The sequence below is a fragment of the Metapseudomonas resinovorans genome, assembly GCF_002003485.1.
GTDB classification, from domain to species: Bacteria; Pseudomonadota; Gammaproteobacteria; order Pseudomonadales; family Pseudomonadaceae; genus Metapseudomonas; species Metapseudomonas resinovorans_D.
Genome location: NZ_BDMA01000027.1, coordinates 1 through 57,671, shown reverse-complemented (window position 1 = coordinate 57,671; position 57,671 = coordinate 1). Strand labels below are relative to the sequence as shown.

At 63.7% G+C, this 57,671-nt stretch carries 44 protein-coding genes and 1 riboswitch (1 of these 45 running past the window's edge); of the genes, 22 read left to right on the top strand and 22 right to left on the bottom strand.

Going from position 1 to position 57,671, the window contains the following annotated elements; all coding sequences use genetic code 11:
* Together glpD and MnOB_RS08825 are read right to left on the bottom strand one after the other, a co-directional pair.
* A protein-coding gene (glpD, locus tag MnOB_RS08830) for a glycerol-3-phosphate dehydrogenase (protein WP_107504049.1) crosses the window boundary here: on the bottom strand, positions 1-688 show its 5' end (the start). Its footprint begins 842 nt before the window's first position; 688 of the gene's 1,530 nt are visible here — the first part of the coding sequence; the start codon lies at positions 686-688; the stop codon falls past the left edge of the window.
* A gap of 138 nt (positions 689-826) precedes the next feature.
* The gene (locus MnOB_RS08825) at positions 827-1,585 is read right to left on the bottom strand and encodes a DeoR/GlpR family DNA-binding transcription regulator (protein ID WP_077523847.1); all 759 of its coding nucleotides are present in this window, start codon (positions 1,583-1,585) and stop codon (positions 827-829) included.
* A gap of 101 nt (positions 1,586-1,686) precedes the next feature.
* Here MnOB_RS08825 and ybaK point away from each other — a divergent pair, with 101 nt between their 5' ends.
* From ybaK to MnOB_RS08805, 4 genes are all read left to right on the top strand, one after another.
* Positions 1,687-2,157: a Cys-tRNA(Pro) deacylase gene (gene ybaK / locus MnOB_RS08820; RefSeq protein ID WP_077523846.1), complete on the top strand. Its 471-nt coding sequence runs from the start codon at positions 1,687-1,689 to the stop codon at positions 2,155-2,157.
* A 63-nt stretch (positions 2,158-2,220) separates the two neighbouring features.
* Positions 2,221-3,708: a glycerol kinase GlpK gene (gene glpK, locus MnOB_RS08815; protein ID WP_077523845.1), complete on the top strand. Its 1,488-nt coding sequence runs from the start codon at positions 2,221-2,223 to the stop codon at positions 3,706-3,708.
* Between the two features lie 28 nt (positions 3,709-3,736).
* Complete coding sequence (locus MnOB_RS08810; RefSeq protein ID WP_077523844.1) at positions 3,737-4,528, top strand: substrate-binding periplasmic protein; 792 nt, start codon at positions 3,737-3,739, stop codon at positions 4,526-4,528.
* Positions 4,529-4,622: 94 nt separating this feature from the next.
* A complete protein-coding gene (locus tag MnOB_RS08805; protein ID WP_077523843.1) occupies positions 4,623-5,405 on the top strand; it encodes a PhzF family phenazine biosynthesis protein in 783 nt (260 codons plus the stop codon).
* Positions 5,406-5,437: 32 nt separating this feature from the next.
* Here MnOB_RS08805 and MnOB_RS08800 read toward each other — a convergent pair whose 3' ends face one another.
* Entirely contained in the window at positions 5,438-6,547 is a 1,110-nt protein-coding gene (locus MnOB_RS08800) for an ABC transporter ATP-binding protein (protein WP_077523842.1), read from the bottom strand.
* Entirely contained in the window at positions 6,544-7,461 is a 918-nt protein-coding gene (gene argF, locus MnOB_RS08795; RefSeq protein ID WP_077523841.1) for an ornithine carbamoyltransferase, read from the bottom strand. The genes MnOB_RS08800 and argF overlap by 4 nt, the downstream gene beginning before the upstream one ends.
* A gap of 358 nt (positions 7,462-7,819) precedes the next feature.
* On the opposite strand from argF, the gene MnOB_RS08790 reads away from it, so the two are divergent.
* The 4 genes from MnOB_RS08790 (at position 7,820) to grxD (ending at position 12,640) form a co-directional block, all read left to right on the top strand.
* Complete coding sequence (locus MnOB_RS08790) at positions 7,820-9,343, top strand: sensor domain-containing diguanylate cyclase (protein ID WP_077523840.1); 1,524 nt, start codon at positions 7,820-7,822, stop codon at positions 9,341-9,343.
* A 197-nt stretch (positions 9,344-9,540) separates the two neighbouring features.
* Positions 9,541-9,978, top strand: coding sequence for a hypothetical protein (locus MnOB_RS08785; protein ID WP_077523839.1), 438 nt, complete (start codon positions 9,541-9,543; stop codon positions 9,976-9,978).
* Positions 9,979-10,112: 134 nt separating this feature from the next.
* Positions 10,113-12,221 carry a molybdopterin oxidoreductase family protein gene (locus tag MnOB_RS08780; protein WP_077523838.1) on the top strand — a complete coding sequence of 703 codons (2,109 nt, stop codon included), beginning with the start codon at positions 10,113-10,115 and terminating at the stop codon, positions 12,219-12,221.
* Between the two features lie 92 nt (positions 12,222-12,313).
* Positions 12,314-12,640 (top strand): Grx4 family monothiol glutaredoxin, encoded by a 327-nt coding sequence (gene grxD / locus MnOB_RS08775; protein WP_077523837.1) that lies wholly within the window; start codon positions 12,314-12,316, stop codon positions 12,638-12,640.
* Positions 12,641-12,818: 178 nt separating this feature from the next.
* Here the strand turns inward: grxD and bfr are convergent, their stop codons facing one another.
* Complete coding sequence (gene bfr / locus MnOB_RS08770; RefSeq protein WP_077523836.1) at positions 12,819-13,289, bottom strand: bacterioferritin; 471 nt, start codon at positions 13,287-13,289, stop codon at positions 12,819-12,821.
* A 203-nt stretch (positions 13,290-13,492) separates the two neighbouring features.
* Positions 13,493-13,711, bottom strand: coding sequence for a bacterioferritin-associated ferredoxin (locus MnOB_RS08765; RefSeq protein WP_069085145.1), 219 nt, complete (start codon positions 13,709-13,711; stop codon positions 13,493-13,495).
* Positions 13,712-13,991: 280 nt separating this feature from the next.
* On the opposite strand from MnOB_RS08765, the gene MnOB_RS08760 reads away from it, so the two are divergent.
* Complete coding sequence (locus MnOB_RS08760) at positions 13,992-14,594, top strand: peroxiredoxin (protein ID WP_028626298.1); 603 nt, start codon at positions 13,992-13,994, stop codon at positions 14,592-14,594.
* 122 nt (positions 14,595-14,716) lie between these two features.
* Here the strand turns inward: MnOB_RS08760 and rnt are convergent, their stop codons facing one another.
* Both rnt and pyrC read right to left on the bottom strand, forming a co-directional pair.
* Complete coding sequence (gene rnt, locus MnOB_RS08755) at positions 14,717-15,391, bottom strand: ribonuclease T (RefSeq protein WP_077523835.1); 675 nt, start codon at positions 15,389-15,391, stop codon at positions 14,717-14,719.
* The gene (gene pyrC / locus MnOB_RS08750) at positions 15,388-16,434 is read right to left on the bottom strand and encodes a dihydroorotase (RefSeq protein ID WP_077523834.1); all 1,047 of its coding nucleotides are present in this window, start codon (positions 16,432-16,434) and stop codon (positions 15,388-15,390) included. The genes rnt and pyrC overlap by 4 nt, the downstream gene beginning before the upstream one ends.
* A 167-nt stretch (positions 16,435-16,601) precedes the next feature.
* On the opposite strand from pyrC, the gene MnOB_RS08745 reads away from it, so the two are divergent.
* The 6 genes from MnOB_RS08745 to modC all read left to right on the top strand — a co-directional run bounded on the left by MnOB_RS08745 (position 16,602) and on the right by modC (position 22,399).
* Positions 16,602-17,618 (top strand): flagellar protein MotY, encoded by a 1,017-nt coding sequence (locus MnOB_RS08745; protein WP_199824502.1) that lies wholly within the window; start codon positions 16,602-16,604, stop codon positions 17,616-17,618.
* A gap of 129 nt (positions 17,619-17,747) precedes the next feature.
* Complete coding sequence (locus MnOB_RS08740) at positions 17,748-18,965, top strand: argininosuccinate synthase (RefSeq protein WP_077523833.1); 1,218 nt, start codon at positions 17,748-17,750, stop codon at positions 18,963-18,965.
* A gap of 93 nt (positions 18,966-19,058) precedes the next feature.
* Positions 19,059-19,451, top strand: a complete 393-nt coding sequence (gloA, locus tag MnOB_RS08735) for a lactoylglutathione lyase (protein ID WP_077523832.1) — start codon at positions 19,059-19,061, stop codon at positions 19,449-19,451.
* Between the two features lie 57 nt (positions 19,452-19,508).
* Complete coding sequence (locus MnOB_RS08730) at positions 19,509-20,555, top strand: GGDEF domain-containing protein (protein ID WP_077523831.1); 1,047 nt, start codon at positions 19,509-19,511, stop codon at positions 20,553-20,555.
* 68 nt (positions 20,556-20,623) lie between these two features.
* Complete coding sequence (gene modB, locus MnOB_RS08725) at positions 20,624-21,310, top strand: molybdate ABC transporter permease subunit (protein ID WP_077523830.1); 687 nt, start codon at positions 20,624-20,626, stop codon at positions 21,308-21,310.
* A gap of 3 nt (positions 21,311-21,313) precedes the next feature.
* Complete coding sequence (gene modC, locus MnOB_RS08720; RefSeq protein ID WP_077523829.1) at positions 21,314-22,399, top strand: molybdenum ABC transporter ATP-binding protein; 1,086 nt, start codon at positions 21,314-21,316, stop codon at positions 22,397-22,399.
* Positions 22,400-22,440: 41 nt separating this feature from the next.
* Here the strand turns inward: modC and MnOB_RS08715 are convergent, their stop codons facing one another.
* Together MnOB_RS08715 and MnOB_RS08710 are read right to left on the bottom strand one after the other, a co-directional pair.
* Positions 22,441-23,955 carry an APC family permease gene (locus MnOB_RS08715; protein WP_077523828.1) on the bottom strand — a complete coding sequence of 505 codons (1,515 nt, stop codon included), beginning with the start codon at positions 23,953-23,955 and terminating at the stop codon, positions 22,441-22,443.
* A gap of 133 nt (positions 23,956-24,088) precedes the next feature.
* The gene (locus MnOB_RS08710) at positions 24,089-25,582 is read right to left on the bottom strand and encodes an aldehyde dehydrogenase (protein WP_077523827.1); all 1,494 of its coding nucleotides are present in this window, start codon (positions 25,580-25,582) and stop codon (positions 24,089-24,091) included.
* A 344-nt stretch (positions 25,583-25,926) separates the two neighbouring features.
* Here MnOB_RS08710 and MnOB_RS08705 point away from each other — a divergent pair, with 344 nt between their 5' ends.
* Together MnOB_RS08705 and MnOB_RS08700 are read left to right on the top strand one after the other, a co-directional pair.
* Complete coding sequence (locus MnOB_RS08705; RefSeq protein WP_077523826.1) at positions 25,927-26,673, top strand: FadR/GntR family transcriptional regulator; 747 nt, start codon at positions 25,927-25,929, stop codon at positions 26,671-26,673.
* Between the two features lie 120 nt (positions 26,674-26,793).
* A complete protein-coding gene (locus tag MnOB_RS08700; RefSeq protein WP_077523825.1) occupies positions 26,794-27,552 on the top strand; it encodes a cache domain-containing protein in 759 nt (252 codons plus the stop codon).
* Between the two features lie 34 nt (positions 27,553-27,586).
* On the opposite strand, the gene MnOB_RS08695 is transcribed toward MnOB_RS08700, so the two are convergent.
* The 9 genes from MnOB_RS08695 to MnOB_RS08655 form a co-directional block, all read right to left on the bottom strand.
* Complete coding sequence (locus MnOB_RS08695; protein ID WP_077523824.1) at positions 27,587-29,080, bottom strand: sensor domain-containing diguanylate cyclase; 1,494 nt, start codon at positions 29,078-29,080, stop codon at positions 27,587-27,589.
* A gap of 55 nt (positions 29,081-29,135) precedes the next feature.
* Positions 29,136-29,987, bottom strand: coding sequence for a DUF4824 family protein (locus tag MnOB_RS08690; RefSeq protein WP_077523823.1), 852 nt, complete (start codon positions 29,985-29,987; stop codon positions 29,136-29,138).
* Positions 29,984-31,054: a DUF2157 domain-containing protein gene (locus MnOB_RS08685; protein WP_077523822.1), complete on the bottom strand. Its 1,071-nt coding sequence runs from the start codon at positions 31,052-31,054 to the stop codon at positions 29,984-29,986. The genes MnOB_RS08690 and MnOB_RS08685 overlap by 4 nt, the downstream gene beginning before the upstream one ends.
* A 199-nt stretch (positions 31,055-31,253) precedes the next feature.
* Entirely contained in the window at positions 31,254-34,892 is a 3,639-nt protein-coding gene (gene uca, locus MnOB_RS08680) for an urea carboxylase (protein ID WP_077523821.1), read from the bottom strand.
* Positions 34,893-35,123: 231 nt separating this feature from the next.
* Positions 35,124-35,759 (bottom strand): urea amidolyase associated protein UAAP2, encoded by a 636-nt coding sequence (locus tag MnOB_RS08675; RefSeq protein WP_077523820.1) that lies wholly within the window; start codon positions 35,757-35,759, stop codon positions 35,124-35,126.
* Positions 35,760-35,770: 11 nt separating this feature from the next.
* A complete protein-coding gene (locus tag MnOB_RS08670) occupies positions 35,771-36,499 on the bottom strand; it encodes an urea amidolyase associated protein UAAP1 (RefSeq protein WP_077523819.1) in 729 nt (242 codons plus the stop codon).
* Positions 36,500-36,513: 14 nt separating this feature from the next.
* Positions 36,514-37,311: an ABC transporter ATP-binding protein gene (locus MnOB_RS08665; RefSeq protein ID WP_077523818.1), complete on the bottom strand. Its 798-nt coding sequence runs from the start codon at positions 37,309-37,311 to the stop codon at positions 36,514-36,516.
* Positions 37,308-38,123, bottom strand: a complete 816-nt coding sequence (locus MnOB_RS08660) for an ABC transporter permease (RefSeq protein ID WP_077523817.1) — start codon at positions 38,121-38,123, stop codon at positions 37,308-37,310. Before MnOB_RS08660 ends, MnOB_RS08665 begins: the two co-directional genes overlap by 4 nt.
* A gap of 106 nt (positions 38,124-38,229) precedes the next feature.
* Positions 38,230-39,297 carry a putative urea ABC transporter substrate-binding protein gene (locus MnOB_RS08655; protein WP_077523816.1) on the bottom strand — a complete coding sequence of 356 codons (1,068 nt, stop codon included), beginning with the start codon at positions 39,295-39,297 and terminating at the stop codon, positions 38,230-38,232.
* Between the two features lie 64 nt (positions 39,298-39,361).
* Positions 39,362-39,461: riboswitch (guanidine-I (ykkC/yxkD leader) on the bottom strand.
* Positions 39,462-39,768: 307 nt separating this feature from the next.
* Here MnOB_RS08655 and MnOB_RS08650 point away from each other — a divergent pair.
* Entirely contained in the window at positions 39,769-40,332 is a 564-nt protein-coding gene (locus MnOB_RS08650; RefSeq protein WP_077523815.1) for a hypothetical protein, read from the top strand.
* Here MnOB_RS08650 and MnOB_RS08645 read toward each other — a convergent pair.
* Positions 40,329-41,231: a LysR family transcriptional regulator gene (locus tag MnOB_RS08645; RefSeq protein WP_077523814.1), complete on the bottom strand. Its 903-nt coding sequence runs from the start codon at positions 41,229-41,231 to the stop codon at positions 40,329-40,331. The genes MnOB_RS08650 and MnOB_RS08645 overlap by 4 nt on opposite strands.
* 98 nt (positions 41,232-41,329) lie before the next feature.
* Between MnOB_RS08645 and MnOB_RS08640 the strand changes: the two genes are divergently transcribed.
* The 4 genes from MnOB_RS08640 to lapD all read left to right on the top strand — a co-directional run bounded on the left by MnOB_RS08640 (position 41,330) and on the right by lapD (position 46,329).
* Positions 41,330-43,117, top strand: a complete 1,788-nt coding sequence (locus MnOB_RS08640; RefSeq protein WP_077523813.1) for an alkyl/aryl-sulfatase — start codon at positions 41,330-41,332, stop codon at positions 43,115-43,117.
* An 85-nt stretch (positions 43,118-43,202) separates the two neighbouring features.
* Positions 43,203-43,448, top strand: coding sequence for a DUF1145 domain-containing protein (locus MnOB_RS08635; RefSeq protein WP_077523812.1), 246 nt, complete (start codon positions 43,203-43,205; stop codon positions 43,446-43,448).
* Between the two features lie 263 nt (positions 43,449-43,711).
* Positions 43,712-44,371: a cysteine protease LapG gene (gene lapG / locus MnOB_RS08630; RefSeq protein WP_199824500.1), complete on the top strand. Its 660-nt coding sequence runs from the start codon at positions 43,712-43,714 to the stop codon at positions 44,369-44,371.
* An 8-nt stretch (positions 44,372-44,379) separates the two neighbouring features.
* Positions 44,380-46,329: a cyclic di-GMP receptor LapD gene (gene lapD / locus MnOB_RS08625; protein WP_077523811.1), complete on the top strand. Its 1,950-nt coding sequence runs from the start codon at positions 44,380-44,382 to the stop codon at positions 46,327-46,329.
* Between the two features lie 143 nt (positions 46,330-46,472).
* Here the strand turns inward: lapD and MnOB_RS08620 are convergent, their stop codons facing one another.
* Positions 46,473-46,823: a tryptophan synthase subunit beta gene (locus tag MnOB_RS08620; RefSeq protein ID WP_077523810.1), complete on the bottom strand. Its 351-nt coding sequence runs from the start codon at positions 46,821-46,823 to the stop codon at positions 46,473-46,475.
* 86 nt (positions 46,824-46,909) lie between these two features.
* Positions 46,910-57,637, bottom strand: a complete 10,728-nt coding sequence (locus tag MnOB_RS08615; protein ID WP_265093680.1) for an Ig-like domain-containing protein — start codon at positions 57,635-57,637, stop codon at positions 46,910-46,912.
* Positions 57,638-57,671 lie beyond the last annotated feature (34 nt).

Genomic DNA, 57,671 nt, shown 5'->3' with positions numbered 1-57,671 from the left:
GCGTCGCCTGCTTGAGGTCCTGCTGGATGAAGCGGGCCACCCAGGGACCAGCGGCGTTGACCAGGGCGCGGGCGCGGATCGACAGCAGGCTGCCGTCGACGCGTTCCAGATGGATGTGCCAGAGGCCCTTGCTGCGCCGGGCGCTGACGCAGCGGGTGCGGGTATGCACATGGGCGCCGCGCTCGCGGGCGGCCATGGCGTTGAGCACCACCAGGCGCGCGTCGTCCACCCAGCAATCGGAGTACTCGAAACCCAGGGTGATTTCCGCCTGCAACGGGCTGCCGGCGCCAAAGCGCAGGCTACGGGAGGCGGGCAGGCGCTTGCGCTTGCCGAGGTGGTCGTAGAGAAACAGGCCTGCACGGATCATCCACGCCGGACGCAGGTGCGGCCGGTGCGGGAGGATGAAGCGCATCGGCTTGACGATGTGCGGCGCCTTGGCGAGCAGCACTTCGCGCTCGGCCAGGGCTTCGCGCACCAGGCGGAACTCGTGGTGTTCCAGGTAGCGCAGGCCGCCGTGGATCAGCTTGCTGCTGGCCGAAGACGTGTGCTGGGCGAGGTCGTCCTTCTCGCAGAGAAATACCGATAGGCCCCGTCCGGCCGCATCCGCGGCGATGCCGACGCCATTGATGCCGCCGCCGACGATTGCGAGGTCATAGACTTCCGCGATGGGGGAATGGTTGTGGTTCATTGGCAGGCACCAAGGTCGAAATCGAACTTTCAATGTTCATTTTCGAAAATAGCCTAGATGAGCGCACGCAGAATGACCAGCCCAATGCGCGAAAACACGCCGGGTGGTCACGGAAAATTCATACAGGTGAAGGGCGGATCAGACCCGGTCGAGGTGCACCTTGTGCTCGGCAAGTAGTCGGGTCAGGGCGGGGGAGGGCTGATGGTCGGTGAACAGGCGGTCCACCAGGGAAATGGCGCCCAGACGTACTACGGCGTTGCGACCGAACTTGCTAGAGTCGGCCGCGAGGAACACTTGGCGGGCGTTCTCGATGATGGCCTGGGAGACGCGCACTTCCTGGTAATCGAAGTCCAGCAGGCTGCCGTCTTCGTCTATTCCGCTGATGCCCATCAGCGCGTAATCCACCTTGAATTGCTGGATGAAATCCACCGCGGCCTGGCCCACGATACCGCCGTCGCTGCGTACCGTGCCGCCGGCCACCAGCACTTCGAAGTCCGGTTTGTCGGCCAGTTGCGCCGCCACGTGCAGGTTGTTGGTGATCACCTTGAGGCCCTTGTGGCCCATCAGGGCGCGGGCGATGGCTTCGGTGGTGGTGCCGATGTTGATGAAGAGCGAGGCGTGGTCGGGGATGTATTCGGCCACCGCATCGGCGATGCGTTGCTTTTCGTCGCGGTTCTGCCCGGCGCGCATGGCGTAGGCGGTGTTCTGGGTGCTTGAACCTTCGCTGGCGGCGCCGCCGTGGGTCCGTCGCAGCAGGCCATGTTCGGCGAGCTGATTGATGTCGCGTCGGATGGTCTGCGGGGTGACGGCGAAGGCCTGGGCCAGTTCGTCGATGCTGACGTAACCGCGCTCGCGTGTGAGGTCGAGGATGTCTTGTTGCCGTGGGCCCAGGTTCATGCTGGCTCCTTGTTTTGCGCGGCATTATAGCGATGGGCTGTCGAATCACCGCTTTTCCGCTAAGGTACGCCGAATCTGTCGCAGGATTTTCACAATCGAACATGACCCCCGCCATCGATCTGCTGAAGAAAGCCAAGGCTGAGCACAAGGTGCACAGCTACCACCACGATCCCAAGGCACCGTCCTACGGCCTGGAAGCCGCCGAAAAGCTCAACCTGGACCCGGCGCGGGTCTTCAAGACGCTGCTCGCCGCTACCGAGAAAGGCGAATTGCTGGTGGCCGTCGTACCGGTGGCCGGGACCCTCGACCTCAAGGCCCTGGCCCACGCTGCCGGCGCGAAGAAGGCCGAGATGGCCGATCCCACCCAGGCCCAGCGCTCCACTGGCTACCTGGTGGGTGGCATCAGCCCGCTGGGGCAGAAGAAGCGCCTGCGCACCTTCATCGACGGTACCGCGCGCAATTTCGAGAGCATCCACGTCAGCGCTGGCCGGCGCGGGCTGGAGGTCGAGCTCTCCGCCGATACCCTGGCGACCCATACCCAAGGCCAGTTCGCCGATATCGGCCGTCCCTGAAAGCCTGTCCAGGTTCGCGAGACCGAGAACAGGCTTCAACACCCATAACAAGGAAGCATCGCCATGGCCCAATACCTGCTCGCCATCGACCAGGGCACCACCAGCAGCCGCGCCATCGTATTCAGTGCCCAGGGCCTGCCGGTGGCGCGTGCCCAGCAGGAGTTCAAGCAGTACTTTCCCAAGGACGGCTGGGTAGAGCACGACGGTGAGGAAATCTGGCTGACCACCCTCAAGGTCTGCCGCGAGGCCATCGAGCAGAGCGGGCTGAATCCGGCCGAAATCGCGGCCATCGGCATCACCAACCAGCGCGAGACCACCCTGGTCTGGGACGCGGTGACGGGCACGCCGATCCATCCGGCCATCGTCTGGCAGGACCGCCGCACCGCGGACTATTGCGCCACGCTCAAGGCCGCCGGCCATGAAACCGATGTGGCCAATCGCACGGGCCTTCTGATCGACCCTTACTTCTCCGCCACCAAGCTGCGCTGGGTGTTGGAGAACGTGCCCGGCGCCCGCGAGCGGGCCGAGCGTGGCGAGCTGCGTTTCGGCACGGTGGATTGCTTCCTGCTGTGGCGTCTGACCGGCGGCAAGGTGCACCGCACCGATGCCACCAACGCCTCGCGGACCCTGCTGTTCAATATCCATAGCCAGCAGTGGGACGCGGAGCTGCTGCGCCTGTTCGACATCCCTACCAGCCTGCTGCCGGAGGTGTTGGACTGCGCCGCCGAGTTCGGCGATACGGACGCCGCGCTGCTCGGCGCCAGTATTCCCGTGCGCGGTATGGCGGGCGACCAGCAGGCGGCGCTGATCGGCCAGGCCTGCTTCCAGCCGGGCATGGTGAAAAGCACCTATGGCACCGGCTGCTTCATGATCCAGAACACCGGCGACCAGCCGGTGGTTTCCCGCAATCGGCTGCTGACCACTGTCGGCTACCGGCTCAATGGCAAGGTGAGCTATGCCGTGGAAGGCAGCATCTTCGTTGCCGGCGCCGCTGTGCAGTGGCTGCGCGACGGCATCAAGCTGATCAGCCACGCCCGTGATACTGAAGCCCTCGCCGAGCAGACCGGCGATGCGTGCGGCGTCTACCTGGTGCCGGCCTTCACTGGCCTCGGCGCTCCCTACTGGGATCCGCGCGCTCGCGGCGCGATCTTCGGCCTCACCCGCGATACCGGTATCAAGGAAATCGTCACCGCCGGGCTGCAGTCCGTCTGCTACCAGACCCGCGACCTGCTGGAAGCCATGGCCCAGGATGGTGCTGCGGCGCCCAGCGCGCTGCGGGTGGACGGCGGCATGGTGGAGAACAACTGGGTGATGCAGTTCCTTTCGGACATCCTCGGGGTTCCCGTCGAGCGTCCGGAAGTCACCGAGACGACAGCCCTCGGTGTGGCCTATCTCGCAGGTTTGCAAGCGGGGCTGTATCGCGATCTGGACGAAGTGGCCAGTCACTGGCATCGTCAACAGCGTTTTGCCCCGCGCATGGCCGATGAGCATCGCAAGAAGCTTTACGACGGCTGGCTGGATGCCGTGCAGCGGGTGCGCAGCGGCGCATGACAGCGCCGCATGGACGCTGGGAGGCAGGATGGAGAAAGGGCAAGGATCGCTGAAACGCCATTGGCAGGCACTGACCCTGCTGGTGGCACCTTTGCTCTTCCCATCGGCCCATGCCGAAACCCTGGTGATCGCCGGGGACATCTGGTGCCCTATCAATTGCGAACCCGGCTCCGCGAAGCCGGGCATCTTCGTCGAGCTGGCGCAGGAAATCTTCGGCGAGGCCGGCATCGGCGTGGAGTACCGCCTGCTGAACTGGGCGCGCGCCGTCCATGACACCCGCAATGGCCGCCTGGATGCGCTGATCGGTGCCGGCATCCAGGACGCTCCCGACTTCGTTTTCACTCGCACACCGCCCGGCGTATCGCGCATGTGCTTCTACGTCGCCCCCGACAGCCAATGGCGTTACCGCGGATTGGCGTCGCTCGCCGAGATTCGCCTGGGCAGCATCAACAGTTACAGCTACGGCCAGGAACTCGACACCTACATTCGCATCAAGCGGGACGATCCGGCACGGGTGCAGGTCGTGTCCGGCGACCAGGCCCTGGCAATGAATGTGGAAAAGATCCTGCTCGGCCGCATCGACGCCACCATCGAGAACGCCTGGGTGATGGACGCCTGGCTCGCCGACAGTGGCCAGCCGGGCAAGCTGGTGAAGGCCGGCTGCCGCTCGCCGGACGTGCCCATTTTTCTGGCGTTTTCCCCTGCACTGAAAGGCAGCACGCGCCATGCGGCGATGTTCGATGCCGGGCTCAAGCGTTTGCGTGAGTCCGGACGGATGAACGAGCTGCTGCAGCGCTACGGCCTGCCTCCGCTAGACTGATCAGGCTGTTCCACCGATATCGACCGGCCACTGCACCGCGCGTGGAGCGTTGGCGACTGGCATGCTGATGTCCCCACACATCAAGGAGCGAGTCATGCAGCTGGATTTTCATCAGGTCGACGCCTTCACCCAACGGCCCTTCGGCGGCAACCCGGCGGCGGTCTATCGCCTCGATGCCTGGCTGGATGACCAGCTCATGCAACGCATCGCTGCCGAGCACAACCTGTCGGAGACCGCGTTCCTGGTGAAGGAAGGCAGTGCCTGGCACATCCGTTGGTTCACGCCCAAGGCCGAGGTGCCGCTCTGCGGCCATGCCACTCTGGCCAGCGCCCATGTGCTGTTCGATCTCTATCAGGAACCGGGCGACCGCCTGGAATTCACCAGCAAATCCGGCGAATTGCGTGTGATACGCGAAGAGGAAGGCCGATTGGCCCTGGACTTCCCTGCGCAGGTGCCGCAAGAGGTGGGCGTCACCCTGGAGCTGGAACATGCCTTGGGCATCGCTCCGGTGGATGCGCTGGGCGCCAATTTCCTGATGGCGGTACTGGAGTCGGAGCATGACGTGCGTGAGTGCGCGCCGGACTTCAAGGCATTGGCCAAGCTGCCCTGGTCAGGGGTGATCGTCACGGCGGCGGGGATGAAGCATGACTTCGTTTCACGCTTCTTCGCCCCGGTGATCGGCATCGAAGAAGACCCGGTGACCGGCGCCGCGCACTGCGCCCTGATTCCGTACTGGGCCAATCGTCTCAACAAGCGAGTGCTGCGGGCCCAGCAGTGTTCCGCGCGTAGCGGTGAGCTCTGGTGTCGCCTGGATGGCGACCGGGTGAGCATCGCCGGGCATTCGGTGCTGGTGGCCAGCGGCAGACTGTGGATCTGATCCTACACGTTCTACGAACGTGGATATTGAGTTCAGAGCGCGCCGCTGATGCGGCGCACGCCGGATTCCTGGGGCGTGAAGTGGGCAGCGACACTGCCTTGGGCGGGGAAGACCACCAGGTGATCGGCGGCGATGCGGATGCCAACCTCCTGTCCGGGCTGGTGATCGGCGTGACTGGGGAAGATCGATTCCAGTTGGCTACCCGTAGAGAGTTGCAGGCGATAGAGGGTAGCAGCGCCGAGGAAAGTCTTGCCGATCACCTTGGCGCGCAGTTCGCTGTCCGGCGCATGGACGATATCGTCCGGCCGCAGCAGTACGTCCACCGCGGAGCCATGGGGCCAGGTGTAGGCGCGATTGCCACGGATGGTGCCGAGTTCGGTGGTCACGGCATCGGCTGAAATCAGCTGGCCGCGAATGAAATAGCCCTGACCGACGAAGCTGGCGACGAAGGGCGTCAGGGGCTCGTGGTAGAGGTTGTAGGGGGTGTCCCACTGCTCCAGCAGGCCGTCTCTGAACACGCCGACCTGATCGCTGACGGCGAAGGCCTCTTCCTGGTCGTGGGTCACCAGGATCGCACTGGTGCCGCGTGCCTTGAGGATCTCGCGGACTTCCTGGCTGAGGCGTCGACGCAATTCACCATCGAGGTTGGAGAAGGGTTCGTCGAGCAGCAGCAGGCGCGGCTCTGGTGCCAGGGCGCGGGCCAGTGAAACGCGTTGCTGCTGGCCGCCGGACAGCTCATGGGGATAGCGCTTGGCCAGATGGCTCAGCTTCACCAGTTCCAGCAGTTCGCCAACCTTGCGTTCGTTATCGGGCTCCTTGCGGATGCCGAAGGCGACGTTGTCGGCCACCGTCAGGTGAGGGAACAGCGCATAGTCCTGGAACACCATGCCGATTCGCCGCTTCTCCGGCGCGAGGGTAAAGCCGGCGCGGGAGATCACTTCGCCGGCCAGCTGTATTTCGCCTTCCAGCACGGGTTCGAATCCGGCGATGGCGCGCAGCGTCGTCGTCTTTCCGCAGCCGGAAGGGCCGAGCAGGCAGCCGATGTCACCGGCATTGAGATGAAGGTTCAGGCCTCGCACAACCTGCTGTTCGTGATAACCGCAGCTGAGGTTGTGGAGGCTGAGGAGCATTTCGCGAGTCATGCGTGATGGGCGTGTTCGACCAGCAGTTCAAGCAGGGCCTTCTGGGCGTGAAGGCGGTTTTCTGCCTGGTCCCAGGCAACCGAGCGCGGGTCGTCGAGCAGGTCGACGCTGATTTCTTCGCCACGGTGGGCCGGCAGGCAGTGCATGAATATCACGTCGTCCGCAGCCAGGTCGAGGAGCGCCTTGTTCACCTGGTAGGGCGAGAACAATGCCAGGCGCTTGGCGGTTTCTTCCTCCTGGCCCATGGAGGTCCAGACGTCGGTGCTGACCAGGTGGGCGCCTGCAACGGCTTCGCGCGGGTCGCGCACGACCTTGACGCGGTCGCCGGCCTGGGCGAGGAACGCCGGATTGGGTTCGTAGCCTTCAGGGCAGGCGACGCGCAGTTGGAAGTCGAACTGTATCGCTGCCTCTATATAGGTGTTGCACATGTTGTTGCCATCGCCGATCCAGGCCACGGTCTTGCCCTGGATGCTGCCGCGATGTTCGAGGAAGGTCTGCATGTCGGCCAGCAACTGGCAGGGGTGCAGGTCATCGGACAGGCCGTTGATTACCGGTACTCGGGAGTGGGCAGCGAACTCGGTCAGCGTGCTGTGGGCGAAGGTCCGGATCATCACCGCATCGAGCATGCGCGACATGACGATGGCGCTATCGCTGATGGGCTCGCCACGACCGAGCTGGGTGTCGCGCGGGGACAGGAAGATGGCCTGGCCGCCGAGCTGGATCATGCCGGCTTCGAAAGAGAGACGGGTACGGGTCGAGGCCTTCTCGAAGATCATGCCCAGCACGCGGCTTTTCAGGGGTTCGTAACGCACGCCTCGGTTGCGCAGATCCTTCAGCTCGGTGCCTCGACGGATCAGGCTGTTCAGCTCCTGGGGAGTGCAGTCCATCAGGGAGAGAAAATGCCTAGCGCTCATGGTTACTACCTTTCTTCTTTTGCCACTGGCCGCGTGTCCTGGCCGGGTATTGCGGGAGCAAAGCAGGCGGGACGGGCGGTTGAAGCCGCACGTGGCGACGATTTGGGGGAAGGCGCGATCTTATAAGGAAATGTCGCGGTTTTCCAATATGTCCGGAAACCGCGTCGTTCGTGGCTATGCGCCTGGCGTCCGGGACTTTTCGGCGCAATCGGAAGGGCCGCTCTAGCGTGCTGATTGCGTGAGGTCGGACGTTTTACAACGGCTTCGGGATCGGCGGCAAATGTCCATCATTCCAGATTGTTTCGGCACAGGCGCTTGTCTAAGGTGAGCGCAGGCACGGGCAGTGAGGAGTGTGCGGATGGCTGGAACCGGTCCGGAACCCGTTCAGGGTTCCCAGGGAACACGGCGTTCCCTGTGGTTGGCTTACGCGCTGCTGCTGTTGGCGGGGCTGGGGGCCATCCTGGTGAACCTGGCCCAGGTACTGGATTCGAAACAGCTCTATCTACGGGAGGCGGACAAGGCCAATACCAACCTGGCCTACTCCATTGCCCAGCATGGCCAGGAGTCCATCAAGGAAGCTGACATCATCCTTGGCGGCTTGGTGAACCTGCTGGAACGGGGAGAAAACAGTCCCGAAGTCATCAACCAGTTACTGGTGACCTACAAGCAGCGCGCCTCGCAATTGGCCGGGCTGTTCGTCTATGACGCCGAAGGGCGTTGGCTCTATTACACCAACCCACCGCCCGCGGACGACGCGAACAACTCGGATCGTGCCTATTTCCAGCATCATCTCCATTCCGTGAGTCGCGATACCGAAGTGAGCAACCCGATTCGCAGCCGCTCCACCGGTGAGTGGATCGTGCCGGTGTCGCGCCGTTTCAATGACAAGGACGGCCGTTTTGCCGGGGTGGTGCTGGCGACCATCCGCATCGATCACTTCCGCGAGTTCTACAAGCACTTCGACATGGGCGTGCAGGGCTCCCTGCTGATTGCCATGAACGACGGCACCATCATCTACCGGCGGCCGGAAACGTCCGGCGCTACCGGCGATAGCATGGCCGGCAGCTACATGTTCCAGTCTGACCTCAAGCGTTCGCCGGTGGGGTTGGGAGCGAGCATTTCCGTGCTCGACGGGGTGGACCGCATCTACGCCTACCGCGCGCTGGACCACTTCCCGCTGGTGGTGGCTGTGTCCATGTCCCGCCAGGAAGTGCTGGCCGAGTGGGGTCGCAAGACCGCAGTGGTGGCCTGCCTGGTGGCGATGCTGGTGCTGGCACTGATTTTTGTCGGTGGCGGGCTGGCCACACGGATGCGCAAGCGCATGGCCGCAGCCCAGAGCATCGCGCGGGAAAATCGCGAGCTGTTCCGACTGGCCAACCGCGACAGCCTGACCGGCATCTCCAATCGACGGCAGTTCGACCAGGCCTTGCAGGTCGAGTACCACCGCGCCGCCACGGTAGGTTCGCCGCTGGCCCTGGTGATGATCGACGTCGACTTCTTCAAGGCCTACAACGACCGCTACGGTCACCAGGCGGGCGATGTCTGCCTCAAGGCAGTGGGCGACGTGCTGCGTCGCTTCAAGGTGCGCGCCGGGGACACCGTGGCCCGTTATGGCGGCGAGGAGTTCGCCGTGTTGCTGCCCCATACCGACGTCGCCGGCGCGCGCCTGGTGGCCGAGCGGATACGGCAGGCGGTCTACGAGCAGGGGCTGGTCCACTCCGGCAATCCCTTTGGCGTGGTGACCGTGAGTATCGGAGCGCACAGCGAGGTGCCGGGGCAGGGCGAGAGCCCTGGGCACCTTCTGGAACAGGCCGATGCCGCGCTCTATCGGGCCAAGAGCGCCGGTCGCAATCGAGTCTGCCTGGCTGAGCCTACGCCCTGAGGCGCGGGGGACTTCTTCATCTGCCACCACTGGGCGGGGAAGTATCTGAGGGTCTTTTCGGAACGCGTGAACTGATGCCGCGCGAGGCGGATTGATAGGTTTGCGCGTCCCCGGATTCGGGTGATTTCCGGGGACGGCTATCGCGTATGGAAATCCAGCGGAGCCGTTCAGACTTTCTATGATCCATGGAGATCCCAATGAAGAAGTTTCTTGTCCCCACTTTCATGGCCGCCACACTCGCTGCCATGACCGGCTGCAGCAGCTACAACGTCAGCCAACCGACTTCACCGCTTAACGGCAGTGTGAAGACCGACCTCAAGGCCGATATCAAAGTGGGCGAGCAAATCACTGGGCAGTCCGAGGTGAACATTCTGTTCAGCTTCCTGCAGTTCGGCGGGGATTCGGAGTTCGCTGATGGCGTGGCGTATGGCGGCGACACTGGCGGTGGCCTGCCTTTCGGCCCGGACCCCATCTCCTCCGTCAAGTCCGCTGCTGCCTACAAAGCCGTCAAGGAATCGGGCGCAGACCTGATCGTCGCGCCGCGCTACGAGCTGAGCGTTCAGGATTACTTCGTGTTCAAGAAGGTGACCGCCAAGGTGACAGGCAACAAGGGCACCATCCAGTCCATCCGTTAACGGGACAGGTGAATCGGCAGGCTTGATGCCTGCCGATTCATGGCGTTGACGCTGCTGGCCGAGCGGCGTTTCTGGTTCCATAGTCTTGTTCTTGCGACCTGACCGGTCGTCTCGAACAAGAATGAGGCCAGGCAATGACCAAGACCCTTCATCACCGTGCATGCCATCTCTGTGAGGCCATCTGCGGCCTGACCATCGAGACCGAGGACCAGGCGGATGGCAGCCGGCGCATCCTCGCTATCAAGGGAGATGCCCAGGACAGTTTCAGCCGTGGCCATATCTGCCCCAAGGCCGTGGCCCTGCAGGACATCCAGAACGATCCGGACCGTATTCGCCAACCCATGCGCCGAGCCGGCAACGAATGGCTGCCCATCGAGTGGGATGAAGCCTTCGCGCTGGTGGCCGAGCGCCTGGCGGATATCCAGGCACGCCATGGCAACAACGCGGTGGCCGTTTATCAGGGCAACCCGAGCGTGCACAACTACGGGCTGATGACTCACAGCAACTACTTCCTCGGCCTGCTGCGGACCCGTGGACGTTTCTCGGCGACCTCGGTGGACCAGTTGCCCCATCACCTGATCAGCCAGCAGATGTACGGCCACGGCTTGCTGATCCCGATTCCGGACATCGATCACACGCAATTCATGCTCATCCTGGGCGGCAATCCACTGGCATCCAACGGCAGCATCATGACCGTGCCGGATGTGGAGAAGCGCCTGAAAGCGCTGCAGGCGCGGGGAGGCAAACTGGTGGTGGTGGACCCCCGGCGCAGCGAAACCGCGGCCATGGCCGATCAACATTTGTTCGTGCGTCCGGGGCAGGATGCGGCGCTGCTGTTCGGCTTGCTCAATACCCTGTTCGAAGAGGGCCTCGGTCGCACTACGCACCTTGAGACGGAGGGCCTGGACCAGGTGCGGGAGGCCATTGCCCGATTCACGCCCGAAGCCATGAGCCAGCGCTGCGGCGTTCCGGCAGAGCGCATTCGCCAATTGGCCCGGGACTTTGCTGGCGCGGAAAGCGCCGTTTGCTACGGCCGCATGGGTGTCTCGACCCAGGCCTTCGGCAGCCTTTGCCAATGGCTGATCCAGCTCATCAACCTGGTTACCGGCAACCTGGATCGGGTGGGTGGGGTGCTCTGCACTGAGCCGGCGGTGGATCTGGTAGCCGCCACGTCGGGCGGTCATTTCAATCGCTGGCAGAGCCGGGTATCCGGCTTGCCCGAGTATGGCGGTGAGCTGCCGGTGGCGGCGCTGGCCGAAGAGATGCTCACGCCTGGGGAAGGGCAGATACGGGCCCTGGTGACGGTGGCCGGCAATCCGGTGTTGTCCACGCCCAACGGACGCCAGCTGGAACAGGCGCTGGATGGTCTGGAGTTCATGCTCAGCATCGACCTCTATATCAACGAAACCACCCGCTACGCCGATCTGATCCTGCCACCCACCGCGCCCCTTGAACACGAGCACTACGACACCACCTTCAACGTTTTCGCCGTTCGCAACGTCACCCGCTTCAATGAGCCCGTGCTGGCCAAGCCCGCCGGTGCGCTGGATGACTGGGAAATCTTCGTCGGCCTGGCCAGGGCGTTTGCCGCGCGCACCGGTGTCGAATTGAAGCCCACCATGGCGCCTCAGCAGATGATCGATCTGGGGCTGCGCGCCGGTGCCTACGGTGACCGCTCGGAACACAAGCTTTCTGTTGCGCGCCTTCGCGAGCATCCCCACGGCGTCGACCTCGGCCCGCTCAAACCCAACCTGGCCGGCCGGCTGAAGACAGCCAGCCGCAAGGTCGAGGCTGCGCCGTCGATTCTCCTGGCCGACCTTGATCGCTTCGCGGCACAGCCTGTTCCCCGCGAGGGAGAACTGGTGCTGATCGGCCGTCGCCATGTGCGCAGCAACAATTCGTGGATGCACAACTACCATCGCCTGGTGAAAGGCAAGCCGCGTCACCAGTTGCTGATGCACCCGCATGACCTCGAAGCACGCGGCCTGGTCGACGGGCAACGGGTGAGGGTGCGCTCCAGGGTCGGGATGATCGAGGTGGAGGTTGGCGCCAGCGAGGACATGATGCCGGGCGTAGTCAGCCTACCCCACGGTTGGGGCCATGCGCGGCCGGGTGTGCGCCTGGGAATCGCGAGTGAACAGCCGGGAGCCAGCGCCAACGACCTGACGGATGAGCGCCAGTTGGATGCGGTTTCCGGCAATGCCGCACTCAATGGCGTTCCTGTGGAAGTGGTGGCCGCCTGAAGATAAGGGAGTCCGAGCGCGCCGCTCGGCTTTCCGTTACAATGCCGCCATCCTGCCGACTCGACAGTCGGAAAGTTCAGCCGAGGTGCCCAATGGATATCATCGAAACCATCAAAGAGCAGATCGCCAACAACACTGTCCTGCTGTACATGAAAGGCTCGCCGAACGCTCCGCAGTGCGGCTTCTCGGCCCGCGCTGCGCAAGTCCTGATGGGCTGTGGCGAGAAGTTCGCTTACGTCGACATCCTGCAGAACCCGGAAATCCGCGCCAATCTGCCGAAGTACGCGAACTGGCCGACCTTCCCGCAACTGTGGGTAGGCGGTGAACTGGTTGGTGGCAGCGACATCATGACTGAGATGTTCGAAAAGGGTGAGCTGCAGACCCTGGTCAAGGATGCCGTGAGCAAGGCCAGCGCCTGATCCACTCCGGTTTCGAAAAAAGAGCCCCGCAAACGCGGGGCTTTTTTATTGCTGGAAGTTGTTGGCTTATTTCACGGCGCTATTTGCGGATTGATCGCGCTCTGCTTTATCCAGTTCTGATTGCAGAAATACCAAATGAAAAAGCCCCGCATTAGCGGGGCTTTTTTGTGCTGCCGGATTATTCGTCCATCTGCGACTGCAGATAGTTCTCCAGGCCGACTTTGTCGATCAGGCCCAGTTGGGTTTCCAGCCAGTCGATATGTTCTTCCTCGGACTCGAGGATCTCTTCCAGCAGTTCGCGGCTGCCGTAGTCACCCACGCCTTCGCAGTAAGCAATAGCCGTCTTCAGGTCCGGTACGGCTGCCTGCTCCAGCTTGAGGTCGCTGGCCAGCATCTCCTTGGTGTTCTCGCCGATCATCAGCTTGCCAAGGTCTTGCAGGTTGGGAAGGCCTTCGAGGAAGAGGATGCGCTTGATCAGCTTGTCCGCATGCTTCATCTCGTCGATGGACTCGTGGTACTCGTGGTCGCCCAGCTTCTTCAGGCCCCAATCTTCGTACATGCGGGCGTGCAGGAAGTACTGGTTGATCGCAACAAGCTCGTTACCGAGGATCTTGTTGAGATGCTGTATGACTTTCTTGTCGCCTTTCATGTGGAGTCCTGCCGTAGAAGTGTGGATGGTCGATAAATTCTGATCCTCACAACTTAGTGTGTCAAATCTAAGTTGTTGAATTGCAAATAAAATTGAATATTAATAAGAATGTTTAACTTCTACATTTGAACTCTAAATTATTGAAAATCAGGCACAAAAAAACCGGACGCTGAGGTCCGGTTTCCTGTGATTCCGCCGAATGGTCAGGCGATGGCGTACGCCGCAGGGTAGGCGAGGGCCGCCTGGCTGCTCTGCACCTCGGCCAGGGTCTCCTTGACCACCTGTTTGGCCAGGCATGCGCATTTGCCGCATTGGGTACCCACTTCCAGGGTGTTGCGTACTTCGCGATAGCTGCAGCAGCCTTCATAGATGGCTTCGCGAATTTGACCGTCAGTGACACCTAGACAGAGACAGACGTACATAGCACTCAGAACTCGGGGAGTGGTTGGATGGAGGGGATACTAATAGTAATGAGAATGATTGTCAAAGATCGTCTTGAAACGCCCGGACCAGAGGCGTTCCTGAGGGAATCGGCGGGTGCTGGCAGAGGTTGACCCGTCAGTCGAAAGCGGTGGGCGGGTGTGCACTCCAAGTGTATGATTGCCCGTCCTTTTGGAAGCGGGTGTCATGGCGTCGCCACATTGGTCGGCCAGGCTGTGACCCCGACCCTCTGACTACTCATGACAATTCAGGAGACATTCAATGAGCGTACTCGTAGGCAAGCAAGCTCCGGACTTCACCGTTGCCGCCGTTCTGGGCAATGGCGAAATCGTTGACAGCTTCAACCTGTCCTCGGCCATCAAAGGCAAATACGGTCTGGTGTTCTTCTACCCGCTGGACTTCACCTTCGTCTGCCCGTCCGAACTGATCGCCCTGGACCACCGCATCCCGGAATTCCAGGCTCGCGGCGTGGAAGTGATCGGCGTGTCCATCGACTCCCACTTCACCCACAACGCCTGGCGTAACACCCCGGTGGACAAGGGCGGCATTGGCCCGGTCAAGTACACCCTGGCTGCCGACATGAAGCACGAAATCGCCAAGGCCTACGACGTCGAGTCCGAAGACGGCGTGGCGTACCGCGGTGCCTTCCTGATCGACAAGAACGGCGTCGTGCGTTCCCAGATCGTCAACGACCTGCCGCTGGGCCGTAACATGGACGAGCTGCTGCGTCTGGTCGACGCCCTGCAGTTCACCGAAGAGCACGGCGAAGTCTGCCCGGCCAACTGGAAGAAAGGCGACAAGGGCATGACCGCTTCTCCGGAAGGCGTTGCCCAGTACCTGGCCGAGAACGCTTCTTCTCTGTAAGCGTTTCCAGGTAAAGAAAAAGCCCGGCATCTGCCGGGCTTTTTCATGTCTGGGCGTTTGTGGGAGCCAGCTTGCTGGCGAAGCTTCGCGAGCAAGCTCGCTCCTACAAATGGAAGTCGAGGTCAGTCCTCGTCGTCGATCCAGCCACCCATTTCCTTCCAGCGGTTGACGATGCCGCAGAACAGCTCGGCGGTCTTCTCGGTGTCGTAGCGCGCCGAGTGTGCCTCGCGGCCGTCGAACTCGATGCCGGCGGCCTGGCAGGCCTTGGCCAGCACGGTCTGGCCGTAGGCGAGGCCAGCCAGGGTCGCGGTGTCGAAGCTGGAGAAGGGGTGGAACGGATTGCGCTTGAGGGCAGTCCGGTTCACCGCTGCATTGAGGAAGCCGAGGTCAAAGCTGGAGTTGTGGCCGACCAGAATGGCGCGCTTGCAGCCATTGGCTTTGATCGACTTGCGCAGGCCACGGAAGATCTCCGTCAGCGCGTGTTCCTCGCTCACCGCCATGCGCAGTGGGTGATCCAGCTTGATCCCGGTGAACTCCAGCGCGGCCTGTTCGATATTGGCGCCTTCGAACGGCTCGACGCGGAAGAAATGGGTGTGGTCCGGATAGAGGAAGCCCTGCTCATCCATCGCGATGGTGGTCGCGGCGATCTCCAGCAGGGCATCGGTCGCGGCGTTGAAACCGCCGGTTTCCACGTCCACCACTACCGGCAGGTAGCCACGGAAACGCGCCGCCATGGGGTGGCGCGGGCCGGATGGCAGGCTGCCATCCAGTTCGTCGTCGTAAAGGTCCTCGCTCACGCTTGCACCTCCTGCAGGCGCCAGCGCAGCTTCTCGCCGGCGCGCAGCGGCACCACCACCTGCTCGCCCAGCGGCAGGGTGGCGGGGGCGGTCCATTCTTCACGTACCAGGGTGATGTGGTCGGTGTTGCGCGGCAGGCCGTAGAAGTCCGGACCGTGGAAGCTGGCGAACGCTTCCAGCTTGTCCAGCGCATTGCGCTGCTCGAACGCTTCGGCATACAGCTCGATGGCCGCATAGGCGGTGTAGCAACCCGCGCAGCCGCAGGCGGCTTCCTTGGCGTGCTTGGCGTGGGGTGCCGAGTCGGTACCGAGGAAGAACTTGGCATTGCCGCTGGTGGCGGCGTCCAGCAGGGCTTCCTGGTGCACGTTGCGCTTGAGGATCGGCAGGCAATAGAAGTGAGGGCGAATGCCGCCAACCAGCATGTGGTTACGGTTGTACAGCAGATGGTGGGCGGTGATGGTGGCGCCCACGTTGGCCGAAGCCGATTGCACGAACTGCACCGCGTCGCCGGTGGTGATGTGTTCGAACACCACCTTCAGGGTCGGGAAGCGTTCGACGACGCGGGTCAGGTGCTCGTCGATGAACACCCTCTCGCGGTCGAATACGTCGATCTCGCCACGGGTCACTTCACCATGGACCAGCAGCAGCATGCCGACTTCGGCCATGGCTTCCAGGGCCGGGAAGATCTTGTCGACGCTGGTGACGCCGGAATCCGAGTTGGTGGTGGCGCCGGCCGGATAGAGCTTGGCCGCATGCACGAAACCGGAAGCCTTTGCCGCGCGGATGTCTTCCGGGCTGGTGCGGTCGGTGAGGTACAGCACCATCAATGGCTCGAAACGGCTGCCCGCTGGACGGGCTTCGATGATGCGTTGGCGATAGGCATCGGCTTCCTCGGCATTACGAACCGGCGGAACCAGGTTGGGCATGATGATGGCGCGGCCGAAAGTACGGGCAGCATCCGCAACGGTGTGGGCCAGGACGGCACCATCACGCAGATGGATGTGCCAGTCGTCGGGACGCAGGAGGGTCAAACGGTCGGACATGAGGGGCTTCCAGGCGGGCAGAACTGGGCCGACATGCTACCGGAAAAGCCCTGCAGGGGCACGCAGGGCCTGATCCTCGGGCGGCTGCGCCGATAAATCCGCGCTCAAGTTTTGCCGCGCGATACCGATATCCAGCAGGAACGCCGTAATTCCCCGTGGAGCCTGCCGTGCGCCAGCGCTATCTCGCCATCCTGAGTCTGTTCGCCAGCCTGCCGGCCATGGCCATCACCTTCCAGACGCGCCTGGAGAAGGTGGAGTGGAAAGTCGAAGGCGACAAGTTCGAGTGCCGCCTGTCGCAGCCCATCACCGATTTCGGCGCCGGCGAGTTCGTGCGACGCGCCGGCGAGCAGGCCACTTTCCGCCTGAAGGCACACGAGCGCTGGATGGGAGCGGGCTCGGCGACCTTGCTGGCGGCAGCGGCGCCCTGGCAGCCGGGGAGGGGAGACATCAACCTCGGCATCGTCAGCGTCGGTAGTGGTGAGGTGCCTTTCAACAGTTCCCAGCAACAGGCCGGGCGACTGCTTGCCGGCCTGATGGAAGGCCGCAGCCCACTGATTCGCCATCGTACCCTGCAGGGCGGCGATGCCATGGAAGTGCGCCTCCTGCCGGTGAAGTTCAACCAGGCCTATCAGGATTACCTCGCCTGCACCGCCAAGTTGCTGCCGGTGAACTTCGACCAGGTCAGGCATGTGCAGGTCGGCTTTCCGGGCGGCGGCATGGAGCTTGACGAGATGGCGCGGGCGAAGCTGGAAATCATGCTCGACTTCATCAAGGCCGATCCCAGCGTCAATCACATCGAGATCGATGGCCATTCCGACAACAGCGGCAACCGCCTGACCAACCGCGATCTCTCCCGTCGCCGCGCTCTGGCGGTGTACGACTACTTCAAGGCCAACGGCTTCCCCGAGGCGCAGATGGTCATGCGTTTCCATGGCGAGCGCTATCCGCTGGCGCCGAACAACAGCCCGGCCAATCGGGCGAAGAACCGCCGGGCCACCGTGCAGTTGTCCCGCGTCGATCTGCCCGCGGAAGCGCCAGCCGCTGCCCCTGCTCCAGAGCCCGCGCCGGCGGAGTCACCCGTTCCGGCCAAGCCTGGTGTTCCCGCCGCTGCTCCAGCCGCCCCAGCTACCGCGCCGGGTGTCCAGGGCGCTGCTCCGGCCCCCAGGGCTCCGACCGGTTCCTGACCCTGCCGCTCGTCGCGCAACTGACAGAATCTGTCGCCTCGTCGTCATAAGCTGTCGCGCCACTGTAATTTGGCCGCCAGGGTCAGTAGAATCACGGGTTTTTCGTACAACCCCCGTGGAGTTGATGGCATGGCGGACGTAAAGAAGGTTGTCCTGGCTTATTCCGGTGGCCTGGACACCTCGGTGATCCTCAAGTGGCTGCAAGATACCTATAACTGCGAAGTGGTGACCTTCACCGCTGACCTCGGCCAGGGCGAGGAGGTCGAACCGGCCCGCGCCAAGGCTCAGGCAATGGGCGTCAAGGAAATCTACATCGATGACCTGCGCGAAGAATTCGTCCGCGACTTCGTGTTCCCGATGTTCCGCGCCAACACCATCTATGAAGGCGAGTACCTGCTGGGTACCTCCATCGCCCGTCCGCTGATCGCCAAGCGCCTGATCGAAATCGCCAACGAGACCGGCGCTGACGCCATCTCCCACGGCGCCACCGGCAAGGGCAACGACCAGGTTCGCTTCGAGCTGGGCGCCTACGCGCTGAAACCGGGCGTGAAAGTGATCGCTCCCTGGCGCGAGTGGGACCTGCTGTCCCGCGAGAAGCTGATGGACTACGCCGAGAAGCACAGTATCCCGATCGAGCGTCACGGCAAGAAGAAGTCCCCGTACTCCATGGATGCCAACCTGCTGCACATCTCCTATGAAGGCGGCGTGCTGGAAGACACCTGGACCGAGCACGAAGAAGACATGTGGAAGTGGACCACTTCCCCGGAAAAGGCGCCGGATACCCCGACCTACATCGAGCTGACCTACCGCAATGGTGACATCGTCGCCATCGACGGCAAGGAACTGACTCCGGCCCAGGTGCTCACCGAACTGAACCGCGTTGGCGGCATCAACGGCATTGGCCGTCTCGACATCGTCGAGAACCGCTACGTCGGCATGAAGTCCCGTGGCTGCTACGAGACCCCCGGCGGCACCATCATGCTCCGTGCTCACCGTGCCATCGAGTCCATCACCCTGGACCGCGAAGTCGCGCACCTGAAAGACGAGCTGATGCCGAAGTACGCCAGCCTGATCTACACCGGTTACTGGTGGAGCCCGGAGCGTCTGATGCTGCAGCAGATGATCGACGCCTCGCAGACCAATGTGAACGGCGTAGTCCGCCTGAAGCTGTACAAGGGCAACGTCATCGTGGTCGGCCGCAAGTCCGACGACTCCCTGTTCGACGCCAACATCGCCACCTTCGAGGACGATGCCGGCGCCTACAACCAGGCCGACGCCGCTGGCTTCATCAAGCTCAACGCCCTGCGCATGCGCATCGCCGCAGGCAAGGGCCGCAAGCTGTTCTGATAAGCTTGTCAGCGTGAGCCTACGAACCCCGGCCATAAGCCGGGGTTCTTTCTTTTGGGACTTGGAAAACGGGCAACCGATGAGGAAGCAACGATGAGACTGCTGCATACCATGCTGCGCGTCGGCGACCTGGACAAATCCATCGCCTTCTACACCGAAGTGCTGGGCATGACCCTGCTGCGTCGCAAGGACTACCCGGACGGCCAGTTCACCCTCGCGTTCGTCGGCTACGGCGATGAAGCCCACAACAGCGTGATCGAACTCACCTACAACTGGGGTGTGGACAAGTACGAGCTGGGCAACGCCTATGGTCACATCGCGCTGGAAGTGGACGATGTCTACAAGGCCTGCGAGGACATTCGCGCCCGTGGCGGCAAGATCACCCGTGAGCCGGGGCCGATGAAGCACGGCACCAGCATCCTGGCGTTCGTGGAAGATCCCGATGGCTACAAGATCGAATTGCTGTCGCCCTCTCGCAAGGACTGAAGCTCTGTGCTGATATGAATCCGGGGCGTGTTTGCCCCGGACTGGAGGCGTGGGTCTATGGATGGTTCCGCTGTCAGCTACGAACGCAATCTCGAATGCCTGGTACGGGCCATCCAGGAGCTGTCCCTGGCCCGCGATCTCGACCGTATCGCCGAAATCGTGCGCAGCGCCGCGCGGGAACTGGTAGGGGCAGACGGCGCCACCTTTGTCCTGCGTGATGGTGATCGCTGCTTCTACAAGGACGAAGACGCCATTTCGCCACTGTGGAAAGGCCTGCGCTTTCCCATGGAAACCTGCATCAGCGGCTGGGCCATGATCAACCGCGAGCCTGCGGTGATCGAAGACATCTACCAGGACCCGCGCATTCCCCACGATGCCTACCGTCCGACCTTCGTCAAAAGCCTGGTGATGGTGCCTATTCGCAGCATGGCCCCGGTGGGGGCGATCGGTACCTACTGGGCCACTCCGCGCCTCGCCAATGTGCGGGAGGTCGGCCTGCTGCAGGCCCTCGCGGACTCCACCTCGGTGGCCATGGAGAACGTCCAGCTCTACAACGAACTGGAGCAGCGTGTCATCGCCCGTACCCAGGACCTGGTGGCCGCCAACCGGCTGCTCTATGACGAAGCCTGTGAGCGCGAACGCGTCGAGCAGGACATCCAGCGCTTCTCCATGACCGATGAACTCACCGGCCTGCACAACCGCCTCGGCTTCCTGCACCGCGCCGCCGGTGAACTGGATGCCGCACGCCAGCGGGACGTGCCCTGCCTGCTGCTCCACCTGCTGGTGGGCAGCAACGACAGCGGGCCAGGAGAAAGCCTGCCGCTGACAGCCGCGCGCATGCTGCGGGCGCAGTTCCGGCGAGATGATCTGCTGGCGCGCCTCGGCGGCGGGGAGTTCCTCGTGCTGACGTCCGGCTATGGCGATCCGAATGCCGTCCTGCAGCGTCTGCGCGCCGGCCTTGGCGCTTTCAACCGCGCCACGGAACAGAGCCTGACCCTGCGCATCGGCCATGCCGAATCCACCCGTGGGCAGGACCTTGAACAACTGCTGTTCGACGCGGACAACGCCTTGCACCGCAGCGGTCCCGATTGGAGCGGAGTCTGATTCTGGCTGGCCGCGCAGCTTCGCTATATAGTTCGCAACACAGCGAAAACTGATCAATCGGCCAACCCATGAGCTTCCCTCTCGACCGCACCGACCTGGCCGCCATCTGGCTGACCCTCGAACTCGCCACCCTCACCACATTGCTCCTGCTGGTGGTGGGCACCCCCATCGCCTGGTGGCTGGCGCGCACACGCTCGCGGCTGAAGGGAACCGTGGCTGCGGTGGTCGCCCTACCACTGGTGCTGCCGCCCACCGTCATCGGTTTCTACCTGCTGGTCAGCATGGGACCCCACGGGTTCATCGGCCAATTCACCCAGAGCCTTGGCCTCGGCACCTTGCCCTTTACCTTTGCCGGCCTCGTGGTGGGGTCGGTGATCTACTCCATGCCCTTCGTCGTGCAGCCCCTGCAGAACGCCTTCACCGCCATCGGCCAACGCCCGCTGGAAGTGGCCGCCACGCTGCGCGCCAGTCCCTGGGACACCTTCTTCTCGGTGGTCCTGCCCCTGGCCCGGCCAGGCTTCGTCACCGCCTCCATCCTCGGCTTCGCGCATACGGTGGGTGAGTTCGGCGTGGTACTGATGATCGGCGGCAACATCCCTGAGAAGACCCGCGTGGTCTCGGTGCAGATCTTCGATCACGTCGAAGCCATGGAGTACGCCCAGGCCCACTGGCTGGCCGGCGGCATGCTGCTGTTCTCCTTCCTCATCCTGCTGGCGCTGAACTCCAGCCGGCGTCTGAAACCGGGCTGGACCTGACCCATGCAACAGATTCGCGCGCGATTCCGCCTGCGCCATCCGGGCTTTGCCCTGGAGACCGACCTCGAACTGCCCGGTCGCGGTGTCAGTGCCCTGTTCGGCCATTCCGGGTCGGGCAAGACCAGCCTGCTGCGCTGCATCGCCGGGCTGGAACAGGCTGCCGAGGGCTTTCTGGAAATCAACGGCGAGGTCTGGCAGGACAGCGCCCGTGGCCACTTCCTGCCCACCCACAAGCGACCCCTGGGCTACGTATTCCAGGAGGCCAGCCTGTTCGAGCATCTGTCGGTGCGGCGCAACCTGGAATTCGGCCAGCGGCGCATACCGGCGCGGGAGCGCCGCGTCGCGCTGGAGCAGGCGGTGGAACTGCTGGGCATCGGCCATCTTCTGGAGCGCATGCCGGACGGTCTGTCCGGCGGCGAGCGGCAGCGTGTCGGCATTGCCCGCGCCCTGCTCACCAGCCCGCGCCTGCTGCTGATGGACGAGCCCCTCGCAGCGCTGGACCTCAAGCGCAAGGGTGAAATCCTGCCCTACCTGGAGCGCCTGCACGACGAACTGGATATCCCGGTGCTCTACGTCAGCCATTCGCCGGACGAAGTGGCGCGGCTGGCGGATCATCTGGTGCTGCTGGACAACGGCCAGGTGCTGGCCAGCGGTCCGCTGGACCAGACCCTCGCTCGCCTCGACCTGCCCACTGCCCATGAAGATGAAGCGGGTGTGGTGATCGAAGGGCGGGTGCAGGGTTTCGATTCCCAGTATCAGTTGCTGACACTGGCCTTGCCCGGCAGCTCACTCAGCGTGAGGGTGGCTCATTCGCCGGTTGCCGAAAGCCGTTCCCTGCGCTTCCGGGTGCTGGCGCGGGACGTCAGCCTGAGCCTGGAAAAACAGCGCGACAGCAGCATCCTGAACCTGCTGCCGGCACGGATGGTGGAAGAGTCGCCGGCCGCCAATCCAGCCCACGTGCTGGTGCGCCTCGATGTGGACGGCACACCCATGCTGGCGCGTATCACCCGCTTCTCCCGCGATCAGCTAGGCCTCTACCCGGGCCAGACCCTCTGGGCGCAGATCAAGTCGGTGGCGCTGCTGGCCTGAAGGCGGGGAGGGCGGGGCCTGGCAGCCCCGCCCCGTTTGACTCAACGTGCCAGCTCGCTATCGCTATCCAGCTTTGGCGTCGACAGTTTCCAGGCGTCCCCTGCAGGGGCCTGGCCACGGTCATAAGGCTTGAGCGCGAACATGTAGATCAGGCCGATTGCAATGACTACCGCCGCCGTGACGACGATTCCGTAGTTGACGTACCACGGCGCATCCGGGGTGCGTGGCCAGGACATGTTGACGATGGCCAGCACGCCGTAGATCAAGGCTGCGATGTTGACGATCCAGCCCCAGTTGCCGAGGGTGAATTGACCGCTCGGCTGCCAGCCGCGGAAGCGGGCGAACAGCGCGCCGCCAACGATCATCTGGAACGACAGGTAGATGCCGATTGCGGCGAAGGCAACCACCGCGGCGATGGCGTTCTGCAAGAAGAAGCCTGCACAAACGATGGCGGCCGGCAGGAGGCCGCAGACGACCAGGGCAGCGGCCGGTACATGGGTGTTCGGCGACAGGCGCTTGAGTATCGAACTGCCCATGACCATCTCGTCGCGCGCATAGGAGTACAGCAGCCGGCTTGCCGCGGCCTGCAGGCTCAGTACGCAGGAGACGAAGGAAACGATGATCACCGCCATGACCAGTCGCGACCCGAGGGGGCCGAAGGCGTTGTTGAGGATGGTGGACATCGGGTCGCTGTCTTCACCCGAAATCACCTTGGCCATATCCGGCACCGCGAGGATCAGCGCTATCGCCGCGAACATGGCGGCGCCGCCGCCGATGTAGATGGTCATGCGCATGGCCTTGGGGATGCGCTTGCTCGGGTTCGGTGTTTCCTCGGCTACGTCGCCGCAAGCCTCGAAGCCGTAGTAGAGGAACATGCCGGCCAGCGACGCAGTGAGGAACGCGGGCCAGTAGCTGCCGTCGATGCTGATATCGAAGGTGTTGAACAGCACGCTGATGGGCTGGTGGCGCTCGAAGATCAACAGGTAGCCGCCGATCACCAGGGCGCCCAGCAGTTCGCAGATAAAGCCGAACATCGCCATGCGCGCCAGCAGCTTGGTGCCGCTCAGGTTCAGCAGGGTGGCGATCAGGGTCAGGCCAAGGGCGATCAGCGTATTGGTGACAGCCGTGGGTTCGAAGCCGAGCAGGCTGGCGATGTAGGGGCCAGCACCCAACGCGACTGCAGCGATGGTCACGCAGAGCGAGACGGAGTAGATCCAGCCCACCATCCAGGCCCAGCGCTTGCCCACCAGGCGTCGTGCCCAGGGGTAGACGCCACCTGAGATGGGGAACTGCGAAACCACTTCACAAAACACCAGGCACACCAGCAACTGACCGATGCCCACCAGCAGGTAGGACCAGAACATCGGAGGGCCGCCGGCCGCCAGACACAGGCCGAACAGGGTGTAGACCCCCACCACCGGGGACAGGTAGGTGAAACCCAGGGCGAAGTTCTCCCAAAGGCTCATGCTGCGTTCGAAGTTGGAGGTGTAGCCCAGGGCGCGTAGTTGCTCGGCGTCCCGGTCAGCCGCTGCAGCCTTGCTGGTTGCGTTGCTCATCGGTCGGTTCCTTTATTGGTTTTGTATCGGTATCGAACAAGAAGCGGTGGTAGGGCGGCAGCGTGCCGCCAGTGGTCTCTTCGTTGAGGGCGGCAACCGGACCTCTCCCCGTCCGGTTGCCGCCTGCCATAGGTCAGAGCTTGATCCAGGTGGCTTTCAGCTCGGTGTACTTGTCGAACGCATGCAGCGACTTGTCGCGACCGTTGCCGGACTGCTTGAAGCCGCCGAAGGGCGCGGTCATGTCGCCGCCGTCGTACTGGTTGATCCAGACGCTGCCGGCACGCAGGGCCTTGCCGACCAGGTGGGCGCGGGACAGGTTGCTGGTCCATACCGCTGCGGCCAGGCCATAGATGGTGTCGTTGGCGATGGCAACGGCTTCTTCTTCGCTGTCGAAGGCGATGACCGAGAGCACCGGGCCGAAGATCTCTTCCTTGGCGATGCGCATGGCATTGCTCACGCCGTCGAAGATGGTCGGCTCGACGTAGGTGCCGCCGGTTTCTTCCAGCACACGCTTGCCACCGGCCACCAACGTGGCGCCGTCGTCATGGGCCGATTCGATGTAGCCGAGCACGATGTCCAGATGCTGGCTGTCCACCAAGGCACCGACGTTGGTCGCCGGGTCCAGCGGGTTGCCCGGTTTCCAGGCCTTGATCGCCTCGACCACCATGGGCACGAACCTGTCCTTGATGGAGCGTTCCACCAGCAGGCGCGAACCCGCGGTGCAGACTTCGCCCTGATTGAAGGCGATGGCGGCGGCAGCGGCTTCGGCGGCGGCCTGCAGGTCAGGGGCGTCGGCGAAGACGATGTTCGGGCTCTTGCCGCCGGCTTCCAGCCAGACGCGTTTCATGTTGGATTCGCCGGCATTGATCAGCAGTTGCTTGGCGGTGCGGGTGGAACCAGTAAAGGCCAGGGTGTCGACGTCCATGTGCAGGGCCAGGGCCTTGCCCACGCTGTGGCCGAAGCCCGGCAATACGTTCAGCACGCCCGCCGGAATACCGGCACCACAGGCCAACTGGGCCAGGCGAATGGCGGTCAGCGGGGAGCGTTCGGACGGCTTGAGGACCACCGAGTTACCGGTAGCCAGCGCCGGGCCGAGCTTCCAGCAGGTCATCAACAGGGGGAAGTTCCAGGGCACGATGGCCGCGACAACACCCACCGGCTCACGGGTCACCAGGCCCAACTGGTCATGAGGCGTTGCGGCCACTTCGTCGTAGACCTTGTCGATCGCTTCGGCGCTCCAGCGAATGGCGTCCACCGCGCACGGCAGGTCGACGTTCAGCGCGTCGCTGATCGGCTTGCCCATGTCCAGGGTTTCCAGCAGGGCCAGTTCCTCGGCGTGGGCATCGATCAGCTCGGCGAAGCGGACCATCGCCTGCTTGCGCTCGACCGGTGCCAGGCGCGACCAGGCGCCGGAGTCGAAGGTTGCACGGGCGGACGCAACGGCACGCATCGCATCCGCTTCGCCGCTGCTGGCGACCTTGCAGAGCAGACGTCCATCGACCGGGCTGATGCAGTCGAAGGTTTCGCCGCTGGCAGCCTCGACATATTCACCTTGGATGAAGGCGCGGCCTTCGATTCTCAGCCTGCTGGCGCGTTCTTCCCAGTCGGCTCGGGTCAGTTCGGTCATCGCGGGTGTGCTCCTCTGGAGAATCCCGGCACGGCAAGCGGCAATCAGGGTTGCCAGGGCGTGCACGGGGCGGTTTTGGCGGGTAGATTGCTAAAACATTTAAAACCATATCTTATGTTTTGAATCCTGCCAATACAGCCACATTCTGCTGAGGTTTTTATCGGTTATTGGTCGTGTTTACCCGGATCTCGACCGCGCTAAAGTCAGGTTTTGGTTGAAAGATATGAAAATAAATTTTTAATTGCGGCCCGGTCGGCGATAGCCATAATGGCCCGCAACCGCACCCACCATGGGTGTGCCGGCGCACGTGCACCAAGCCAGGGAGGTATCCGGCCTAGCCGCCTATGAACGAGTTGAAGAACGTCCGCCCCGCCAATTTCATGCGCCTGCGCCAGGAAGGGCGTACTGAGGAGGTGGCTCGGCGATTGATCGAACTGGTCGAACTCGGGTTATTCAGCGAGGGCGAGCAGCTGCCCAGCGAAAGCGATCTGGCCACCCAGTTCGGGGTCGCGACCGTCACGCTGCGCGACGCCTTGGCGAGCTTGCGCGAACGTGGCGTGATCGAGACTCGCAGAGGTCGTAATGGCGGCAGCTTCGTCTGCGCACCTCCCGGTACCAAGGACGAGGCGTTGTTCGCTCAGCTCAAGGCCATGAGTGCCCTGGAGCTGCGCGATCTGTGTGATGAGCACGTGGCGATTTCCGGCGCTGCCGCAAGGCTGGCCGCGCAGCGCTCGTCGGCCCAGCACCATGCCCGACTGGAGTTTTATATCGATGCGCTGCGCCAGGCATCGTCGCGTCAGGAGCAGCGTCGTGCCGACGCTCGCTTCCACCTCGAAGTGGCCGTTGCCGCGCAATCGGTGCGCCTGACCCATGCAGAAATGAACCTGCAGGCCGAACTGGGTGAGTTGCTGTGGCTATCTCCGGATGGCCCGCTCGCTGCCGATGGCCCGGTGCTGGAGCATCGTGCGATCACCGACGCCATCGTCGCTACTGATGCGAATCTGGCTGGCGCGCTGGCGGAGGCGCATGTGACGCGTGGAATCAAACGCCTGATCAACCTGCGCTTGCAGCTGCTCAGCGCAGAAATCTGAATGGCACAGCACTTGCTGTAGATATCGCCGGCAATGCGTTGTGGCGTGACCGGCGTGGCGGCCAGTTCGACATGAACTCATCCAGAACGTGAATAACAAGAGCCAGACGAGGCCCAGGCTATGTCCCGAGATGTGCAGGTGGATCAACTCAGCGAGTGTGCAATTCACATCAATGCTTCGATCGGTAACCTGTTCGCACAGTTGAATCTGCTGGCCGAGGACGTAGTCGCGATCTGGAAGCAATTGCAGGCCGAGGGCTGCAAACCGACTACTCGAGACCTCTGCTCCCTGCGTCCGGCGATCCAGGCCCGCTTGCAGCAGGAACGCAGCTGCATTCATGGCACCGGAGTGGTGCTGGAACCGGGCGAACTGGCTGATCAGGAGATGCACCTGGAATGGTGGTGCAGAGCCCCGGCAGGCAAGGTCACGCCCATGCTGCTCAACCTCAATCGACGCAGCGAGAGTTTCTACAACTACCAGGGCATGCCCTGGTTTTCCCGGCCTCGGGACACGGGCCAGCCTTGGGTCGAAGGGCCCTTCGTCGACCTCTATGGCGCCGACCAATACATCATGGCGTTCTCCGTGCCTATCCATGTCGACGGTCGATTCGTGGGCGTGGCGGCGGCGGATATCGCCCTGCACGAGTTCGAGCGCGTGCTGCTTGCCGGGCTGATGCGCACGGACAAGGAAGCGCTGATCGTCAACGCCGAAGGCCGGGTGGTGGCCTGCAACACCGCTAACTGGTTGGTGGGCGATATGGCCAGACACGTGTTTGCGTGTGATGACAGCCGTTCGCGGGTGCTGGCGTTGGCGGAGTCATCTGCGCATTGGTCGTTGATCGAGCGGCCAGTCAGCCGCTACATCGAGGGCGCCGCCTGAGGCAGTGCCTCTCTGTACGTTCGAGGGCACTGCTCTAGAGTGCGTCGTGATTCCCCGAAGGCTCCACGCACACGCAGTTGCGCCCTGACTGCTTGGCGCGATACAGGCCCCGGTCGGCGCGGCCGATCAGGCTGTCGAGGGCGTCTTCCGGGTGCATCTCGGCCAGACCGATGCTGGTGGTCACGTGAAGGTTCACGCCCTTGAACGGGTAGCGCTGGGCGGCCACTTCATTGCGGACCTTCTCTGCCAACTGATGGGCCGTCGCACTGGTGGTGTCCTTGAGCAGGATGATGAATTCCTCGCCGCCCCAGCGACAGATGATGTCCGATTGGCGCAGGCCGTCGCGCAGGTTCTGGGCGAAGCCCTGAAGCACCTGGTCGCCGGCCTGGTGGCCGTAGGTATCGTTGAGCATCTTGAAGTGATCGAGATCCAACAGCAGTGCCGCCAGGGGTTTGCGCTCACGACGGGCTTCCTGCAGCGCCTGGCCGGCGAGCAGTTCGAAACCGCGTCGGTTGGGCAGGCCGGTCAGGCTGTCGGTGGTGGCCAGGGCGGCGATGCTGCGCTGGTAGCGGCGCATCAGTCGGATCACCAGCACCAGGACGACAGCGGTTACCAACAGGCAGATCAGCAGGTTGAGGTAGAGGGTGTTGCGCAGGCCGGAGAGCAGTCCGCCCTCATGCTTGTCGACGAACAGGTACCAATTCAGTTCGGGGATGTAGCGCACGTTCAGGTAGTGGTCGCGACCGCGTTCCTGGTACTCGAACTTGCCGGTCTGCGGGCGTCCAAGTCTGGCCTGCAGGTCCTCCAGCCCCGGCACGTCGGCCAGTGACTGGCCCACTCGCGCGCCGAGCGGACCACCGTCGGCCCCGGTCAGGACGATGCGCCCTGTGGTATCGACGAAATAGACACTGCGGTCGTAGCGACGCTGGTATTCGTCGATCAGCTTGATCACCGCATCCACCGTCAGGCCGACACCGGTGGCGCCGAGGAATTTGCCGTCGTAGTCGAACACCTTGTAGTTGATGAAGATGGTCAGCCGGTCCTGGTTGGCCATGTCCACGTCAACGTTGATCTCATACGGTTCCTTCATGTCCCGCACGCGGAAGTACCAGATGTCTCGCGGCTCCTTGGGGTTCACCTTCTTGAGCACGCCCTTGGTCTGGTAGTAGGTGAGGGTGCGATTGGAAATGAAGAAGGAGGTGAAGGCACCGTAGTGCTGCTGCACCTCGCGCAGGTAGCGGGTCATGGGCTCGATGTCTTTCTCGCCCTGCATCACCCAATCACGCACGAAGGTGTCGCGGCTCATCATCGAAGAAATCAGGATGGGCCGGACCAGGTCCTTCTGGATTTCCGAATAGACGTTGTCCGAGGTGAGCGGCAACTCGGTGTTGATGATGCTGCTGCGAATGGACTTCAGCGATGCCTGGTAGCTGACCAGGGAGGTGGCCAGGAAACCGCAGCCAAGCAGCAGTACCAAGGCGAGGACCAGTAGGCGGTGGCTTTGCTTCGTGACTTCGGGAAACGGCATCGGACTACATGACCTCAAAATAGTGGCGCAATGCTAGCGTTCGTCGGCGAAGGCGTCACGGACGGGTACTTGACGCCAGGCTATCGGCGTTTTCAGGTATTGCTTGACGGCCGCCGGGAAACTCGGGAGCCGAATCGATCCAGGGTTCCAGACGCTGGCCGATGCTCAGCCACAGCCGGAAGCGCGGTGGCACGGCGCCCTTGCGGTCGCGCGCCAGCTCCTTGTCCAACTGCTCTCGCCAGGCATGGGGCACGTTGATCTCGGCGATGCGCAAGCTGCTGATCTGGCCGGTGAGGCGACCTTCGCGCATCCACGCACTCACGGTGCCGGGCACGATGGCGTAGCGGCTGCGATCGGGGTAGCGATCACGCAGAGCCTTGCGATCCATTCCCGCATCCACCGCGAACAGACGGCTTTCGCGCTTCTCTTCTCCTTCAACATAGTCGCGTGCCGCGCGTTCGGCGTCCGCTCGACGCTTGTCGCTGGGTGCTGCGCGCAACTCGCTCTCGGCAGCTTTCTGCTGCTGCCGGGCGCGTTCCAGTTCGGTCTTGCGTGCAGGGCCATCGAGTTCGAGCACCACCAGCACCTCGCGGTTGCGGTTGTCGAAGCGCATTGCCTCGGGGTCGCCGGCCGTGAAACCCAGTTTCAACAGCGCGGCTTCATCCAGCGGCAGGCGCTCGTAACGGTTGTCCCCGTTCGGGGCGCTGGGGCGCCGCCAGTCCAGGCGCAGTGCCAGGCCACTGTTTTCGCGCTCGGCCCAGTCGTAGGCCCGGTGCAGTTCGCGTTCGGAAAGCAGCAGCCGGCTGTCCGGCTCGCCGTTGCGATTGAGCCACACACCACCAAGGGCGATGGCGTTGGTCAGGCCGATCAGTGCAAGGCCACCGAGCAATGCGGTGCGGGTTTTCATGCTCGCTGCCCTCCCTTGTGAGTCCGGCGCAAGCGGCCGAGCACCAGCAGAAGCAGCACGGCGACGAGGCCGACGATGAGGAAGAACAGGTACTTCGGCATGACCTCCCACCACCAGTCGAACAGCTTGATGAAGAGGAAGAGCACGAAGAACAACACGCCGGTGTGCATTACTTCCGGCCAGTCACGGCGGTTGCCGAGCCAGATGGCCAGCGTTGCGCCAACGAAACCGACGAGCTGGTACAGGCTTTCCACCGCATTGCGGGACCAGGGCAGGTAGCTGCCATATGCCCAGTTCGCCAGCACGAGCACAGGCACGAACAACCCGAGCAGGCCCATCACCCGGTAGATCGCGGCAAAACCGCTGTAGCGTGCCTGGGAGACGAGTTGCGGCACGAGGAAGATCAGCAAGCCGGCGGGCAGCAGGTGTTCCGGCCGCTCGGTGCAGTCCAGCCAGTAAAGGCCGCTCCAGCTCGTCAGCCGCGTGGCGATCAGCGCCATGATGCAGCCGATGCCGGCACCGAGCAGCAGGCGCACCTCGCAGGCATAGGCCAGCAGCAGGGCATAGGCGGCCCAGGGCAGCAGGGCCTTGTCGCTGGGCGTGATGTTGAAGATCTGCCCGAGCATGACCACGTTCAACACGAAGCAGGCGAACGCCAGGACCGCCGCTAGTTTGGTGAAGTAACCGGTCTGGTCACGCTGGCGCAGCAGCAGGGTCAGCAGCAGGCTGCCCAGGGAAAAGCCGACGAGGATGCCGACCTGGACGCTTTCCGGGAACAGGCCCCAGAACTGGTAGAAGAAGAACAACAGGCTGGCGGCCAGCGCCAGGGCACCCAGCAGGGAAGCGATGCGCATGCCGAGGGACAGACGCCGGGACTGGGTGTCCGGGTCGATGTCGAAGGTGTCGCGATAGTTCGCCAGCAACTGGCGATGGTGTTCGCCGAGTTGGTCGATCTGTTCCGGGGAAAGCAGCAGCGCCTGCTCATCGTGCAGGCGTTCGACTTCCCGGTAGAAGGCCTGGATATCGTCGGCGCGGTGTTGCGCCTGGTCGCGGCTGTGCGGCGGCATTGCGGGTCCTTTTGCGTGCGGTGCCGCTTGAACTCTAGGGCCGCGAATGAGGACAGGCAATGCGCGCTGCGTATTTCTGTAGGGGCGATTTCAATCGCCAAGCAGGCCGAAGGTCTGCCCATGGTGGCCATCAAAGGGGCAGCTGCGCTGTCCTTGGCGAATGAATTCGCCCCTACAGGGGGACCATTCAAGAGTCGTCTCAGGCCTCCTCCATCACCACCACCCGCTGCCCGGCGCGTACCGGCGAACCCGGCTGCACACGTACTTCCTTCACGACGCCATCTCGGGGAGCGGTGAGGGGGATTTCCATCTTCATGGATTCGAGGATCACCAGGATGTCCCCGGCTTTTACGCTCGTACCTTCCTGCACCTGCACCTGCCAGAGGTTGCCGGCGATATGGCTTTCCACCGCGTGCTGGCCGACGCCGAGCGGGGCGTCTTCACCCAGGTCGACGGCGACTTCCTCGCTGTCGAAGTGGGCTTGCCCGGAGGCGATCCAGCGTTCCCGTTCCGCATTGAAGGCGGCCTGCTGCTGGCTACGGAAGGCGGCGATGCCCTCGGCCTCGCGGGCGAGGAACGCCTGGTAGTCGGCCAGGCACAGCTCGCTCTCTTCGATGCGCAGCGGGTAGCGGCCAAGCGGGAAGTCGCGGCGGATGCGCGTGAGTTCTTCGGCACTGACCGGGTAGAAACGGATCTGGTCGAAGAAGCGCAGCAACCAGGGTTTGCCGCCGAAGGCTTCCACCTCGCGATAGCGATTCCACATCTGCAGGGTGCGGCCCACGAACTGGTAGCCGCCGGGTCCCTCCATGCCATAGACGCACATGTATGCACCGCCGATGCCCACGGAGTTTTCGGCGGTCCAGGTGCGCGCCGGGTTGTACTTGGTGGTCACCAGACGGTGGCGCGGGTCCAGCGGCGTGGCCACTGGGGCGCCGAGGTAGACATCGCCCAACCCCATCACCAGGTAGCTGGCGTCGAACACCGTGCGTTGCACTTCGTCCAGGTTCGGCAGGTCGTTGATGCGGCGGATGAACTCCAGGTTGCTCGGGCACCAGGGCGCGTCCTTGCGCACGGTGGTCATGTACTTCTCGATGGCCAGTTGGCAGGCCGGGTCGTCCCAGGACAGCGGCAGATGGACGATGCGCGACGGCACCTTCAGGTCGCCGGCTGCGCAGACGCCATCCCAGAGCCCGGCGATGCTTTCGAGCAGCGCCTCCAGGGGCAGCGTTTCCGGCTGGTAGTGGACCTGCAGGGAACGAATGCCCGGCGTCAGGTCGATCACGCCGTCCAGGGCTTCGGCCTCCAGCGCCTGCATCAACGCATGGGCACGGAAGCGCAGCACCAGGTCGAGTTCCGGCGCACCGATCTCCAGCAGCAGGTGGGTGTCGCCGGAAAGACGGGCCACCAGGCGTTTGTCGGATTCGCCCAGGTCGAGCACGACGGGTGAGGTCAGCTCCAGACTGCCCCCTCTCCCTCTGGGAGAGGGCTGGGGTGAGGGTAGTTCGGCGCGCGCTGAGGTTTCCCTCTCCCCCGACCCCTCTCCCAGAGGGAGAGGGGAGAAAGCCCGCGCCTGCGCAATGCTCACCGCCACGAACCTCACCTTGTCCCCCGCCTTCAACTGCCCCAGCTGCCAGAGATCCGCTTCGATGATGGTCACCGGGCAGACGAATCCGCCCAGGCTGGGACCGTCCGGGCCGAGGATCACCGGCATGTCGCCGGTGAAGTCCACGGCGCCAATGGAATAGGGGTTGTCGTGGATGTTGGAGGGATGCAGCCCGGCTTCGCCGCCGCTTTCGCGCACCCATTCCGGCTTCGGCCCGATCAGGCGCACGCCGGTACGGCTGGAGTTGAAGTGCACTTCCCAGTCGGTGGCGAAGAAGGTGTTGATGTAAGCGGGGGTGAAGTATTCCGGGGCACCATGGGGGCCGTAGATTACCCGCAGGGTACGCACCTCGGGCAGCTCACTGCGCAGGGCCGGTTCCAGCGTCTGGCCTGCGCTGCGGTCAGTCAGCGGCGCGAGGTGCAGGACATCGCCGGCCCGCAGGGCGCGGCCGCCGTGGCCGCCGAACTGGCCGAGGGTGAAGGTGCTTTTGCTGCCGAGATAGTCCGGCACTTGCAGGCCCCCGCGCACACAGAGGTAGCTGCGCGCACCGGCGCCAGCGATGGTGCCGAGCGCAAGGGTGGTGCCGGCCGGCACCAGTAGGGTGGTGTCCATCGGTTGCGGCTGGCCGTCGAGGGTCAGCGGAATCTGCGCGCCGGTGACTGCCACCACGGCGTCGGTGTTGAAGCGCAGCGTCGGGCCGCTCATGGTGATTTCCAGTCCGGCTTCACCTTCAGCATTGCCCAGCAGGCGATTGCCCAGGCGCAGCGCGCGGCTGTCCATAGGGCCGGACGGTGGCACGCCCACCGCCCAGTAGCCGAGTCGGCCGGGGTAATCCTGCACGGTGGTCTGGGTGCCGGCGCCGAGTACTTCGAAGGTGCTCGCGCTATAGGTGAGGCCTTCCAGGCAGCGAGTCCAGGGCGAGCCGCTGGCAAAAGGAGCGTCGGCCAGAATCTGCCGCAAGTAGCCGCGATTGGTTTCCACGCCATAGAGCAGGGTGTCGGCCAGGGCCTGGTCCAGCGCCGCGCTGGCTTCGCTGCGGCTCGGCGCCCAGGCGATGAGCTTGGCGATCATCGGGTCGAAGTAGGGCGGAATTTCGCAACCGGCTTCCACCCAGGTGTCGATGCGCAGGTCCCGGCCATTGGCTTCGGGGAAGGCAACAGCGGTGAGCAGGCCGGGGCAGGGCTGGAAGTCGCGGCCCGGGTCTTCGGCATAGATCCGTGCCTGGATCGCATGGCCATTCGGCGTGAGCGTTGCTGCCAGCTCGGCCAAGGACGGCAGTGTGCCGGCGGCCAGTTCGATCATCCAGCGCACCAGGTCCACGCCCCAGACCTGTTCGGTGACACCGTGCTCCACCTGCAGGCGGGTGTTCACTTCGAGAAAGTAGAAACGCTCGGCCTCGCTGTCGTAGACGAATTCCACCGTGCCCGCACTGCGGTAGCTCACGGCCTTGGCCAGTTTGATGGCGGCGGCACAGAGTTCGTCGGCCATGCCGGCGGGCAGGTTCGGCGCGGGGGTTTCCTCCAACACCTTCTGGTTGCGTCGTTGCACCGAGCAGTCGCGCACGCCGAGGGCGATCACCTCGCCACGACCGTCGCCGAATACCTGCACCTCCAGATGACGGGCGCGCTGGATGTACTTCTCGATGAACACACCGGAGTCACTGAAGTTGTTCTGCCCGAGTCGCTTCACGGCCTCGAAGGCGTCGCTCAGCTCCGTGGCCGAACGGCACACACGCATGCCGATGCCGCCACCGCCGGCGGTGCTTTTCAGCATCACCGGGTACCCCACCTGTTCGCCGGCAACCAGGGCGGCGTCCAGGTTTTCCAGCAGTTCGGTGCCCTCCAGCATCGGCACGCCATTGGCCTTGGCCAGGGCGCGCGCGGTGTGCTTCAGGCCGAATACTCGCAGTTGCTCCGGCGTTGGACCGACGAAGGCGATGCCGGCCGCTTCGCACGCTTCGGCGAAGGCGGCGTTCTCGGAAAGGAAGCCGTAACCGGGGTGTATGGCCTGGGCGCCGCTGGCGCGAGCGGCTGCGAGAATCTTCTCCACCACCAGGTAGGTGTTGGCGGCGGGGCCCTCCCCCAGACTGATGGCCTGGTCCGCCTGCTGGATGTGCAGGCTGGCGGCGTCGGCTTCGGAATACACCGCCACACCGCGAACGTCGAGCTGGCGCAGGGTACGCAGGATGCGGCAGGCGATGGCGCCGCGGTTGGCGATCAGGAGTTTCTCGAACATTGCAGAACCCTCGAAAGGGATGACGGGCCGTCCCGCCTTATTCGTCTGCACCACGGTCGTCCGTGGCTGGAATTTCGGTGCGGTGGTAATTCGTAGGATGGGTAGAGCGGAGCGAAACCCATCAGTCCGGAGCGATGGGTTTCGCAGGCTCTACCCATCCTACGGAGTGCTTGTGCAGGCACTGCCCCGACCGGCTCTGGCACAACAGGAACAGCCAGGCGCGCAGCTGTTTCAGTCCCATACCAGCACCTCGGCGGGGGTGGGGTTGTAGGCGTTGCAAGGGTTGTTCAACTGCGGGCAGTTGGAGATCAGCACGATGATGTCCATGTGCGCCTTGAACTCGACGTACTTGCCGGCGGCGGAGATGCCGTCCTCGAAGGTCAGGCCGCCGTCCGGGGTGACCGGGACGTTCATGAAGAAGTTGATGTTGGCGCTGATGTCGCGCTTGGTCAGGCGGCCGTCGTGCAGGCTGGCGCGCAGGAAGTTGTCGCGGCAGCTGTGCATGTAGCGCTTGTCCAGGGCGTAGCGCACGGTGTTGCTTTCCTGGGCGCAGGCGCCGCCGAGGGTGTCGTGGCGGCCACAGGTGTCGGCGGTGATGGTGAGCATCGGGTTGCCGAGGTTGGAATAAAGCACGCTGCCGGCGCTGAGGTAGACGCGGTTCTGCCGGCGCAGGGTGCGCTGCACGTCGTAGCGTTCGCGCGGGTTGCGGGCGCTGTAGAACAGGGTGTCCACCGCCTGGTTGCCTTCCAGGTCCAGCAGGCGCAGGGTCTGGCCGGCCTTCACTTCGGTCATGAAGGGTTCGCCAGCGGCGATCACCGCGCGGTACACGGCGGCTTCGGGATGCTTTTCGCTGTGGGTCAGGTTCATGCGGGCGGCCCTCAGATATACAGGCGTTCGGTGTTGTGGAAGCCGCGGCCGTTCTCCGGGCGCGAGGTGCGGCAGAGCAGGGTGATGCCGTCGCTCTGCACGTGCTGCCAGCTGAGCTGAACCGGCTTGGGCGCGTAGTCAGGATTCGGGTCCATGGGGTGCTGCAGGGCGGTGAGCACCACTAGCGTGTCCATGGGCGCGTAGAGTTCGATGTAGTCGCCGGCCTTGGAGTTGCCTGGCTGGAAGTGGAAGCAGCCGTCGCTGTCCACGGTGACCTTGCTGAACAGGTTCAGGCACATCAGCAGGTCCTGGAGGTTCAAGTCCCACTTGCCCATTTCCACCAGCAGGTTGTCCACGCCATTGCGGAAGAAGCCGTTGCGCAATTCCTGGTAGCGTCCGGCGCCGTACTTTTCCTTCACTTCATCCGCGTTGAGCACGCCACCGAAGCTGTCGTGCCAGCCGCAGGTATCGGCGGTGATGGCGGCCAGCACGCGGCCCATGTCGGAGTACAGGCAGTGGCCGGCGGTGAGCTTGGCGGTGTGCTGGCACTTGAGGCTATCGGGCAGGTTGAGGCGCTCGCTTTTCTCCGCTGCATTGAGCAGCAGTAGGCTCACGTTGGCGTCGCCTTCAAGGTCGGTGATGCGCAGCTGCTGGCCGCGTTTCAGCACGAAAGACGTATGGCCGCCACCGGGGACGGTTTCTTCATAGAGGGTTGGGCTCAGGGCCAGGGATGCGGTCATGGGCAGGCTCCTATTCAGTGGGCGATGGCCGGCTGCAGGGCGGAGGTGACCCGCTCCGGCAGGGCCTCGACGGCCGCGCGGGCGGCACGGCGGTCGCTGTTCAGAGGGATGTCGTAGGTGACGCGCGCGCCGAAGGCGTTGGGCGCATGCGGGTCCTGGCGCACCTTGTCGAAGACCAGCAGGCGGGTGCCCAGGCTGAAGCCTTCGGAGAGGTCGTGGGTGACCATGAATACGGTCAGCCGGGTTTCGTGCCAGAGCCCGAGCAGCAACTCGTGCATGTCCTTGCGGATGCCCGGGTCGAGGGCGCCGAAGGGCTCGTCCAGCAGCAGTACGCGGGGTTTCATGATCAGCGCCTGGGCGATGGCCAGGCGTTGTTGCATGCCGCCGGAAAGCTGGCTGGGGTACTTGTCCAGTGCATGGCCCAGGCCGACCTTGGCGAGGATTGCGGCGGCTTCCTCGCGGGCGGCGCGTTTCGCATTCCCGAACAACCGGCCGAAGAGGGGCGAGCGGGGCAGTTCCAGGCCGAGGGCGACGTTGTCCAGCACGCTCAGGTGCGGGAACACTGAATAGCGCTGGAACACCACGCCACGGCTGGCGTCGGGCTCGGCCGCCAGGGGCTGGCCGTCTAGCAGGATGCTGCCGCGGCTGGGCGATTCCTGACCTAGCAGCATGCGCAGGAAGGTGGATTTGCCGCAGCCGGAAGCGCCGACCAGGGTGCAGAACTCGCCTTCGTTCACCGACAGGTCGAGGTTCTCCAGCACGACCTGGTCGCCATATTCCTGCCAGACATTGCGGACGCTGATGAAGCTCATGCCTTGGCTCCTTCGTACCAGGGGAAGGCCAGCCGGGTGAGCTGGCGCAGGCCCAGGTCCATCAGCCAGGCGAGCAGGGTGATCCACACCACGTAAGGGAGGATCACATCCATCGCCAGGTAGCGGCGGACCAGGAAGATGCGGTAGCCCAGGCCATCGGTGGAGGCGATGGCTTCGGCGGCGATCAGGAACAGCCAGGCCGAGCCCAGCACCAGGCGCAGGGAGATCAGCAGGCGCGGCATCAGTTGCGGCAGCACTACCCGCAGAATCAGCGTCCAGGTGTTGGCGCCGAGCGTCTGCGCCTTGATCAGCAGCTCGCGCGGAATTTCCCGAGCGCGATGTTCCAGGTCGCGGGCGATGCAGGGGGCGACGCCAATGACGATCAGCATCACCTTGGACAGCTCGCCCAGGCCGAAGACGATGAACAGGATCGGCAGGATCGCCAGCGGCGGAATCATCGACAGCACCGTCAGCAGGGGCGACAAGGGCGCGCCGAACAGCGGCAGGGTGCCGGCGGCGATACCCAGTGCCAGGCCGAGCAGTGCGGCGATGGACAAGCCCAGCACCAGGCGCTTGAGGCTCGATGCGGAGTCCTGCCAGAACAGGTAGTCGCCGCTGCGCTTGTCTTCAGTGAATGCCAGTCGCTCGACGGCCGCACTCATCTGCGCCGCGCTGGGCAGCAGCTTGTCGTTGGGGTTCTCCGTGAGCCGGGCCGCCGAGCCGGTGAAGTAGGCGAACAGCAGCAGGGCGAACGGCAGCAGGACCAGGATCAGGCGTCCGGCGCGGTCCGGTTGGCGGTTGATCAGGCGCATGGCAGGTACTCGGTTGCGTGGACGTGTAGGTTGGTCCGAGGTACGAGGCCCAACATTGTTGTGTTGGGCTTCGCTTCGCTCAGACCAACCTACGGTTCGGATCGGGTCAGAGCTTTCCGTCTGCGGCCATCTGCACGTAGGTCGGGTCGAAGCGCAGTTTCACGTTGCCCTTGTCGCCGGTGACCACGCCCTTGGCGAAGCTCATACCGACGGCGTTGGCATCCTTGGCGCCTTCGCCCAACAGGCCGTGGTGGAAGCTGAAGCTGGCCACCTTGTCCATGGTGGCCGGCAGTTTCGGGCTGGTGACGAAGGCCAGTGCATCGGCCGGGGTGTGGAACAGGCGGGTGGCGTCCAGTTGCGCCTGGTAGCCGGCAAGGTCGGTGCCGGAGGCCTTGGCCATGTGTTCCAGGGCGGCGGCGCTGTCGGCATTGCTGGCGTGCATCAACGCGACGATCTCGAACCAGGCGCCGGTCAGTGCCTTGCCGAGGGCAGGGTTGTCCTTCAGGGTTTCGGTGTTGACCACCATCATGTCCATGATTTCGCCGGGCACCTTGCTGGAGTCGAACACCAGACTGGTGCCGGGCTTGGCCTTGATGTCGGCCAGCATCGGGTTCCAGGTGGTCACGGCCTGGACTTCGGCGGTATCGAAGGCGGCGGCGATATCGGCGTCGGAAGTGTTCACCACCTGCACGTCTTTCTCGGAGAGGTCGGCGCGCTCCAGGGCGCGGGCCAGCAGGTAGTGGGAAACGGACAGCTCCACCAGGTTGATCGGCATGTCCTTGAGGTCGGCCAGGGTCTTGCCTTCGCCCTTGAGCACCACGCCATCGTTGCCGTTGGAGAAGTCGCCGACGATCAGCGCCGTGCTGTCCACACCGCCAGCAGCGGGAATGGTCAGGGCATCCATATTGGTCATGGTGCAGCCGTCGAACTGGCCAGCGGTGTACTGGTTGATGGATTCGACGTAGTCGTTGAGCTGGGTGACCTCGATCTCGATGCCGTACTTCTTCGCCCACTTGTCGACGATGCCTTTGGTGGCACCGTACTCCCAGGGCATCCAGCCGGCGTAGATGGTCCAGCAGACGTTGAAGCTGTCTTTCTGGGCGGCGGACGTGTTGAAGCTGAGGGCGGCGGCGAGACCGGCAACGGCGAGGGCGAACAGACGGGACTTGCGCATGGAGGACCTCCAGTTCGGTTTAGGGCGGGCGGAGCTGCGCGGCACTTCCCAATCAAGGGGCGCGTTCTCCCGGGCTTTTGTCCCGCCGTGTAACCTCGCTGGAGGTCGCCAGCTCTCGGACCAGTCATCCGCGTTCGCGGACCGGAACCCTAGCCAGCCATTGCAAATTGTGGTGCCGCGAACCCGGTCGCCCGGGCAGCTCCTGCACGAAATACCCAAAGCGAAGGGCGTGCCAAGATTGCGCAATGCATCTGGCGCGGGGCTTTCGGGCGTTGGCCTGTGGTTCTGAGCAACGTGGGATGCCCGCAGATGGGGCGCGCGGCGTCAACTTGGTGCGTGGCAACAACTGGTAAAGGATTTTTCCGACAGGCAGCGCAGGCTGTTCTGTAGGACCCGTTGTCCAACGCAGTGGGAGCAATCCCAGGCGTCGACATCTGTCTGCGTCGCCCCTCGCGGTCGAAGGAGGCCGCCATGTCCTACCGAGCATTCTTCCTTGCCGTACTGACCCTGACCCTGGGCGGCTGTGCCGTCTATGACTACGACAACGACTACTACGGTCGCCGCTATTACGGTGACGACGACTACCGTGCGCACCGTTACTACTACGACCCGCCAAGGACGTCCTACCACGTGGTCGATCAGCGTTACGACGATCGTTACCACGAGCGCCGCTATTACGACCGTCGCAACTACGACGGCCGCAAGTACGACGGGCGCAAGGACTACTACAAGTCCGACAAGCACCGTTACGACAAGCGCTATTACGACGACCGCAAGTACCGTAACGACCGGCGTTACTACCAACAGCCCCAGGACAACTTCCAGGAGCGTCGCCACGACTACACCCCGCGTTTGCAGACCTGGGGCCGCAATGATCGTCAGCCGGGCTATCGTCCACCGACCAATCACCAGAACGACTACCGCCAGCACAACTACCGCCAGCAGTACCGGGTGCAGCCGGGCTACGAAGCGCGGCCGCACAACAATCCCCGCTACAACAACCGCAGCAACTGGTCGATGGAAAACCGGCGCTAGCCGGCAGGAAAACGGCGGTCCTCTTCCAGTAACAGTTCCCTCATCGCCCGCGCAGCCGGAGACAGGCTGCGCGCGGCATGACTGACCACGCCGTAGGCCGATAGGGTCCTGGTCCTGGCAATTGGCTCCAGCACGGCCAGTCGACCGGCCATCACGTCTTCGGCGACCACATCCCAGGGCGCCATGCTGATCACGTCGCTCTCGGCGACTACCGCTTTCAGCACCACGAAGTTGTCGCACTCGATGCCCAGCGGTTTTTCGTTGCCGGCCAGTTCGCCGATGGATCGCGCCACTTCTACCGGCAGTTGCGTGCCGGCCAAGGCATAGGCGGCCAGGTCGGTCAGTCGCACCTGGTCTCGCGCCAGCAGTGGATGGCCGGGGCGGCAGAACAGGGTGCCGGGATGGCGGCGCAGCGGAATGATGTCCAGCAGGGGATCGCCTTCGAACTCGCGAATGTCCGCAACGAACATCTCGATCGCGTCTTCCAGAAGGTGTTGGCGCAGGCTGCGCCAGTTTTCCAGGCTGAGCCGCACCCGCACGCCCGGGTGCTGACTGGCGAAGCGTCCCAGGGCGCGTGGTACCAGGCGGGCGGCGGGGTAAGGGCCAGCGCCCAGGTGCAATTCGCCGCTGTCGAGGTTTTCCAGTTGGGCCACGGCGCTGTGCAGGGCCCGGCTGCCGTCCAGCAGTCTGCGGGCATGTTCCAGCACCAGGCGGCCGTGGGCGGTCAGGCTGATCTGCCTTGGCCCCCGGTCCAGCAGGCTGCATCCCAGGTTTGCCTCCAGGGCCTGGATGCTGCGACTGAGTGCAGGCTGACTGAGATTGACCGCCTCCGCCGCTCGGGCGAAGTGGCCGTATTCGGCAAGGGCAACGAAATGGCGAAGCTGGCGAAGGTCGTTCATGCGCGTCATGCATCAATTATCGAAGAAGAATGCATTGGAATTATTAGCAGGCCCCTGCCAGCCTGTCTCGGCCTATAACAACAATCCCCGAGCGAACCATGCGCAACTCCATCCGTTTCAGCGGCCTGCTGCTGGCTGCCGCACTGCCCCTGGGCGCCGACGCCGCGCTGCCGGAAGAGTCCATCCAGCCCAGCATCAACGCCGAGCTGGCCGAGCACACCAAGCACTTCAACGAGAAGGTCTACAAGATCGCCGACAACGTGTATTCGGCGGTGGGCTGGAACCTTGCCAACAGCGTGATGATCGAGGCACCCGAAGGGCTCATCATCGTCGACACCGGCGAGTCGGCCGAGCAGTCGCGCAAGGTGCTGGCGGAGTTCCGCAAGATCAGCGACAAGCCGATCAAGGCCATCGTCTACACCCACTTCCACCCGGACCACATCAACGGTGTGAAGGGCTTCGTCAGCGAAGAGCAGGTGAAGAGCGGCGAAGTGCAGATCTATGCCCAGGAGACCTTGCTGGAGAACGTGGTCACTCAGGGCGCGCTTGTCGGTCCGATCCTCGGCATGCGCTCGGGCTACAGCTTCGGTGCGGCGTTGCCGGACAGCGACAAGAAGGACATGAACGCAGGTCTCGGCCCGCTGGCACACGAGGGCAAGTCCACCTTCATCGCGCCCACCATCACCTTCAAGGACAAGCTCGACACCACCATCGCCGGCCTGCCGGTGCAGTTCCTTCACGTACCCAGTGAGGCGCCGGACGAAATCGTCCTGTTCCTGCCGCAGAACCGCGTGCTGATCAGCGCCGAGGTGACCCAGGGGCCGACCCTGCCGAACATCCATACCCTGCGTGGCACCAAGTTCCGCGATCCGGTGGTGTGGGTGAACAGCCTCGACAAGTTGCGTGCCTACCAGGCGGACTTCATGGTGCCGCTGCACGGCCAGCCGGTGTCCGGCAAGGACAAGGTGGAAGAGGTGCTGCGCATGACCCGCGACGCCATCGCCTATGTCCATGACCAGACCGTGCGTTGGATGAACAAGGGCCTGACTCCCGATGAGCTGGTGGAGAAGGTCAAGCTGCCGTCCTACCTGGCGGGCTACACCCCCTACCTGCGCGAGTACTACGGCACCGTGAAGCACAGCGTGCGGCAGATCTATCAGGGCTACCTGGGCTGGTTCCAGGCCGATCCGGTGGACCTCGACCCGATCCCGCCGGTGGAGAAATCCAAGCGCCTGGTGGCCCTGATGGGTGGGCGCGACAAGGTCCTGATGGCCGCTGGCGAGGCTTACCTCAAGGGCGACTATCAATGGGCCGCCGAGCTGGCGAGCTACGCCATCCGCATCGATCACGACGACCAACTGGCCCGCGAGATCAAGGCGCGCAGCTTCCGTCGCCTGGGTTACGCCAGCATGAACATCAACTGGCGCAACTGGTACCTGATGAGCGCCATGGAGCTGGAAGGCAAGCTGGACGGTAACGCTGCGCTGCAGCTGTCCCAGGGCATGCGTAACGCCTTCCTTTCCGATGACATGCTGAAGAACCTGCCGGCGCGCATCTTCCTGCAGAACTGGGTGACGCGTATCGATCCGGAAAAGAGCGCCGACGTGAACCTGACTCTGGGCTTCGTCTTCCCCGACATCAAGGAGGAGTGGGCACTGGAAGTACGTCGTGGCGTAGCCGAGTTGCACAAGGGCATTCCCGATGGCACCACGCTCAAGCTGACCTTCGACAAGACCTACCTCGATACCGTCATCAGTGGTCAGAACAGCCTGCTCAAGGGCGCCATGCTGGGCGACGTGAAGGTCGACGGCAATCTGCTGGACATCAAGACCTTCCTCGGCTGCTTCGACTTCGAGGAGGCGCCCATCGCGCTCACCGTACGTTGAGCGAGCGCTCCAACCGAAAGTGCGGAGAGCCGCAAGGCACCAGGCGGGCACACTGCCCGCCTGGTCCGCACACTTCGGAGGCACCATGCACCTGTCATCCTTCCTCAAGGGCGCCTTGGCCATGTTCTGGCTGGTGGCGCTGCTCAACCTCATCTACCCCTTCGGTGAGCCGTTGCACCGGCCGCTGTTGCTGGCGGCGGGCGTGGTGCTGCTGGCCCACGTCGCCGAGGCGGCACTCTTTAACCGCAAGTTGAAGGCACGTCCCTTCCCCTGGCTGGAGCGGCTGCAGGTGCTGCTGTTCGGCTTTCTGCATCTGCGCGGTCTGCGCTGAGTCACGCGCACCGACCTTTTGCAGGTAGGGTGCGCTGTGCGCACCGGCGCTCGGATGTGAAGCCGAGAGGCCCTGGGCAAGCATTGGTGCGCACGGCACACCCTACGCGCTGTCCGTGACATGGCGGCAGAATGCCATTGTTTTTTTCAGGTACAGCCCGCACCATTCGCGCCGTGTTTCATGGGGCCCCGATGGCCTCCTGGATGGGATAGTGGATGTTCCGAGGTTGCGTTCAGGCCTGGCGTACGCGCAGGGGGTGGCGGATGCCGGCCCTGGTCGCGGCGTTGCTGCCGGCGCTGCTGGCCGGAGCACTGCAGGCTGACTGGGACTTCACCCTGATCAGCCGACGCGCCGAATCCCTCTATGGCCCCCTTGGCCCCGGCAAGCAACGGATAGACGACTGGCAGGCCATGCTCGGGCATCTCTCCGGCGTCGACGAGCAGAAGCAACTGGAAGAAGTGAACCGCTTCTTCAACGCGAAGCTGCGCTTTCGCGATGACCGCGAACTCTGGGGCGAAACCGATTACTGGGCGACGCCGGTGCAGGCCCTGCGCATTGGCGCCGGTGACTGCGAAGACTTCGCCATCGCCAAGTACTTCAGCTTGCGTCAACTCGGCGTGCCCAGCGAGAAGCTGCGTATCACCTACGTCAAGGCGCTGCGGCTGAACCAGGCGCACATGGTGCTGACCTACTACGCATCCCCGGATGCCATGCCGCTGGTGCTGGACAACCTGGTGGGGATCATCCGTCCCGCCAGTCAACGCTCTGACCTGTTGCCGGTGTACGCCTTCAATGCCGAAGGCCTCTGGCTCGCGGGCAAAGGAAGCGGCAAGCAGGTAGGGGACGCCAAGCGACTGTCGCGCTGGCAGGAATTGCTCAAGAAGATGAAGGCCGAAGGCTTCCCCGTGGAACCGGCCCGATAGGAGTCGAGATGTCTCTGTTCAAACAGTTGTTGATCGCCATCTGCCTGTTCCTGGTCGTCGCCTTCAGCGGCAGCTTCATGGTCGGCCTGGAGAGCTCGCGGGAGCAGTACGTCAACCAGTTGCGCTCCCACGCCCAGGATGCAGCGACCGCCCTAGGCCTCTCGCTGACGCCGCACATCGACGACGCGGCGATGGTCGAGCTGATGGTCAGTTCCATCTTCGACAGTGGTTATTACGAGAGCATCCGGGTGATCGACCTGGAAAGCGGCAAGATCCTGGTGGAGCGTACCGGCGTGCCCGATGCCGTGGGCGCCCAGGTGCCGCAGTGGTTCGTCGACCTGATCGGCCTGCGCTCGGCGGGTGGCGACGCCATCGTCAGCCGTGGCTGGCAGCAGGCCGCGCAGGTGGAGGTGCAGAGCCATCCAGTGTTCGCCCTGTCGCGGCTCTGGCAGAGCGCGTTGGGCAGCCTTGGCTGGCTGCTGGTATGCGGCCTGGTCAGTGCGGGCCTCGGTGCCTTCCTCCTGCGTCGCCAGCTCAAACCGCTGGACTACATGGTCGAACAGTCCCATGCCATTTCGCGGCGCGAGTTCCTCAGCCTGCCGGAGCTACCGCGCACCCCCGAGCTGCGGCGTGTGGTCCAGGCGATGAACCAGATGGTGGAGAAGCTCAAGGCCCTGTTCCAGGAACAGGCCGAACGCAGCGAGCGTCTGCGCGACGAGGCGTATCGGGACGGCCTCACCGGCCTCGCCAACCGGCGCTACTTCGAGATGCAGTTGCAGGCGCGCCTCAGTGCCGAGGATCAGGCCAGCGCGGGTTATCTGTTCCTGTTACGGGTGCATGACCTGGCGGGGCTCAACCAACGCCTGGGTGGCCAGCGTACCGACCAGTTGCTGCTGGCGGTGGCCGAGCTGCTGACCCAGGTGGCGGCGGGGCATGGCGCCGGTCAGTTGGTGGCGCGCAGCCGTGGTGGCGATTTCGCCTTGCTGCTGCCTGGCCTTGTGACGGAGGAGGCTGAGCAACTGGCGCAGCGCCTGGATGCCGGGCTGGCCAACCTGGTGACCACGGGCGCGGCCGATGCACTGCCGGTGGCGCATATGGGCCTGGTGCCGTTCAGTCCGGGTGAAGCCCTGCCTGACCTGCTGCGCCTGGCCGACGAAGCCCTGGCCAAGGCGGAAAGCCAGGCCGACCGAACCTGGGCGACGCTGACCCAGGGCGAAGCGCCCAGCGTCGGCGATGAGCGCCACGCCTGGCATCAATTGTTGGATCGCGCCCTCAGCCAGCGTCAGCTGCAACTCTATTTCCAACCGGTGGTGGACAGCGGCGACCGCGCGCGAGTGCTGCACTACAAGGTGCTGTCGCGCCTGCGCGACGAGCACGGCGAGAACATCCCGGCCGGGCGGTTCCTGCCCTGGTTGCAGCGTTTCGGCTGGATGGCGCGTCTCGACCTGCTGATGCTGGAACTGGTGCTGCAACAGATGGCCAGCCATGACGAAACCCTCGCGCTCAACCTCTCCGGCGCATTGCTGCGGGAGCCTCAGGCCCAGGAGAAAGCCTTCGAATTGCTGCGTAAACATGCCCAGTTGGGACCGCGTCTGGTGCTGGAGCTGGAAGAGGATCAACTGCCCGAACAGGCCGTGCTGGAGCAACTCACACGTCGCCTGCGCGAACTGGGCTTCAACCTCAGCCTGCAACACTTCGGTGGCCGCTTCAGCATGATCGGCAACCTGGCTCGCCTGGGCCTGGCCTACCTGAAGGTGGACGGCAGCTACATCCGCGCCATCGACCTGGAAGCTGACAAGCGCCTGTTCATCGAGGCCATGCAGCGCGCCGCGCACAGCATCGACCTGCCGTTGATTGCCGAACGCGTGGAAACCGAAGGGGAACTGGAGGTGCTGCGGGCGATGGGCATTCAGGGCGTGCAGGGCCAGCTGTTCGGCGCGCCGGCGCACTGGCGATAGTGGTATAGCGAGAGGCGAGATCCCTGTAGGGGCGAATTCATTCGCCAAGGGGCACGCAGTGCCCCCAAGGGAATCCCAAGGGCAGGCCGCTGGCCTGCAAGGCGAATGAATTCGCCCCTACAAGGTGCTCGAGAACCCGAGACTCAGATCAGCCCCGAGCCAATCTCGTCATCTTCTTCGACGATCAACCGCGAAATGCCGCCAAGGGCCTCGCGTGCCTGGTTCCGGCTGAGCAGCTTGGATTGTGCGGCCGGTGGCAGGTCGGTGATGCGGATCACGCCCTTGGCCATCAACGCGGTAATCAGGTCGTCGAGTACCCGGATCATGTCCAGGTCACTCTGTTTCAGTTGCAGCAGGCTGCTTTGCATCGCCAGGTTGGCGTACCAGGCCTGGATCTCCTGGTCGTCGGCCGGCAGGCTGCCGGTCATCTCATCGAATGCAGCCGCTTCGACGCGAACCAGGCTTCCTTCTTCGTCGCGCTGGATATAGAGCATGGCGAATCTCCCTTCAGGAATGCCGCGAGCATGAGGGCAGACGCCCCCGGCCCGCAACCACCTGAGTGGCTGCGGGCCGGGGGGCATCAGTTCTGGTCGACCTTGATGGTCGGATCAGCACCTGCAATCAGGGAGTTGATGGACTGTCCGCTGAGCTGGGCCGCCGCGCCTTCCAGGGTGATGGACAGGTCGGCATGGCTGGCAGCGGTACCGCCATCGTTCAGGTGCCCGTCTTTGCTCACCAGCAGGGTCGCATTGCCGGTGCCGTTGTCGACGATCAGCTTGAGGAAGTTGTCGATGGTGGCACTGGATTCCCCTTGCAGCAGGTCGCTGAGGTTGAGCTTGTCGCCCTCGCTCATCTTGAAGTCCTTCACCACATCCTGATCAGGGCTGCCGACGACGCCCGAATCACCGGCCTTCCACACGAAGGTGTCGTTGCCGCTGCCACCCCAGAGCGTGTCGCTACCTTTGCCGCCGGTCAGCGTGTCGGTGCCGGTGCCGCCGAACAGGATGTCGTTGCCGTTGCCGCCGATCAGTTGGTCGTTGCCGCCCTGGCCATAGAGGATGTCGTTGCCGTCACCGCCCTGGATCAGGTCGTTGCCGCCACGAGTGTCGCCATCCACGTTGAAGGTGGAGTGGTTGTTCTTGATGTAGCTGTACAGCTCATCCGACGTGGCGACGTGGCCGTTCTTCAGCTCCAGGAAGCTCTGCAGCGCCTTCATGCCCGAACCTGCCGGCAGGTCGGCCGGCTTGGCCGGGTTGCCGTTGACACCCCAAGGCAGGTAATCGGTGTTGATGGTGTCACCGAAGATGATGTCATCACCCGCACCACCGTTGATGGTGTCGTGCCCCACGGCCACCGGCGTGGTGCTGCTGGAGCCGCCGTTGAGGGCGCTGGTCAGGTCGCTGGCCTGCTGGACGATGTCGACCTGGCCGGAGGGGCCGGTGACTACGTTCTGGCTGGTGACGGCGATATTGTCGATCCACACGACAGCGTCATTGCCGCCAGTGCTGGCGTCGTTCAGCGAGAACTCGATCTTGTAGTCGCCGTCGGTCAGCACCTTGGATTCGATGGTCGCACTGGTGCCCGTGGTCCGGGTGCCCGAATCTTCTACTGTCCAGGACGTAGTGCCATTCGCGGCTGTGACTTTCTTCCAGAGGGTCCAGGTGAAGGTGTCGTTAGTGTTGAACACCGTGCTCTGGTAGCTGAAGGACAGCTTGCCGGCATTGTTGGCGCTGACGCTGAACTCGGGGCTGGTGGTGCGTATGGCGCCGTCGCCGTATTCGTCGCTGATCCGAAGCTGGTCGTTGTCGCGGCTGACGTCGCCGTCGTTGTCGCCGGTAGTGGTCCAGTTGCTGGCCCTGTTGATACCGCCGTTGCTGCCAAAGTTGGCGATGGTCGTGCTCGTGGTACCGAAGTTCAGCGAGCTGTTACCGGTCACGCTGGTGTTGTCGAAGAACTTCAGATAGTTCTCGTTGACGCCCGGGCCGATACCAATGGCGCGCACCGTGCTGAGGCCGCTCAGGGTACTGAAGGTGGCGATGGATTGAGTGAGTACGGCGTAGTCGCTGCTGGCGCCACTGTTGGTGGTAGTGGGGTCGCCGTCGGTGAGGAACAGCGTCAGGTTCTGGTAGCCGTTGTTCTGACCATTGAACCAGCTGGTGGCATCCTCGAAGGCATCCTGGTAGTTGGTGCTGCCATCGGCGCTGAGGCCCTCGTTCTGGCTGCGGCCGATCGCCGCCAGGAGTTGCTCGATGTTGCCGTTATTGAGGTCGGTGATGTTGATCTTGGTGGAGGCCGAGCCAGCGAAGCCGATCAGGGTGATGTTGATGTCCCCGTCGTGATTTTTCAGCTGGTTCGCGAGATTCAGCAAAGCGTCCTTGACCAGCTTCATCCGCGAGTTGGCGTAGGTGACACCGCTTTGCCCCTGCAGGCTGTAGGCCATGGAGCCTGAGGTGTCCACGATCAGCGCGACGTTGTAGTTTGTGCCTGGCTGGGTGGTGGTCAAGGTGCCACCGATGTCACCGAGGATCACGTCATCGCCGCCGCCACCGATGATGTTGTTGTCGCCGTTCGGGTTCGTCGGGACTTCGACACGGCCGATGTTCAGCGTGAAGTCATGGTTGCCTGAGGTATTGACCCCGCCGTTGGCGGTGCCGCCGCTGTCCTGTACGGCGAACTGGAAGGTCGTCTGGTTGCCGGTTGCGCCCGGCTGGTAAGTCAGCTTGCCCTGGGCGATATCACTGGCGCTCACAGAGGTGTTGGCGCCAATGGCCACGCCGTTGAGCAGCAGGGTGCCGCTGCCCGGCAGCGCCTTGATGATCACGTTCTGCAGGCTGTGGGTCTGGCCGGTGGAGGCGTCGATGCTGTCGCTGAAGCTGAAGTCCGCCACTTTGAAGGCGTAGGTGCTGCCGGAATTGACGCTGGCGGCGCCGTTAGCTGAGGTCGGCGCATCGTTCACCGGATTGACCGTGATGGTGCCCTGGGCTGGGGTGGCATCCTGCAGGCCCGTGTTGTCCACAGCGCTGTACTGGAAGTTGGTGTTGCCGTTCCAGTTGCTGTCGGGGCGGAAGTAGATGGTCGCGCCATTGCTCACGGCGGCGATGACGCTGGCCGCGGTGATGGCAATGGTGCCGGCTGCATCGCTGTAGAAGGTTCCGTGCTGCGGCAGCGAGGTGATCTTGAAGCTGGCGATCGTGCCATCGATGTCCGAGCCGCTCAGGCTGATGGCAATCAGGCTGTCTTCATTGCCGGTGGGGCTGGCCGAGTTGGTTTCCGGCGCGTCGTTCACCGGGTTGACGGTGATGGTGCCCGTCGCCGGAGTGGCATCTGCCAGAGCGTTGTTGTCAGTGGCGGTGTACTGGAAGGTGCTGGTGCCACTCCACTCCCCATTGGGCTTGAAGTAGATGGTTGCGCCGTTGTTGGTCGCCGTGATGACGCTGGCGAGGGTCAGCGGATTGGTGGCGGCGGCATCGCTGTAGAAGACGCCATTGGCCGGCAGCGAGGTCAGCTTGAAGCTGGCGACAGTGCCATCGACATCCGAGCCGCTGAGGTTGACGGCGATGACCGTGTCTTCATTGCCCGTTGCAATGGCGACGATGGCTTCCGGCGCATCGTTCACCGAGTTGACGGTGATGGTGCCGGTCGCCGGAGTGGCATCCGCCAGACTCTCGTTGTCGGTAGCGGCGTACTGGAAGCTGTAGGTGCCATTCCAGTTTGCATCGGGTTTGAAGTAGATGGTTGCGCCGTTGCCGGTCGCAGCGATGACGCTAGCGAGGGTCAACGAGTTGGTGGCGGCGGCATCGCTGTAGAAGGTGCCATTGGCCGGTATCGACGTCAGCTTGAAGCTGGCGACAGTGCCGTCGACATCCGAACCACTGAGGTTGACGGCGATGACGGTGTCTTCATTGCCCGTCGCGCTGGTGACGTTGGTTTCCGGCGCGTCGTTAACCGGGGTGACGGTGATGGTGCCGGTCGCCGGAGTGGCATCCGCCAGGGCGTCATTGTCAGTGGCGGTGTACTGGAAGGTATTGGGGCCGCTCCAATCCGCATTGGGCTTGAAGTAGATGGTTGCGCCGTTGTTGGTCGCCGTGATGACGCTGGCGAGGGTCAGCGGATTGGTGGCGGCGGCATCGCTGTAGAAGACGCCATTGGCCGGCAGCGAGGTCAGCTTGAAGCTGGCGACAGTACCGTCGACATCCGAGCCGTTGAGGTTCACGGCGATGACCGTGTCTTCATTGCCCGTCGCGCTGGTGACGATGGTTTCCGGCGCATCGTTCACCGAGTTGACGGTGATGGTGCCGGTCGCCGGAGTGGCATCCACCAGACTCTGGTTGTCGGTAGCGGCGTACTGGAAGCTGTAGGTGCCATTCCAGTTCGCATCGGGTTTGAAGTAGATGGTTGCGCCGTTGCCGGTCGCAGCGATGACGCTGGCGAGGGTCAACGAGTTGGTGGCGGCGGCATCGCTGTAGAAGGTGCCATTGGCCGGTATCGACGTCAGCTTGAAGCTGGCGACGGTGCCGTCGACATCCGAACCACTGAGGTTGACGGCGATGACGGTGTCTTCATTACCGATAGCGCTGGCCGCGTTGGTTTGCGGTGCATCGTTCACCGGCGTGACGGTGATGTTCAGCGTGGATTCGCTGCCGGTATTGGTGGTGTAGGTGACCTGCGGGACGTTGCCGTTCCAGTTGGTGGCCGGGGTGAAGCTGTAGTCACCATTGCTGCCGAGGGTGAAGGTACCGACGTTGGCGATGGTCGCGGTCTGGCCGGCGTTGAAGTTGCTGGTGATTCCCGCCACGGTGAAGCTGGCGACGGTCAGGGTGTTATCCACATCGCTGTCATTGCCCAGCACGTTGCCGTTGGCCGGGTTGTCTTCGGCGACGGTGTTGGTGTCAGCGATCAGAACGGATGCATCGTCCACCGGCGTGACGCTGATGTTCAGCGTGCTGTTGCTGCCGGTGTTGGTGGTGTAGGTGACCTGCGGCACCGAGCCGTTCCAGTTCTGCACCGGGGTGAAGGTGTAGTCACCATTGCTGCCGAGGGTGAAGGTGCCGACGTTGGTGATGGTCGCGGTATCGCCGGCGCTGAAGCTGCCGGTGAGGCCGGCCACGCTGAAGCTGGCGACGGTGAGGGTGTTATCCACATCACTGTCGTTGTCCAGCACGTTGCCGGTGGCCGGATTGTCTTCGGCGACAGTCTCGCTGTCGGGCGCCAGGACCGAGGCGTCGTTCACCGGAGTGACGGTGATATTCAGCGTCGAGTTGCTGCCGGTATTGGTGATGTAGCTGACCTGGGGGACGTCACCGTTCCAGTTCTGCACCGGGGTGAAGGTGTAGTTGCCGTTGGCCGCGATGCTCAGGGTGCCGACCCCGGCGATCACGGCGCTGGTGCCAGCGCTGAAGCTGCCGGTGATGCCGGTCACGGTGAAGCTGGCGACGGTGAGGGTGTTATCCACATCACTGTCGTTGTCCAGCACGTTGCCGGTGGCCGGGTTGTCTTCGGCGACGGTCTTGGTGTCAGCGATCAGAACGGAAGCATCGTCCACCGGGGTGACATTGCTGAAGCTCAGGACACCGGTGTCGGTGAGGCTGCCGTCGGTGACGGTATAGGTCGCGCTGGGCACCGGGCCGTTGTAGTTCAGCGCCGGGGTGAAGGTGTACGAACCATTGGCATTGATCAGCAGCGTGCCGACGTTGGTGATGGTGGCCGTATCGCCGGCCTGGTAGGTGGTGCCATTGACCACGAACTGGGTAACCGTCAGGGCGTCGCTATCGGCATCCGAGTCGTTGGTCAGGACACTGCCGTTGACCGGAGTGTCTTCGGTGACCGCAATCGTACCGTCATCCGCCGCGATGGGCGCATCGTTCTCGGGATTGGCGATGGCGAAGCTGAGCTGCGCGGTATCGGTGAGGCTGCCATCGGAGAGGGTGTAGGTGGCACTCGGTACCGCGCCGGTGTAGTCCTGGGCCGGGGTGAAGGTGAAGCTGCCATTGGCGTTGATCACCAGGGAGCCGACACCGGTGAGGGTGGCGGTCTCGCCGGCCAGATAGCTGGTGCCATCGAAGCTGAAGCCGGTAACGGTCAGGGCATTGCCGTCCGGATCGCTGTCGTTGGTCAGCACACTGCCGCTGATCGGGGTGTCTTCGGTGACGGCAATCGGACCGTCATTGACGGCGATTGGCGCGTCGTTGACCGCATTGACGGTGATGGTGGCGGTGGCCGGGGTCGGATCTTCCAGGCTGTCGTTGTCCACCGAGGCGTACTGGAAGCTGGTGCTGCCGCTCCAGTTGGCATTCGGCACGAAGGTGACCGTTGCACCGTTGGCAGTCGCCGGAATGATTGCGCCAAGGCCAAGTACGACGCCGTTGAGCATCAGGTTGCCGTCGGCGGGCACGGACTTGATGACGAAGTGGTCGACATTGCCATCGATATCCGAACCGCTGAGGTTGACCGTGATCGAGCTGTCTTCGTTGCCGGTGCCAGTGGTGGCGTTGGTTTCCGGCGCATCGTTCAGCGGGGTAACACTGATGTCGAGCGTGGATTCGCTACCGGTGTTGGTGGCGTAGGTGACCTGCGGGACGTTGCCGTTCCAGTTCTGCGCTGGAGTGAAGGTGTAGTCACCATTGCTGCCCAGGGTGAAGGTACCGACGTTGGTGATGGTCGCGGTATCGCCGGCGCTGAAGCTGCCGGTGAGGCCGGCCACGGTGAAGCTGGCGACCGTCAGGGTGTTATCCACGTCGCTGTCGTTGTCCAGCACGTTGCCGGTGGCGGGATTGTCTTCAGCCACAGTCTTGCTGTCAGCGATCAGCGCGGACGCATCGTCCACCGGGGCGACATTGCCGAAGCTCAGCTCGGCGGTGTCGGTGAGGTTGCCGTCGGAAACGGTGTAGGTCGCGGTCGGTACCGGGCCGTTGTAGTTCGGGGCCGGGGTGAAGGTGAAGCTGCCGTTGGCGTTGATCACCAGGGTGCCGACGCCCGCGAGGGTGGCGTTCTGGCCAGCCAGATAAGTGCTGCCACCTACTTCGAATTGAGTAACGGTAAGGGTGCTGCTGTCGACGTCATTGTCGTTGGTCAGGACATTGCCGGTGGCGGCGATGTCCTCGGTAACCGGAATCGGGCCGTCATTGGAGGCAATAGGCGCGTCATTTACCGGCGTGACAGTGATATCCAGCGTGGATTCGCTGCCGGTATTGGTGGTGTAGGTGACCTGCGGCACCGAGCCATTCCAGTTGGCGGCCGGGGTGAAGGTGTAGTTGCCGTCAGCGGCGATGGTCAGGGTGCCGACACCGGCGATCACGGCGCTGGAACCAGCGTTGAAGCTGCCGGTGAGGCCGGCCACGCTGAAGCTGGCGACGGTGAGGGTGTTATCCACATCGTTGTCGTTGTCCAGCACATTGCCGGTCGCCGGGTTGTCCTCGGCCACGGTCTTGCTGTCGGCGATCAGCGCGGACGCATCGTCCACCGGGGTGACGATGATGTTCAGCGTGGATTCGCTACCGGTGTTGGTGGCGTAGGTGACCTGCGGGACGTTGCCGTTCCAGTTCTGCGCCGGAGTAAAGGTGTAGTTGCCGTCCGCAGCGATGGTCAGGGTGCCGACACCGGCGATGACCGCACTGGAGCCCGCCGTGAAGGTGCCAGTCACGCCACTGATGCTGAAGCTGGCAACGGTGAGGGTGTTATCCACATCACTGTCGTTGTCCAGCACGTTGCCGGTGGCCGGGTTGTCCTCGGCGACGGTCTTGCTGTCAGCGATCATCACGGACGCATCGTCGACCGGCGACACGTTGCCGAAGCTCAGCTCAGCGGTGTCGGTGAGGTTGCCGTCGGAAACGGTGTAGGTCGCGGTCGGCACCGGGCCGTTGTAGTTCAGAGCCGGGGTGAAGGTGAAGCTGCCGTTGGCGTTGATCACCAGGGTGCCGACGCCCGCGACGGTGGCGCTCTGGCCGGCCAGATAAGTGCTGCCGCCGAAGGTGAAGTCGGTGACGGTCAGGGTGTCATTCTCGACGTCATTGTCGTTGGTCAGCACATTACCGGTGGCGGCGGTGTCCTCGGTCACCAGGACCGGGCCGTCATTGCTGGCGACCGGCGCATCGTTCACCGGCGTGACGGTGATATCCAGCGTGGATTCGCTGCCGGTATTGGTGGTGTAGGTGACCTGCGGCACCGTGCCGTTCCAGTTGGCGGCCGGGGTGAAGGTGTAATTGCCGTTCGTAGCGATAGTCAGGGTGCCGACACCGGCGATCACTGCATTGGAGCCAGCGGTGAAGGTGCCCGGCACGCCACTGACGCTGAACGTCGTAACAGTCAGGAGGTTATCCACATCGCTGTCGTTGCCCAGCACATTGCCGGTGGCCGGATTGTCTTCGGCCACTGACTTGGTGTCTGGTGCAACGACAGTTGGGTCGTTCACCGCGTGGACGGTGATGTTGCCGTTAACCGGAGTGGGATCTGCCAGGCCGCTGTTGTCGATGGCGACGTACTTGAAGTCGGTGGTGCCGCTCCAATTGGCATCGGGTTTGAAGTAGATGGTCGCGCCATTGCTGGTCGCAGTGATGACACTGCTGAGCGTCAGCGGATTGGTGGCAGCGGCGTCACTGTAGAAGGTTCCATTCGCGGGCAGCGAGGTGAGCTTGAAGCTGGCGACAGTGCCATCCACATCCGTGCCATGCAGGTCGACCTGGATGACGGTGTCTTCATTGCCAATGGCGTGCTCCGGGCTGGTCCGCGGGGCATCGTTGCTGCCATTGATGGTGACGGTGACGCTAGTCTTGGTGCCGTCGGCGCTGACCACTTCGAAGGTGTCCGTGCGGGAATCACCGACATTCAGCTCGTTGAATGCAGAGTTGGCGGTGTAAGTCCAGGCGCCGGCCGCATTGATGCTGAAGCTGCCATGGCTGCCAACGGTCCCCGTCTGGGCAACGAAGGTTGCCGGGCTGTCGACGTCGCTGATGGTCAAGGTGCCGCCAGTGGTGAGCGGGACGTCGGTTTCGGTCAGTTGGACGTTGGCACTGCCGAGGACAGCCGCTTCATTGGTACCGATCACGGTGACGCTGATGACATGGGTGGTGCCATCCGCGGCGCTGACGGTGAAGGTCTCGGTCTTGCTCTCGCCTTCGGTGAGCGCCTGGACCTGGGCCGCGCCGTTGTCGAGGGTGTAGGTCCAGGCGCCGTTGCTGCCCAGGCTCAGGGAGCCGTAGCTGCCGGTCTGGGTGCTGGCGGTGAAGAGGTTGTCCGTGCCATCGACATCGGTGGCGGTCAGGGTGCCCCCGGTGGTGAGGGTGGTGTCCTCTTTCACGCTGCCGGTGTCGACGCCACCGATGATGGCGCCGTCGTTGGTCCCTGTGAGGGTAATCACCAGGTTGGCGGTATGGGAACCGCCGTTACCGTCGGAGATGGTGTAGCTGAAGGTTTCCGTGACCTTTTCGCCCTGGGCCAGGCTGCTGGCGTTGTTGGCCACATAGCTGTACGAGCCGTCGGCATTGAGGGTCAGTTGGCCAAAGAGGCCGTTGACGGTGTGGCCGACATTGCCGCTCTGGTTGTTGACCGCCACGACGGTCAGGTTATCGCCGTCCGCGTCGGTGTCGTTGCCGAGCACACCTCGGCCGGTGCTGGTCAGGGTGGCGTCTTCCTGCACGTTGTCGCTGTCGGCGTTCGCGACCGGCGCGTCGTTGACTGGGATGACGCCAATGCTGACCGCGCCGTTCACCGTGGTGGTGCCGTCATAGACGCTGTAGGTGAACGAACCTACAGCATTGCCGCTGGTGTAGTCGGCCGGTGCGTTGTACTTCAGGCCTTCCAGCTGGGCGCTGGTCAGAACCTGGCCATTGCTGACCGGGGAGCCATCGGCCAGGGTGACGTTGCCCAGGGTGGGCAGGCCGGTGATGGTGATGGTCAGGCTGTCGCCATCGATGTCAGTCGGCGCTTGCAGGCCCAGGTCGGTGCCGACGCTCTCTTCATTGACGTTGATGGTGTTGCTGTCGACGACTGGGGCGTCGTTGACCGAGGCCACGGTGATGGTGCCAGTGGCCGGGGTGCTGTCCTCCAGGCCCTGGTTGTCCACCGCGGCGTAGTCGAAGCTGGTGGTGCCGTTCCAGTTGGCATTCGGCACGAAGGTGACACTGGCGCCGTTGCCGGTGGCTGGCACGCTGTCACCGATGGCCAAGGCCACGCCATTCAGCAGCAAGGTGCCATTGGCCGGCAGCGACTTGATCACGAAGCTGGCAATGCTGCCGTCGAAGTCCGAGCCGCTGAGGCTGACCGGGATACCGGCGGAGTCTTCATCGCCGACACCACTGGCGGCATTCGTTTCCGGCGCATCGTTGACCGAGGCCACGGTGATGGTGCCGGTGGCCGGAGTGGCGTCCTCCAGGCCCTGGTTGTCCACTGCGGCGTAGTCGAAGGTCGCGGTGCCGTTCCAGTTGGCGTTGGGCACGAAGGTGACACTGGCGCCGTTGCCGGTGGCCGGCACGCTGTCACCGATGGCCAGCGGGACGCCATTGAGTTGTAGGGTACCGTTGGCGGGCAGGGACTTGATCACAAAGCTGGCAACGGTGCCGTCGAAGTCCGAGCCGCTGAGCGCAACCGGAATACCCGCCGAATCTTCGTCGCCGGTGCCGCTGGCTGCGTGGGTGTCCGGGGCGTCATTGACCGATGCCACGGTGATGGTGCCAGTGGCCGGGGTGCTGTCCTCCAGGCCCTGGTTATCCACCGCGGCGTAGTCGAAGGTGGTGGTGCCGTTCCAGTTGGCGTTGGGCACGAAGGTGATACTGGCGCCATTGCCGGTGGCCGGCACGCTGTCGCCGAGGTTGAGTGCCACGCCGTTCAGCAGCAGGGTGCCATTGGCCGGCAGGGATTTGATCACGAAGCTGGCAACGCTGCCGTCGAAGTCCGAGCCGCTAAGGCTGACCGGAATACCCGCCGAATCTTCGTCGCCGGTACCGCTGGCTGCGTGGGTGTCCGGGGCGTCGTTGACCGATGCCACGGTGATGGTGCCAGTGGCCGGAGTGGCGTCCTCCAGGCCCTGGTTATCCACCGCGGCGTAGTCGAAGCTGGTGGTGCCGTTCCAGTTGGCGTTGGGCACGAAGGTGAGGCTGGCGCCGTTGCCGGTGGCCGGCACGCTGTCGCCGATGTTGAGTGCCACGCCGTTCAACAGCAAGGTGCCATTGGCCGGCAGCGACTTGATCACGAAGCTGGCAACGCTGCCATCGAAGTCCGAGCCGCTCAGAACAACTGGAATACCCGCCGAATCTTCGTCGCCGGTGCCGTTGGCTGCGTGGGTGTCCGGGGCGTCATTGACCGAGGCCACGGTGATGGTGCCAGTGGCCGGGGTGCTGTCCTCCAGTCCC

Excerpts from the sequence above, each read along its gene's own strand:
- MnOB_RS08825 (WP_077523847.1), bottom strand. The coding sequence starts at position 1,585 with ATGAACCTGGGCCCACGGCAACAAGACATCCTCGACCTCACACGCGAG.
- ybaK (WP_077523846.1), top strand. The coding sequence starts at position 1,687 with ATGACCCCCGCCATCGATCTGCTGAAGAAAGCCAAGGCTGAGCACAAG.
- glpK (WP_077523845.1), top strand. The coding sequence starts at position 2,221 with ATGGCCCAATACCTGCTCGCCATCGACCAGGGCACCACCAGCAGCCGC.
- MnOB_RS08810 (WP_077523844.1), top strand. The coding sequence starts at position 3,737 with ATGGAGAAAGGGCAAGGATCGCTGAAACGCCATTGGCAGGCACTGACC.
- MnOB_RS08805 (WP_077523843.1), top strand. The coding sequence starts at position 4,623 with ATGCAGCTGGATTTTCATCAGGTCGACGCCTTCACCCAACGGCCCTTC.
- MnOB_RS08800 (WP_077523842.1), bottom strand. The coding sequence starts at position 6,547 with ATGACTCGCGAAATGCTCCTCAGCCTCCACAACCTCAGCTGCGGTTAT.
- argF (WP_077523841.1), bottom strand. The coding sequence starts at position 7,461 with ATGAGCGCTAGGCATTTTCTCTCCCTGATGGACTGCACTCCCCAGGAG.
- MnOB_RS08790 (WP_077523840.1), top strand. The coding sequence starts at position 7,820 with ATGGCTGGAACCGGTCCGGAACCCGTTCAGGGTTCCCAGGGAACACGG.
- MnOB_RS08785 (WP_077523839.1), top strand. The coding sequence starts at position 9,541 with ATGAAGAAGTTTCTTGTCCCCACTTTCATGGCCGCCACACTCGCTGCC.
- MnOB_RS08780 (WP_077523838.1), top strand. The coding sequence starts at position 10,113 with ATGACCAAGACCCTTCATCACCGTGCATGCCATCTCTGTGAGGCCATC.
- grxD (WP_077523837.1), top strand. The coding sequence starts at position 12,314 with ATGGATATCATCGAAACCATCAAAGAGCAGATCGCCAACAACACTGTC.
- bfr (WP_077523836.1), bottom strand. The coding sequence starts at position 13,289 with ATGAAAGGCGACAAGAAAGTCATACAGCATCTCAACAAGATCCTCGGT.
- MnOB_RS08765 (WP_069085145.1), bottom strand. The coding sequence starts at position 13,711 with ATGTACGTCTGTCTCTGTCTAGGTGTCACTGACGGTCAAATTCGCGAA.
- MnOB_RS08760 (WP_028626298.1), top strand. The coding sequence starts at position 13,992 with ATGAGCGTACTCGTAGGCAAGCAAGCTCCGGACTTCACCGTTGCCGCC.
- pyrC (WP_077523834.1), bottom strand. The coding sequence starts at position 16,434 with ATGTCCGACCGTTTGACCCTCCTGCGTCCCGACGACTGGCACATCCAT.
- MnOB_RS08740 (WP_077523833.1), top strand. The coding sequence starts at position 17,748 with ATGGCGGACGTAAAGAAGGTTGTCCTGGCTTATTCCGGTGGCCTGGAC.
- gloA (WP_077523832.1), top strand. The coding sequence starts at position 19,059 with ATGAGACTGCTGCATACCATGCTGCGCGTCGGCGACCTGGACAAATCC.
- MnOB_RS08730 (WP_077523831.1), top strand. The coding sequence starts at position 19,509 with ATGGATGGTTCCGCTGTCAGCTACGAACGCAATCTCGAATGCCTGGTA.
- modB (WP_077523830.1), top strand. The coding sequence starts at position 20,624 with ATGAGCTTCCCTCTCGACCGCACCGACCTGGCCGCCATCTGGCTGACC.
- modC (WP_077523829.1), top strand. The coding sequence starts at position 21,314 with ATGCAACAGATTCGCGCGCGATTCCGCCTGCGCCATCCGGGCTTTGCC.
- MnOB_RS08715 (WP_077523828.1), bottom strand. The coding sequence starts at position 23,955 with ATGAGCAACGCAACCAGCAAGGCTGCAGCGGCTGACCGGGACGCCGAG.
- MnOB_RS08710 (WP_077523827.1), bottom strand. The coding sequence starts at position 25,582 with ATGACCGAACTGACCCGAGCCGACTGGGAAGAACGCGCCAGCAGGCTG.
- MnOB_RS08705 (WP_077523826.1), top strand. The coding sequence starts at position 25,927 with ATGAACGAGTTGAAGAACGTCCGCCCCGCCAATTTCATGCGCCTGCGC.
- MnOB_RS08700 (WP_077523825.1), top strand. The coding sequence starts at position 26,794 with ATGTCCCGAGATGTGCAGGTGGATCAACTCAGCGAGTGTGCAATTCAC.
- MnOB_RS08695 (WP_077523824.1), bottom strand. The coding sequence starts at position 29,080 with ATGCCGTTTCCCGAAGTCACGAAGCAAAGCCACCGCCTACTGGTCCTC.
- MnOB_RS08690 (WP_077523823.1), bottom strand. The coding sequence starts at position 29,987 with ATGAAAACCCGCACCGCATTGCTCGGTGGCCTTGCACTGATCGGCCTG.
- MnOB_RS08685 (WP_077523822.1), bottom strand. The coding sequence starts at position 31,054 with ATGCCGCCGCACAGCCGCGACCAGGCGCAACACCGCGCCGACGATATC.
- uca (WP_077523821.1), bottom strand. The coding sequence starts at position 34,892 with ATGTTCGAGAAACTCCTGATCGCCAACCGCGGCGCCATCGCCTGCCGC.
- MnOB_RS08675 (WP_077523820.1), bottom strand. The coding sequence starts at position 35,759 with ATGAACCTGACCCACAGCGAAAAGCATCCCGAAGCCGCCGTGTACCGC.
- MnOB_RS08670 (WP_077523819.1), bottom strand. The coding sequence starts at position 36,499 with ATGACCGCATCCCTGGCCCTGAGCCCAACCCTCTATGAAGAAACCGTC.
- MnOB_RS08665 (WP_077523818.1), bottom strand. The coding sequence starts at position 37,311 with ATGAGCTTCATCAGCGTCCGCAATGTCTGGCAGGAATATGGCGACCAG.
- MnOB_RS08660 (WP_077523817.1), bottom strand. The coding sequence starts at position 38,123 with ATGCGCCTGATCAACCGCCAACCGGACCGCGCCGGACGCCTGATCCTG.
- MnOB_RS08655 (WP_077523816.1), bottom strand. The coding sequence starts at position 39,297 with ATGCGCAAGTCCCGTCTGTTCGCCCTCGCCGTTGCCGGTCTCGCCGCC.
- MnOB_RS08650 (WP_077523815.1), top strand. The coding sequence starts at position 39,769 with ATGTCCTACCGAGCATTCTTCCTTGCCGTACTGACCCTGACCCTGGGC.
- MnOB_RS08645 (WP_077523814.1), bottom strand. The coding sequence starts at position 41,231 with ATGAACGACCTTCGCCAGCTTCGCCATTTCGTTGCCCTTGCCGAATAC.
- MnOB_RS08640 (WP_077523813.1), top strand. The coding sequence starts at position 41,330 with ATGCGCAACTCCATCCGTTTCAGCGGCCTGCTGCTGGCTGCCGCACTG.
- MnOB_RS08635 (WP_077523812.1), top strand. The coding sequence starts at position 43,203 with ATGCACCTGTCATCCTTCCTCAAGGGCGCCTTGGCCATGTTCTGGCTG.
- lapG (WP_199824500.1), top strand. The coding sequence starts at position 43,712 with ATGCCGGCCCTGGTCGCGGCGTTGCTGCCGGCGCTGCTGGCCGGAGCA.
- lapD (WP_077523811.1), top strand. The coding sequence starts at position 44,380 with ATGTCTCTGTTCAAACAGTTGTTGATCGCCATCTGCCTGTTCCTGGTC.
- MnOB_RS08620 (WP_077523810.1), bottom strand. The coding sequence starts at position 46,823 with ATGCTCTATATCCAGCGCGACGAAGAAGGAAGCCTGGTTCGCGTCGAA.